Here is a 45,668-nt window from a genome sequence, read left to right as displayed (position 1 = left end):
CTGCCCTGGCTCCGCACCTGGAGCACGGACCTCGGCGAGGAGCCCGGGCCCAGCGAGACCGACAGGACGCTCGCCCTGGGTGGGGCGCTAATGGTCCGCTGAACCGGGCCCTGGAAGCGAGTTTTCTTTGAAGTTCAGCGCCTGGCCGGGCTCGGCTGCCCCGTGGGCCGACCTTCTGGACGAGGCCGAGCACGTCGCCGCTAGCGGCTGGGACGGCCTCTGGATTGCCGACCACTTCATGCCCAACAGGCCGGAGAACACGGGTCCCACCCAGGAGGTGTGGACGGTGCTCGCCGGCCTCGCGGCGCGTGTGCCGCGTATCCGGCTGGGGAGCCTTGTGACCGGTAACACCTACAGAAACCCCTGCGTGCTGGCCAAGCAGGCGGCGCAAGTCGACATAATCAGCGGCGGCCGTTGTGTCCTGGGCATCGGCGCCGGCTGGCAACAGAACGAGCACGAGGCCTACGGCATCCCCTACTACACGCCGGGCGGCCGCCTGCGGCGCCTGGAGGAGGCGGTGCAGATCATCCGCAGCCTCTTCGACAACGAGCACACGGACTTCGACGGCCGGTACTACAAGGTAAGGAACGCCCCCCTTTCGCCGAAGCCGGTGCAGGCGCACTTGCCGATCCTGGTCGGCGGAGGGGGCGAAAAGGTAACCATGCGCATCGCGGCTCAGTACGCCGACGAGTGGAACACCTGGGGCACACCGGAGACCCTGGCGCGCAAGATCAAGGTCCTGGAGGAGCACTGCGAGCGTTCGGGCCGCGACCCGAAGTCGATCCGGCGCTCAGCCCAGGCGGTCATCACGATCAGCAACGACCCTGCCGTCATCGAGCGGGCGCGCGCGGGCGGAGGCTTCGCGTCGATCGCCGGGAGCCTGGAGGAGGTGCGTGACCAGATCGGGCGCTACGCGGAGGCAGGGCTGGACGAGTTCATCGTCCCGGACTTCAACCTGGGCCGGGAGGTCGGGAGGCGGAAGGAAGGGCTGGACCGCTTCATCGAGGACGTGGCGCCGGCGTTCAGGTGAGAGATCAGGGCATCCCTGAGTCGCGATAGCGGCCGCATACGGCGCTGGTCTCGCGTTCCTCCCGCGGCTTCAGGACGTGGTGTGCAGGTGGTGTCTCCGGAGTCAGTCTCCGGCTCGAACCCGGGCCTGGTACTCGCGGTCGCCTCGCTTCCCCTGGTAGACCCGCATGTCGATGGCGCGCCAGACCTGCGGGGTGATACGGAAGAGCAGGCGGGGCTCCGTGCGCATGTTGTCGAAGAACGACTGGACGCGCGGCGAGTCCGGGTCGCCGCGGCCAACATACTTGACGGCTAGGCGTTTGGAGATGGGCCAGATGTCGAAATCCGGCAGCTCGCGAGGCTCGGCGACGCCATCAGCCTCGACGTGGCCGTGGACGCCATCGGGCACGGCGCCCTGGATGCAGAGGGAGATCCGCCCGTCGCGCTTGAGCTGTTTGCACCAGACGCGCGAGTAAGTGCCCGTGAGCCAGAAGACGCCCTCTTGCTCATCCCACAGCCACCAGACTGGCACCGTGTAGGGCCGGCCATCACGCCGCAGGGTGGCGATGACGCCCACGAGAGGTTGCTTCAGGAACTCCTTCACGTCCTCGGGCTTCATTCTCGGCATGGCAGCTCCTCCCGAGCGGGATTGTACGACGCTGCTCCGTGGCGTCAGCGCAGGGGCCGGGCCCCGAGGCGAAGGCGCGCGCTCTCGAAGGCGAAGCTCGCGCGAACAAGGAGGGCGACCGCCATCGTGAGGAGCTTTGCCGAAACCGGGGCCTGCGGATAGGAGAACAGCAGGCGAAGGTCCTCCCGCCGCACGGGCCAGCGCGATGGAGGGCGGGCCAGCCAGGGCGTCCCGGCCTCACGGAGGCGCCGCAGGCCCCTGCTACCGCCGGCGAAGCGTCGCGTGCGGCGGATGAGTGCGCGCAGACTGCCGCGAGCGGGCGTGCGCACGAGGGTGTCGTCTGCATAGCGCACGGGGTAGCCGCGCCAGTGGGCGCGACGGCTCCACTCCATGTCGCCGCCGGAAAGCAGAGTGGCGTCGAAGGGACCGACATCCTCGATCAGCGAACGAGGGCAGAGGACGTTGGCGGTGAAGCAGGAGTGGTTGTTTTCGACCGCGAAGCGCTGGCGGTAGCCATACAGGATGTCGTACAACTCCACGGGGGTCGGCTTGCCGGGAGTCTTCGGGAAGGCCTCGATGCGCCCGGCCACGATGCCAGGCGCTCCCGCCACCAGCGCCGCGATGCCACGCTCGAGCCAGTCCGGTGCGGGAAGGCAGTCGGCGTCGGTAAAGGCGAGCACCTCTCCCCTGGCAACCTCGATGCCCCGATTCCGCGCGGCGTAGGAACCGGGCGCGGGCTCAATTTCCAGCCGGGCGAAGTCATGCGCGGCGACGACATCCGAGGGCGGGGAGCCGGAGCCGTTGTCCACGATCACGACCTCGAAGCGACCGGCGGGGTATGTCTGGGCCGCGAGCGCCGTGAGGCATGCGCGCAGACCCTCGGGATCGTCGAGCACGGGGATGATCACGGAGACGAAAGGCACCTTCAGACAGTCCCTCACTGCGGCAGGCACTTCGACGCGGGGAAATACGCTGTCCGTCCTGCCAGTGTCCACGCTCACACTACACTGAGGCCTGATGCGGATCGATGGCGAAACGGCCGCAAAGCTCGCGCCCTGGTTTCCAGGACTGAACCTGGGACGGGTGCGCCTGGTGACCAGGGGCCCCGTTTGCTGGTTCGTGCGGAAGGTCTTGCGCCAAGGGGCGATGACATTCGCGCCGTTCGTGTTCTTCGGGAGCCATGCTTTCAACCCGCTGGATGAGGGCTCGCTGGCGCTGCTGGCGCACGAGCTCAAGCACGTCGAGCAGTACGGGCGCTACGGGTACGTTGGCTTCCTGGCCCGCTACTTCTGGGCGCTGGCACGAAACCAGTTCCGCTACAGCGCCGAGCTTCCTCTCGAGGCCGAGGCATACGCGTTGCAGGCGCGCGTGCGGTCAGGGCTGGGGGGCGCTCACCTGTGAGGGCAAATCGGGCAGCGGCCAGTCCAGCCACTCGCAGAGGGCGCGCCCCATGATCCACTCCTTTTCCTCGGCCGTGAGCCAGGGCAGCTCTTCCGTAAACAGTGTGACCGCCTCCCGCCAGCTACAGGGGAGCCGCGTCCAGTCCGTCCCCCAGAACATCCGCTGCGGGCCGAAGGCTTCGTAGACCTCACGGATGTAGCGGTGCAGGCCCGGGAAGGGGTAGGGCTCGCTACTGAAGACGGGGAGGGCGGAGGCCTTGACCGCTACGTTGGGCAGCCGCGCCAGGCGCAGGACCTCCGGCAGGCGGGCAAAGGCGGCATCGTCCTTGCCGGAGCCGATGGCAAGGTGGTCGATGACCAGGCGAAGGCCGGGGTGGCGCTCCGCGATGCCATCGATCGCCGGCACGGAGCCGGGGACGAAGACCATGACGGGCAAGGCGGCCTGCTCGGCTGCAGCCCAGAACCAGTCTGCGGTCCCGTCTGAGAGCCACTGCCGCTGCTCGGGCAAGTGGAATGTGAGGCGCACGCCGAGCATTCCGGGTTGAGAACGCCAGCCGGCGACGAGCCCGCGGCTCGTCGGGTCGTCGATGGCGAGCCGGCCCATGACGGCGAACCGGTCGGGATGGAGCCTTGCCGCCTCGAGCGCGAGGTCGTTGCGGTCGCCTTCCCACGACGGTGGCACGAGGACCGCCCGGTCCACGCCTGCCTGGTCCATGGCGGCAAGGATCATGTCCTTCGTCACCGGGTACGGCTTCTGGGCCAGGTGCTCGCGCCCCGGCGGCCAGGGACGCTCAGGCGTGTTAGCGCCCCATATGTGCACCTGCGCGTCGGCGATCAGCATCGAGGCCGCCTATACGAAAAGCGGGCTCATGCCGCGCTCAGCGACAAGGCGCTGCATCCGGGCATCGTCCGGACGTTCCCGGAAGCGCGAGGCGGCGTCCAGGACCCTGGGCAGAAGGGTGACGTCGCCGGCCGTGTTCAGGAACACGCCGCGGCGCCCGAGCACCCAGTGCACCGCGAGGTCGATGTCGCCTTGTTCGCGCAGAGGCTCGTACCAGGTGCTGGCCGTGCGCTCGCGTTCTCCCCAGGGACCGAGCGTGATTCCCTTGATGGTCTGGATGGCCACGCCGCGTTCTACGCCAAGCGCGAACAGGTCCTCGAAATCCCGGGCGTAGTCCGGGTTCTGCATCATCGTGAAGTTGTAGGGCAGGAGGACGGAGTCGAACGGGAAGTGCTCGAGGCTGCGGCGATGGATGGAGGGCGCGATGACGCCGTGGCCCGTGACGCCGATGAAGCGCGCCCAGCCGCGTTCGCGGGCCTCCCGCGCTGCATCGAGCGCGCCGCCCGGAGACATCGCGACCTCCCACTGCGCCGGGTCGGTGAGGTTATGGAGCTGGATGAGGTCGACATAATCGACCTCCAGGCGCTGAAGAGACCTCTGTATCTGATCGAGCGCGGCCTGGTAGGTGCGTTCGCCGGTCTTGGTGGCAAGGAAGAAGCGGTCGCGATGTCGTCGTAGCCAGGGCGCCAACCGCAATTCGGCGTCGCCGTAGCTGGCAGCGACGTCGATGTGGTTGACGCCGTAATCGAGAAGGACGGGGAGAGTTTCGTCTGCCGTGCGCTGGTCGACGCGAGAGAGAGCGGCGGCCCCGAAAATCGCGCGCGTGCTGAGATGCCCTGTTCGTCCGAACTCGACCGTCTCGATCATGTCCGCCTCCTGCGTTCGGGCGGCGCCAGCATAGCACCAATTGCCAGTGGGGGACCCGCGCGGAATGCTGGATAATCCAGCGAGGCGGCGCGATTGCGGCCGCCTCGCTATGGTTACGAGCGCCTCGACCTCGGCTGCACCTTTCGATTCGCTCCTGGAGGCCATCGCCCGGGCCAGGCGGAGTGACCCGCTTGCGCCAGTGACGGTTATCGTCCCGTCAAGGCTGGCGGCGCTTCAGCTACGCCGGCGGCTGGCGGCGCACGGCCCCTATGCAGGCGTGCGTTTCGAGGTGGTCTCCCGCGTTGCGGAGCTGATTGCCGCGGCCGACCTGGCGCGCGCCGGCATCAGGCCGCTGGCGCGGCCGATCGGCGATTACGCGGCTGCCCTGGTGGCCCGCGAGTCCAAGGGAGCGCTGTCCGCGGTGGCGGAGTTGCCGGGATACGCGCGGGCTTTGCGGCACACCTTCCTCCGCCTGAGGCGCGCCGGTTTCAAGACGGCTGCGGACATCCCCTATGTATCCGAAGGCGGCCGGCTGGACGAAGTGGCGCGCCTCTACGGTCGCTTCCGCGAGATGACGGCCGCTTTCTACGACGCCGAGGACTTGCTGGAGGCCGCTGCGGCCCGTCTGCGCGCCGCGCCCGAGCGGGTCCTGCCAGAGCTGGGCCGGGTGTACGTCCTGCCTCCGGCACGCAGGTCCGCCGCCGAGGCTGACTTCCTCGACGCAGTGCGCGGCGTCGCCCCGGCGTACGAGGAGGTCGCCGAACCTGCCGGCAGGGCAGAGCAGCGCTTCATACTGGCCCCCGACGCAACAACGGAGGCCTCGCTGGTCGCGCGCGAAGTGCTGAAAGCACTGGAAGGCGGCGCGCGCCTGGACCAGGTCGCCGTGTTTTACGGCGGAGACAGGGCCTATCGCGCGTTGCTGCAGCAGACTTTTGAGGCTGCCGGCATCCCGACGGCGAGCATGCCGGGGATGCCGCTGGACGAGACAGCTGCGGGCCGGGCCGTCCTCGCACTGGCGCGGCTGCCGATTGCGGACTATCGGCGCGAAGCAGTCTTCGAGTTCCTGAGCCTGGCGCCCCTCAGGGGCTCTCTCCCGTCCGCTGGCGGCCAGGCAGCGCCGCGCGTCAGCCAGTGGCGGCGAATCGCCAGGGAGGCGGGGGCCGGGCGCGGCCTCGAGCACTGGCAGGAGTCGCTGCTTCTCTTCCGGCGCGAGTGTGAGGACGCGCTGGCCCCGGAAGCCGACGTAAGCGAAGGACGACGGCGCCTGGCAGAGGCGGACATCGAGGGCGCGCTGAACCTGGGCGAGGTGGTGGCGGCGTTGGGCGCTCGACTGGAGCCGCTGCGCCGCCGCCAGCCGGCGCGCGACTTCATACCGGCATTCCTGGCGGTCCTCCAAGACTACCTGGCGCCCGATGCAGAAGGCTTCGCGGAGTTGCAGGAGGAGGTCCGCCAGCTCGGCACCATCGACGCCCTGGGCGGCGAGTTCGACCTGGCGTCGTTCTCCCAGGCACTGGAGGCGAACCTCGCGGCGGCGAGCATTCGTCGAGGCCGCTTCGGGCAGGGTGTCCTCATCACGGACTATCGGCTGGCCGCCGGGCTGAGCTTTTCCTTCGTGTTCATATGTGGCGCATTCGAAGGCGCCTTCCCCGCGGCCGCCGAAACGGAACCGCTGGTCCAGGACGAGACCTGGGCGCGCTTGAGGCAGACGCACCCCTTCGCCGATGACCTCTCGCGCCGGCTGGCACTGGCGCGCGAGGCAGCGGCGCGACTTCGGTCCGCCGCCTCCGGCGGTACGTTGACGTGGAGTTGTCCCCTGCAGGCCGCTGATGGCACCCGCGATTACTATCCCTCGTCGCCGATGGTCGAGGCGGCGCGAGAGCGGGATGCAGGGATCGTTTCCGCGGGGGGACTGCGGCGCGCCGGGCCAAGGGACTGGCTGGTGCGGCCAGCCTCACCTCTCGCCGCGGCGATGGTCGGCCCGCCGGTGAACCGCTGGGAGGTGCGCCTGCGCGAGGCGGTGATTGCCCGCCGCGCTGGCGCGTTGCCACCCGCGGGCGAGCTGGAGCGGCCAGTAATGCTGCTGCGGTCGCGGCGCGGCAGCAGCTTCACGGAGTTCGACGGCAACCTTGCTGGCCTCAGCGGCCTGGTCGGGCCCGCGCTGAGCGTGACGCTCTCTCCCACCATTCTCGAGTATTACGGAGCCTGCGGCTTCCGGTACTTCCTTGCCTCCGTGCTCCGCCTGAAGGGCGTGGAGGAGCCAGAAGAGGGCGAGACCATGGGCGCGGCCGAGCGCGGGCTCTTGGTGCACCGGGCGCTCGAGCGCTTCTTCCGGCGTGAGCAGGAGCGCGGCCGGCCGCGGCCTTACGAAAGGTGGACGCGGTCCGACCTGGATGCTCTGCTCGCGGTCTTCGACGAGGAGTACGAGCGCCTGCGGGGCCTGGGCCGCGCCGGCCTCGATGTCTATGCCGACTTCGAGCGCGGCTCGCTGCGCGCGGACCTCGCCGCCTTCCTGGAACACGACAACGAGTTCCGCGCCGAGACGGGAGCGGTCCCGGCCGCCTTCGAGCAGCGCCTGCAGCCGACCCGCGCCGGCGAGGCGTTACTTTCGGGCATCGTCGACCGCCTGGACATGACACCGGACGGCCGGCGCGCTTGGGTCATCGACTACAAGACGGGGTCGGCGTCCGAGTTCGAGAAGCTGTCGGACGCAGACCCGTTCGCCGGAGGCACCAAGCTGCAGTTGCCGGTCTACGCCTTGGCGGCGGGGTCGGCGGAGGAGGTGCGGGCCCTGTACTGGTTCGTGAGCAGACGCGGCGAATTCAAGCGGGTGCACTACCTGGACTCGGAGGCGAACCGGCAGCGGTTCGAGCGCACCCTGGGGGCAATCCTGGACGGGGTGCGCGCGGGCGCCTTCCCCGCGGTGCCCGGCGACGAGGAGGACTTCCGCGTCGGCGCGTCCCAGCGCGCGGGCTTCAGCAATTGCCGCTTCTGCGACTTCGACCGCATCTGCTCGCGCCGGCGAGTGTACGAGTTTCAGGCGAAGGCTGGGGATGCGGCGCTGGACCCCTGGCGGCGCGTAGCGCGAGTTGCTCGCGATGAGGCTGGGCCGTGAGCGGCGACCGGGACTTCCACCTCCGGCAGGACGAGGAGACGCGCCAGCGCATCGTGCAACAGCTGGACGAGACTCTCTTCGTCGAGGCCGGGGCCGGCACGGGCAAGACGCGAGTACTAGTCGAACGCTACGTGGCGCTGGTCCTGGCCGGGCGGCGGGTCGAAGAGCTTGTTGCCATCACCTTTACGGAGAAAGCAGCGGCCGAGATGCGGGACCGCGTGCGCGCCGAGCTCGAACGTCGTCTGCGTGCCGGTGAGGGCAACGCGGAACTGCTCGTAGCGGCCCTCGAAGGCCTGGACCGGGCCCAGATATCGACGATCCACGCCTTTGCGCTCCAGGTCCTGCGCACCTTCGCGGCGGAACAGGGCATCGACCCCAGCTTCGGCGTCCAGGACGAACTGGCCGCGGAGCGTCGCTTCCAGGAGCGGTGGCGTTCGTTTCTCGAGGAGGCTGGCTCCGAGCCCGACTGCCGCGCGGCCTTTGGCCGCGCCCTGGCGCTGGGCCTCACGACCCGGGACATCGAGCGGCTGGCGACGGAGCTGTGGCGTCAGGGGGCGATCGCCGAGATGCTCGAGGTCTCGCCGCCGGCCGCGCCTCCGGACCCCGGCATTGACCTGCGGGCGATGCGTGAGAGGCTGGCAGGCCTGGGTTTCGAACGCGTGCCGGCCGAAGACCGGCTGCGCAGCGCCATCGAGCGCGCGCTGGCGGCGCTTGACGACCTGATCGGCGCGCCCGCGGAGGAGTTCGACGCCTTGCTCGCTGACGTGGCGCCCATGCTCAGGGGCAACGGCAGCGCCGGCACGAGCCGGAACTGGGCGGCGGCCGTCCCTGTCGAGCTGGCGCGGCAGGCGCTGCGTTCGGTCTCGGAAGAGCTGGACGCGGCGCTCGCAGCCCGCCGGGGCGAGGCGCTCGCGCGGCTGCTGCCGGTCTTGCTGCGCTTTGTCGCCGGCGAATCGCGCGCGCGGCTGCAGGACGGCCAGCTGATGTTCGACGACCTCATCCTGCGCCTGCGCGATGTCCTGCGTGATAACGAGGACGCCCGCCTGCGCCTGCGCCGTCGCTACCGCGCCCTCCTCATCGATGAGTTCCAGGACACCGACCCGCTGCAAGTGGAGATCGCGCTGTTGTTCGCGCGTGACCCGGTGAGCGGGCGCGTCGAGCCGGGCCGCCTGTTCCTCGTGGGCGACCCCAAGCAGTCGATCTACCGTTTCCGGCGCGCCGACATGGCCGTTTACGCGGCCACACGCCGCGAGGTGGAAGAGGGAGGCGGCGGGCTGCCGCAGCTGGCGCTGAACAGGCGGTCGCGCAAGGCCGTGCTCGGGTTCGTGAACCAGGTCTTCGAGCGCCTGATCGGCAGCGGGGACAGCCCGGGCGTGCAGCCGCCATACCGCGGCGTCGAGTGGCTACGCGAAGACGATCTGGCGGGCCCTGGCGTGGGCTGGAGCGGCGGACCGGTGGAGATGAACGCCCGCGACGCGCGCCGGCACGAGGCGGGGCAGGTGGCCGCCTGGTGCCGGGCCGCCCTCGAGCAGGGCTGGCAGGTCTGGGACCGGGTCGATGGGCGGGCACGGCCCGCGGCATACCGCGACATCGCCATCCTCATCCCATCGCGGGCCATATTGCAGCCGCTGGAGCGAGCGCTGTCGTCCGCGGGGATCCCATACCGGGTGGAGGGCGGGAGCCTGGTCTACGCCACGCAGGAGGTGCGTGACCTCATCAACTGCCTGACGGCGATCGACGACCCGACGGACGAGGTGGCGGTGGTCGCGGCGCTGCGCAGCCCGGCCTACGCCTGCTCGGACGTCGAGTTGGCGCGACACCGCCTCGGAGGCGGCAGCTTCAATTACCTCTCGCCGGCGCTGGAAGCGTCGCAAGGGCGAGTCGTGGAGGCGCTCCTGGACCTGCGCCAGTTCCACCAATCGCGCGCCGCCGGCCGGCTCGCGGCCATGGTCGAGCGCTTCGTCGCCAGCCGCCGGCTGGTGGAGGCCGGCATGTTCGATGCCGGGAATCGGGACGCTTACCGGCGCGCGCGCTTCGTGATCGAGCAGGCCCGAGCCTTCGAGGCCGACGGCCCCCAGACTCTCGGCGCCCTGGTCGACTGGCTCGAGCGCCGCGCCGGGAGGGCGATCCTGGACCACGAGGGCGCAGGCCTGGACGACGATGAGGACGCGGTGCGCGTCCTGACCATCCATGCCGCGAAGGGCCTGGAGTTCCCGATCGTTTTCATCGCCGGCCTGGGCGTGGGCCCGGGGTACCGGTACGAGGCGCTCGGCCTGGACCGTAGCACCGGGCAGGTGTCTGTGACCATCGGGTCGCGGACGCGTGGCGCTCGCTTCGACCTCGGCCCGGTGGAGGCCATCGAGGCGCAGGAGAAGGCGCATGAGGAGGCGGAGCGCGCCCGGCTCCTCTACGTCGCGGCGACCCGGGCCCGAGACCACCTGGTCCTGTTTCTGTACCACCCCCAGCGCGCGACCGCACCGCTGGCGCAGCGCCTGATCGAGGCGGGCGCGCGGGAGGCGGCCGGCGAGATGCCAGCACTCCAGGAGGTAGCGGACGCCGGCGCGGAGCCCTTCGGCGGCCTCGTGGTCGACGAGCCGCCGGTCGCCGACGTGCAGTTCGAGACCGTACGGGCGGCGTTCGTCGCGTCTGTCCAGGAGAAGACGGCCGCGGTGACGAGCGCCACGGCCCTTGGCCGCATGGAGGCGATGGCCGGCGAAGAGGGCGCCGAGGGGGAGCGCGAGGACGAGGGCGAGCCCTGGGCCCGCGGCCGCGCCGGCACCCGCCTGGGCCGCGCCGTGCACGCCGCCCTCCAGGTCATACCATGGGATGCGGACGGCGAGACGATCCGCGCGCTGGCCCGCGCCCAGGCGGTGGCTGAGGCGGTACCGGAGGAGAGCGGTCGCATCGAGTCGCTCTTGCGGGCCGCCCTCGCGACCCACGCCGCGGCCCGCGCCCGCGCCGCCCGCCGCGCCTCGCGCGAGGTGCCTTTCGCGCTCCTGCGCGACGGCGTGACCATCGAGGGGTTCGTGGACCTCGTGCTGGAGACGGACGAGGGGCTGGAGCTGATCGACTGGAAGACGGATGACGTGCCGGAAGCGGCGGTGCCGGCGCGCCTGAAAGAGTACCAGCTCCAGGCTGGGCTCTACGTGCTCGGCCTCGAGGCGGCGACCGGCCGCCCGGTGCGCCGCGTGACCTACGCCTTCGTGGCGCCGGGGGTCGAAGCATCGCCGGGCGAGCCGGGGGAGTTGGCGCGCATGGCGCGGGAGCGTCTGTCCCCGCGGGTAAGGGCGGCCTCGGCGGAGGGCCAGCCCGCGGCCGCAGGCCAGCAGCTGCGGCTTGAGATATAGTGTTAGGTGACGCATCCCCCGGGCGGGGGTAGCTCAGTGGTAGAGCTCCTGCCTTCCAAGCAGGCTGTCGCGGGTTCGAGTCCCGTCCCCCGCTCCAGATTCAAACTGCAACGCCTAACGATTGTCGGCAAGCGCTTCCTGATAACATTTTGGAAGTCTGATTCAGCGACCCAGGCTAGGAGTTAGTTGGTCTAGCGCTTCCGGTGCAGGTAGCCGCGAACGCTGGCCGACTTCATCGGTTCATGCAAGGTGCCCTGTTGTTGTCTGCGGATTCCCGCATCGATTCGGCATGGTCGGGACCTGTTGCGCCCCTCACTTCGGGCGCTCGCTCCCCATTGGTTTAGTCCGCTCGATAGGCTGCCTCTTTCCTTCGACCGTCTTCTCGGTGCCGAGTAGCCGTCTGAGAGTCAGTGTTCGCGCGTTGCCCTGCGTCCAGGTCGATTACGTGTGCTGCGCCTCGCGCGTGCTCGGCTTCACTGCCGGACGCAACTCCTCCAGATGATTCCGCAAGTAATCCAGGAGGCGGCGACGCTTTTCGCTGCCGCGCGATGGGCTTTGTTTGCGCGCGGCATCTGAGCCGAGCAGTTGAGGCATTTCCCGGTCCACGCGTTGGTAGACCCGGCGCCACGTCATCTTAATGGTGTCCACCGATACACCAAGGCTCGCGCTAAGTTCTTCGTCCGATTGGCCTAGCAGCGCTCGTTCCAGAACCTTCCGCTCGGCAGTCGAGAAGTAGATTCGCGTCGGCCGCGGGTGAAACAGAAAGGATAGTGGCGTAACGGCGGCCGGGACAATGTCCTCCTTACCCAGCCGGAGGAGGTAGGGGTGATCCTTAGGATCGGGAGGTTCATCAGCCCGGAGGGCGAAGTAGTCGGCGAAATCATCCAGCGGGCGAAAGCCGGCGTTCTCTAGATAATCTGCCTTGTCGCGCCCGTAGACCTCCTGAAGAATGCTGTTCATTCTGTAGCCGTGGTGAAAAAAGAAGAAGGCAGCGTTCGCTGCCATAAGGACCTCCTGCGTCCTTGGGTCATCAAGGTCCGGATGCCGCAGCATGAAGTGAAGCGCGATGAATTCTAGACCGCGTCCGGAGTTGGCAGCTCGAACCTCTTGGGGAGTGAGTAACGGTGAGCGCCCACCAAGGATTTTCTCATAGACTTCCGCTGCAAGATACGGTCGCGGGTTCTTGAGGTAGCCGTGGACAAATGTCTCCTGGGCGAAGGACGTGATAGCCGCCGCCTCGATTGTTCGTGGCTCGTATTCGTCTTCAAACGTCACAAATAGAGCTCTGTCTTCCAACAATAGCGTCCGCCAGATGTCGATGAGCCGATGCCGAACATGCGGGCTTGCCCGAAAGCCCGGCTCGAGAATCTCTTCGTAGGCGTTGAGGTCTTCAGCTCTCGCGAGTCGGTAGCGCACGTCTTCTGACCTTAAGGTCTACTGTGAGGGCCAGGTCCATCGCCAGGAACGCCGCGAAATTAACCCAATTAGGGGACTGGCGGCAAGCATCAGCACTCTGCATTTTCAGACCGAAGCAATGTTGGGCTGATCCTGGCCCCGCCCCGATCTGGCAGAGCGAGCAGTGCCGCCACTCTGCCCTCGCCGGTCCCAGCCCAGCCGCCGAGACCATCGAGAATTTGGAGACAGGAGCATAGACGCGCTACTTATTTCAATCGGAGCCAACGACGTCGAGTTCTCGGGTATCGTTGCGGATTGCTTCTTCTGGGCGCCCGGCCCCTGGTATCTCCGCCAACCAGGCTCCGGCTCGTCCCGCTTGGCCAAACTGCTGCCTAGCTTGCCGGGCTACTACGACCAGCACGCGTCCGGACTGCAGAAGTCCCCTTGAAGGCGGAGCGGGTGTATCTAACCGAGTACAACGACCCCACACGGGACGCAGCCGGTCAAGCGTGTGACCAAACGATCCTTGCCGACCACCCTGCGGCAGCGTCACCGCACGCCGGAATCTCCGCCGATGAGGCGGCATGGGCCTCTACATTCATGCTGACATGCTGACCATGCTGACCAATCTGAATGCCGAAGTAGCGAGCGCCGCACAACGGCATGGCTGGGGCTTCACCGTTACGCTGAGTCCAAAGCCTGGCAGGGCGACAAGTATGGCACCTTGCACCCAAACGCGGGTCAGCTGGCCTACGCAAACCGGGTGTGTGATTCGCGCTGCGCATTAGTACGAGGAGTCCGACTGAGTGGAAATGCACGCTGCTAACTCGCTGCCGAACAGACTCCTCTTTGTTCTGGTCCTGGCGTCGGCAATTGCTGTCGTGGCGTTGGTGTCCATGCAGGCGCCCGAGACCAACGCCGTCATCATCGACGACTTCAACGACAACAGCATCGACTCCAGCCTCTGGACTGCGTCGACAAACGGCACAGGCGTCACCCTGGCGGAGACCAACCAGCGTCTGGAAGTATCGATTGAGGCGACAGCAGCCGGGTCCGTAACGTTCGGAATCCGTGGCCAAGTCGTTAGCAACTGTCTGCTCTCCGGGGACTTCGACATTCGAGTACAGTACAGTCTCTTGACCTGGCCGACGGCCACTCCAAGCGGGGTGCGCGTAAGTCTTGTCGTCGGCGGGCAGTTCGTACACCGGGGGAGCTTCTCTGGGTTCCCAATCTCAGGAGAGGCCTATGCGACCGAGCTGACTGGCGGCGTCCCCCTGTTCCCAACGGTAGCAACGTCGGACACTTCCGGTACCTTGCGCCTGGTGCGGTCCGGTTCCAATTTCACCGGATATTACTTCGACGGGTCCTCATTTCAGCAAATCGGCACGACAGTCTTCGGCCCCCCGATTGCCCTCCCCCCGGAGTTGTGGATCTGGAGCCAGGACGCGTTCTTCACCCACCAGGCGGTCCTGGCTGCTTTCGATAACTTCGAGGTCTTTAGTGGCACCTTCACCTGCCCTACAACCGCCACGCCGACCAGCACGGCAACCTCGACCCCTACAGACACCCCAACGCCTACGGCCACAGCGACCATCACCGAGACTCCCACGCCGACGAGTACGTCTACCAATACCCCTACACCAACAGTGACCAACACACCGACGAGTACGTCTACCATCGCCCCTACACCAACAGTGACCAACACACCGACGAACACGTCTACGCCGACAAACACGCCAACGTCCACGAACACGCCCACCGTCAGCAGTACTCCCACCAATACGAACACGCCAACCGTGACAATCACCCCAACGATGAGCCGCACGCCCACAGCCACTCAAACGCCACAGGCCACGAGCACGCCGTCGCCGACGGGCACCGCGGCGCCGCAAGAGCCTGTCCAGAACACTCCTACGCCCACTTCGACTCCGACCCGCACGCCGACCGCGTCGCCAGCGGCCACCAGCACACCATCGGCTCAGCCGGCAGCGGGAGTTGAAGCCGCGGGCGTCACTCCGCCCCAGACCGGTGACGCCGGTCTCAGCGACGGGAACACGGCGAGCTCGCGTCTGGCGGTCCTGATCGTCGTCGCTGCCGGGCTCGGCTCCTTGATCGCGCTTCGGCGCCGAAGCGCCTAGGGAGCCCTAACCACGGCCTGCGCTAAGCTGACTCTCCGAACCTGCTTGCGTCGCGTGTGGCGCAACTCGGCTTAGCTACGAATCGAATCTGGAAGGCCGCCCGGAACCCTTCCAAGCAGGCTGTCGCGGGTTCGAGTCCCGTCCCCCGCTCCAGATTCAAAATCCGGCCCTGAAACCCCGATCTTAGCCCCTGTCCGCGCAAGCGGGCTGTCTGCCTCTCTGGAAGCAGTTGAGGGAAGCTGTTGGGTACATACGCCTGGCCAATCGCTTCGGCATCAGCCGGATGTTCATCGGCACTCGTTGAGGCATACCGCCGCGATGCGGATGCTCGGCAACGGCACCGACCTCCACACCGGGCAACGGCTCCTACGGCACTCGGATGTGCGCATCACGCTGCGCCACCTGCACCTTGATCCCTCAGCAGCTCCAGGAGCGCATGCAGTTGTTCTCGCCGCCGAATGGGCTGGGCGACGAGAGGCGGCGCATGGCCGGAAAGAAATCGCGTGCGGCGGCCGGCAGGGCGCACAGTAATCAAGTCCCATCACCATGAAGGCACTATATTTAGTAGTGGCGCAGGCCGCCTACCCCAACATGTAGGGCTTTCAGTTGATCGCTCGCGCGTCAACTGATAAGCTGAGTTTAGCCTCTGGCTCTCCGCCAACTACGTTGCCGTAAGAAACGAAGCACGGGGCAACTTCGAACGGAGGCAGTGCGCCGCCATGCGGAGGTTCGCCCTATCTGCGACTTCCCAGCTTGTCCGTACTCCACCACGCTGAGCGGCCAAGCCCCTTCAACCTCTACAGGAGGCCCGTAATGGGATGGACAACCAAAATCCTCGACGAAGTACGTGCCCGAATTGCGCCGGCCGACGAGACACTGGAGGCTGCTCGTACGCGCCGCGGCGAGGTTCTAGGGGCACTGAAGGATTATCCAGGCCGGCTCCGGGACTACGCCTCGGGCTCTATCGGACATCGCACCGCGAATGATGATACGGACGCGGACTGTGGTGTCGTGCTAGACCGACGCACATACCCCGAATTGGGTCCGGACGGCAGCGAGGTAGGTCCCGAGGCCGTCATGAACGACGTCCGCAAGCTTGTTCGCGAGAAACTCAAGGACGCTCACCCCGGCATGGCGACCCGGCTCTCGAAGAGGGCGATCATCGTGAAGTTCAATGAGCCACTGTCAAATGATGACGACGCACCAGACCCGAGCGTCGACCTGATTGTCGCACTGACTCGCAGGGGCGCGGACGGCCTGTGGATTCCCAACCGCGACGCTGACAGCTGGGACGCCTCGCACCCGGAGAAACATACGGCCTTGCTCACGGACCCACCGGAAGACCTGCGCCGGTTACGAGCGCGCACGATCCGCATCGCTAAGGCACAGAACAAGCAGTACTCAACACCCGCCCTCTCCTCTTTCAACATCGAGGCGCTCGCCCTCGAGTGCATCACGAAAGCGGAGTCCCTCGGTGAGGCCGTCACGAGGTGGTTCGAATACGCCGCAACGGAACTCAAGAAGGCGAACACCAAGGACCCGGCGGGTGTCTCCCCACCCATCAGGCTATTGCTAGACCGCGACGTGGTCGTCCAGCGATTGGAGAGTGCAGCAAAGCACATGCGGGCGGCGCTCGATCGCGACGATGATGAAGACGCCGCCCGCGAGGAACTGGCCGTCGTCTTCTGGAAGTACATCCAGAAGCCTGCCGGAAAAGAGTCGAAGGCAGCGTTGGCTTCTGCTTTGCGCTCGGGAAACGGCGCCTTCAACAGGGCCGGGATTTTCGCGCCCGGAACCGCCTCAGTCCTCAAGACCCCGGCTTCTTTCGGTGATGACCAGGTTCGGTAAGACCCACACCGGCCCTTGGTACGCAGACGAGAAGAGCCGCATCGTCTTTGAGCGCCAGGTGCAGAAATACTTCCCAGAAGTCAGGCGGGGGACCGCGAAGGTGGATGGAGAAACTCTCCTTGCGTACCGGACTCGCGTCGAAGTGCCATTCTACGAGAGCCGCAAGGTAGAGATCTTGTTCTATCCACGGCATACACCCGGAACACCGATCGTCCTGACGGACGGGCCAATCGAGTCTCCACACCGGTATCCATCCTTCGAACGCCGAAGACTGTGTCTCTGGTATCCTCATGATCCTCCTGAGGCACGATGGATATGGGACGACGGCTTGCTTCATCTCCTCGGTCTCACTCGCCTTCACCTCTTCCGTGAAGCATGGTGGCGTGAGTCAGGTGAGTGGCTCGGACCCCAAGCGCCGCATAGCCTATCGGAGAAGCCGGAGCTACCGGCACATTGAACGAGACCGAGCTAGCACTCAGCCTCCTCGCAGGCGCCCTCGCCGGCGCTGGTACCTCCCTTCTCTCCCTGCTCTACAAGAGCGCGCAAGACCGACGCGACCGACAGCGAGAGCACTTCTCCAAGGCTCTCCAGGCAGTCTCCCAGTACGAGGAGTTCCCCTATGTCGTTCGACGCAGAAGAGCTCGCGATGCGGAAGGCGAGCGACTTCGCATCTCAACCGAACTCAGAGCTATCCAATCCGACCTTACCTACCACTGCGTGTGGCTCATGACCGAATCTCGCTACGTAGGGCAGGCCTACGAGGCCCTTGTCGATGCATCGAGGCGAATCGCCGGAAAGGAGATCAACCGCTCGTGGGGATTGCCGCCGATCGAGCAGGATTCGGACATGAACATCCCTGATATCGGCCCCCGTCTCGCGGATCTCCGCCAATTCAAGGAGGCGTACATGAGGGAAGTCGCGGACCATCTGTCCATTTGGCCGCGATGGCTTCGCCGTCTGGCACGCCGCTCGCGTTAACAGCCGCCCTGACTGTCCGTCAATTCTCCACTCCCATCCCAGGCGTAGCCTTCTAACCGCTGAGAGGAGACGGTCGAGACGGTCGGGTCGGGAGGCAAGAAGCCGCGAGGCTCTCCCCTTCCAGGAAGGTGGTGGGACGCATGGCGGACTCAATCGACCCGAGGGCGGACGATGGACCGGCAGAGGCCAAGAAGCGCTACTGGCGCGGGCAGCGGCGTCGAAGAGGCAGGCGGAGGGGTCTTCGGGCGGGGGACGCCGCGCTCCGTAGGCGGACCTGGCAGGTCGGACGGCGGGGGCGGACGAGCGTGGGCTAGCGTTCGAGGCTGAGGACGGCCATGAAGGCCTCCTGCGGGATCTCCACGTTGCCCACGCGCCGCATGCGCCGCTTGCCCTCTGCCTGCTTCTCCAGCAGCTTCCGCTTCCGGGTGACATCGCCGCCGTAGCATTTCGCGAGCACGTTCTTGCGCATGGCCCGGATGGTCTCGCGGGCGATGATGCGGCCGCCGATCGCGGCCTGGATGGGCACCTCGAAGAGCTGGCGCGGAATGAGCCGGCGCAGCTTCTCGACCAGCTCCCGGCCCTTAGCCTGGGCCTCCTCCGGATGGACGATGATGGAGAGGGCGTCGACGGGCTGGCCGTTAACCAGGATGTCCAGCTTCACGAGGCGAGCGGGCTCGTAGCCGGCGAAGGTGTAGTCGAGGCTGGCATAACCCTGGGTGGCAGACTTCAGGCGGTCGTAGTAGTCCGTCAGGATCTCGGACAGCGGCACGTGGTACTCCAGGAGCACGCGAGACTCACCGACGCCGCCCGCGCCAGCCGTCTCCATGTACTCCATGCGCCTGAAGGAGCCACGACGCGCCGAAGTGAGCTCCATGGCTGGCCCCACGAAGCGGTCCGGCAGAACGATCGAGATGTCGACCCAGGGCTCGCGGACCTCGGCGATCTCGTTCGGCGGCGGGAGGTCCGCGGGGTTGTCGATGGCGAGCTCGGTGCCGTCCGTCTTGGTGACCTGGTACTCGACGCTCGGGGCGGTGAAGATCAGCGTCAGCCCGTATTCTCTCTCGAGCCGCTCGCGGACGATCTCCATGTGGAACAGGCCGAGGAAGCCGCAGCGGAAGCCGAACCCGAGCGCGATGCTCGATTCGGGCTGGTAGGTGAGGGAAGCGTCGCTTAGCTGGAGCTTCTCGAGGGCGTCGCGGAGGACGGTGTAGTCGTTAGCGGCGGCGGGGTAGAGGCCGGCGAACACCATTGGCTTCGCCGGCCGGTAGCCGGGCAGCGGCGCGGCGGCCGGACGGTCGTCCGTCGTGAGGGTATCGCCGACGCGGCAGTCACGAATGCTCTTGAGGCCCGTCGCCACGTAGCCGACTTCGCCGCAGTCGAGGCCGTCGGCCTCACGCAGCTCCGGCGCGAAGATGCCGACCTCGATGGGCTCGAGTGGGCGGTCCGTCGCCATCAAGCGCAGCCTCTCGCCGCGGCGGATGGCGCCATCCACCACGCGGACGTAAGCGATCACGCCCTTGTAGGAGTCGTACTTGGAGTCGAAGATCAGGGCCCGGAGCGGCGCGTCAGGGTCTCCCCTTGGCGCCGGGATGCGCTCGACAATCGCCTTCAAGACGTCGTCCGTGCCAATGCCCTCTTTCGCGGACGTGTAGAGCATCTCATCCATGCTGAAGCCGACTATCCGGGCCAGCTCCTCGGCGACGCGGCGCGGCTCGGCGTTGGGCAGGTCGATCTTGTTGATGACGGGGATGATCGTGAGGTCGTTCTCGAGGGCGGTGTAGAGGTTCGCGAGCGTCTGCGCTTCGACCCCCTGTGCCGCATCGACGACGAGCAGGGCGCCCTCGCAGGCGACCAGCGCTCGTGAGACCTCGTAGGCGAAGTCGACGTGCCCGGGCGTGTCGATGAGGTTGAGTTCGTACTCCTCGCCGTCGGGCGCGCGATAGGTCATGCGGACGGCTTTGGCCTTGATCGTCACGCCTTTCTCGCGTTCGAGCTCCATCGAGTCGAGGAACTGGGCCGTCGCCTCGCGCGCGCCGATAGTCCCCGTGCGTTCCAGCAGCCGGTCTGCGAGTGTGGACTTGCCGTGGTCAATGTGGGCGATGATCGAGAAGTTGCGGATACGGTCGAGCTGCATTCGTTCCTATGTTACGGGCATTCGGGCCTTCAGACATGGGAGGCCAACAAATGAGGGCTACGGCGCGCCATGCTCACGTTCCAGCTGAAGGCGCACCAATGGCTGGCTTCGCGGATGGGTGAGATCAGGCCAGCGCGGCTTAGGCCCGGACGGCGATGATCTCCAGCCAGTTCCGCGGGAGGTAGTGCATCTTGAGGTCGCGGAAGGTCTGGCGCACCGTGACCTGCAGCGCCTGGGAGGCCTGCTCCGCGTCCTCGTCAGTCGCGTGGAGGGCGCCCATCGCGAAATTCTTGTAGCCGCAGATCGCACGCACGGCGGACTGGCTCAGGAGCACGCGCCGCTCGCGCATTTCAGCGATCTCAAAGCCCGCACATTCGACGAGCTGCCGGTAGCCTTCCGCGGGCAGGGACTCCATCGCCTGGGCGCGCTCGCCCTTGCTGCGGTTTGGCACGCGACGGTTCATCTCGGCCACTGCCCGGCGGATCCAGCGGCTGTAGAAGGGCTTGCTCTCCTCCGGGTAGGCGCCATCGTAGAACGTCGTGTTCACCGCCAGTACCGCCCCGGGTCTGAGGACCTGGTGCACGCCCTGGAGCGCCGCCCGCTTCGCGTCGTCGTCAAGCAGGTGGAGGGAATTGGCGAAGACCGCGACGTCGAATTGGTGGACAAACGGCAGGTGAGCAGCATCGGCGATGACGTAGTGGGCGCCGGTCTCGCCGACTTCCTGGCGCGCGATTTGCAGGGCTGGCCCATCGAGGTCAATCAGGGTCGACTGAAGCTGAATGCCTAGCTGGCGGGCGCGCTCGTGGGCGAGGCCAGTCATGAGGCCGGTGCCGGCCGCCACGTCCAGCATGGCGACCTGTTGGCAGCCCTTGAGGCGCCGCAGGGTCCGGTCAATGAGACGCTCGTTTACCCGGACGTAAGCCAGCTCTTTCGCGAAGGGGTCAAAGCTTTGAAGCTGGTCAGTCACGGGACGAGTTTCACCACCCAGGGCTCGGGGCCTTGGACGATATTATTGGGTACCCTTAGCAAGCGCTAGACCCGATGGCAGGCAACCCAGTGCCCAGGTTGGACCTCACGCCACTCGGGGATCTCCTGCCGGCACTCGTCGATGGCGATCGGGCAGCGCGTGTGGAACACGCAGCCGCGGGGCGGGCGCAGCGGGCTGGGCACGTCACCGGTCAGGATGATGCGCTCACGCTTGCGCTCCAGAAGCGGGTCCGGGATGGGAACGGCGGAGAGGAGCGCCTTCGTGTAAGGGTGCAGCGGGTTTTCGTATATCTCGTTCCGGTCCGCCAGCTCCATCATCTTGCCCAGGTACATCACCGCCACCCGGTCACTGATGTGCCGGACGACGGCGAGGTCGTGGGCGATGAACAGGTACGTGAGCTGGAACTGCTCCTGCAATTCCTCTAGCAGGTTGATGATCTGGGCCTGGATCGAAACGTCGAGCGCGGACACAGGCTCGTCACAGACGATGAAGTCCGGCTCAACCGCCAGGGCGCGGGCGATGCCGATGCGCTGGCGCTGGCCGCCCGAGAACTCGTGGGGGAAGCGGCTGGCGTAGTAGGGGTTGAGCCCGACTATCTTCATCAGCTCGGCCACCCGCTCGTTGCGCTCCTTGCCCTTGGCCAGGTTGTGGATGGCCAGAGGCTCGCCGATGATGTCGCGCACGGACATGCGCGGGTTCAGCGAAGCATAGGGGTCCTGGAAGATCATCTGCATCTTCCGGCGGAAGAGGCGCAACTCGTTGCCCCTGAGATCCGTGAGCTCGGTGCCATCGAAGGTGATGCTGCCCTCCGTCGGCTTGTAGAGCTGGAGGATGCAGCGCCCTGTGGTCGACTTGCCGCAGCCGGACTCGCCCACCAGCCCGACGGTCTCACCGCGGCGGACGTTGAACGAGATGCCGTCCACGGCCTTGTTGACCGCAATCACCTTCTGGAAGATGAACCCCGAAGTGACCGGGAAATGCATCTTCAGCCCCTTGACGTCGATCAAGGTGTCGCCGAGGTTGGCGCGAGTGCCGGTTTGAATCCGCTGCCGGGTTTCAGCTGCCATTGTTAGAGGGCCTCCCTTGCTTCACGTCCACCCAGCAGGCGGCGTAGTGGTTCTCGGCGACTAGCTGCAGAGGAGGATACTCCTCCTTGCACTTGTCGATGCGGTACACGCAGCGCGGGTAGAAGGCGCAGCCGGGCGGCAACTGGGCCAGGTCCGGCGGCAAGCCTTCGATTGGCACCAGCTTCTCGCCCGTCGCCTGGTCAAGGCGCGGCACGGAGTTCAGCAAGCCCAGGGTGTAGGGATGCCGCGGGTCGGAGTAGACGTTTTCCGCCGTCGAGGTCTCGATAATCTTGCCGGCGTACATGACGTTCACGCGGTTCGCATAGCGGGCGACGACGCCGAGGTTGTGGGTGATGATGATCACGGAGGTGCCGAATTCGCGGCTGAGCCGGGCCATCACCTCGAGGACCTGCGCCTGGATCGTCACGTCGAGCGCCGTGGTCGGCTCGTCGGCGATGAGGAGCTTGGGGTTGCAGGAAAGCGCCATCGCAATCATGACGCGCTGGCGCATCCCGCCGGAGAACTGGTGGGGATAGTCGTTGATACGACGCTCGGCCTCGGCCACGCCGACCATCTCGAGCAGCTGGATCGCGCGCTGGGTCGCGGCCTGCCTGTCGAGCTTGAGGTGGAGCTCGATGGCTTCAGTAAGCTGCTTGCCGATGGTCAACACGGGGTTAAGGGATGTCATCGGCTCCTGGAAGACCATCGAGATCTTGTTGCCACGAATGTGGCGTATCTCCTCTTCGCTGAGCTTCAGGAGGTCTTCGCCCTCGAAGATGACCTCCCCGGATACGATGCGGCCGGGCGGAATTGGGATCAGGCGGAGGATCGAGAGAGCGCTGATGCTCTTGCCGCAGCCGCTTTCCCCCACCAGGGCGAGTGTTTCGCCTTCTGCCACGTCATAGGTCACGCCGTCAACAGCTTTGACGACGCCCTCTTCCGTGTAGAAATAGGTCCTGAGGTCCTTCACCTGCAGCAGTGGCGGCATCAGTCCCCCTTTGCCAGTCCTAGCCCTTGACCGGCGTTTGATGCGGCACCGCGGGCCCTCCCGTTGGGCCCGCGTTCTGCTCCAACTCTCTCATGGTGGGGAAGAGGAGACTCGAACTCCTACGCCTTGCGGCACATGATCCTAAGTCATGCTCGTCTACCAGTTCCGACACTTCCCCGAGCGGTTTACCGCGCTACCGCCTCCTACTCGAAAGTGGTGAGCCGCCCAGGACTCGAACCTGGAACCGGGTGATTAAGAGTCACCTGCTCTACCATTGAGCTAGCGGCCCAGCCGAATTTCCGCCCACTATCAAAGCGCCGGCACTCCGCTTCTACACGAACTGCCGGCCCTGCTCTGTAGCGGCGGCAACGTAGCATAGGGGATCGGTGGTGTCAATAACTTTCCCGTCAACGCCGATCCAAGGATAACAGGTCAACTTTCGCCTCGCCAAAGAGGCGCGCCGGCAGAGGGGAGGAAGGGGCTGGCGGCACCCGTCCCGCTTCCTTGTTCCAGCTCCTGCTTCAGCCGGGCGGGCGCGCTGGGCCTCCCGAGTTAGGCTTTCGGCTTTGACACCCTTTCGTTAGCGCTGCCATAGTTCCTAGCATGACCGCCGGCGAGGTCTGGCGTTACATCAAGCACTCGATCCGCGAGTACGGCCGCGACAACTGCCCCCAACTCGCCGCCGCCATCTCCTACTACGTGCTCTTCAGCATTGTGCCGCTCACCTTCGTGCTTGTTTCGGTGTTCGGCCTCGTCATCCGTAGCGAGGAGGTGCGCTCCGACGTCGTCCGGGAGGTCGTCGACTCCCTGGGCCTCGAGAAGGGCCAGGTGAGGCTGGTGCCGGACGAGAAGCGCCTCAATCCCGGGGAGGTGCGCCAGGTCTCGGAGGTGATCGCCCGCCTTAGCGACGACGAGCGCCAGGCGATAGCGGAGCAACTGGAGCGCACGGGACAGGCTCAGCTCGCGGGTCGCATCCTTACCCGGGACGAGTTGCTTGTCAGCTACCAGAACACGGTTAGCGAGACCCTGGGGGAGGTGGCAAGCGCGAGCCCGCCCTTTACTGTCTTCTCCCTCCTGTTCTCCGCGTGGTCCGCCTCGGCGATGTTCGGCGCCGTGCGCAAAGCGATCAACGTAGTGTGGGGGGCTGAAGTCCAGCGCGCGTACCTGCAGCAGAAGCTCATTGACCTGCTCATGGTCATCGCCTTCGGGCTGCTGATGCTCACCTCGGTGGGCGGCACGGCGGCGCTTCGCCTCCTGAGGGAGCTCAGCGACGAGGCCCTGGGGCCGCTATCCAGCGGCACGGGCATCTTCTGGGGGATGCTGCCCTACGTCTTGCCCGCGCTGATATCGGTGTTGGTGTTCGGTGCCCTTTATCGCTTCGTGCCCGCGGCTCCGGTCCGCTTGCGAGACGTCTGGCTGGGTGCCGTGGTGGCGGCGCTCCTGTTCGAGCTCCTCAAAAATGGCTTCGCCTTCTACGTGGCCAACTTCCGCGCCTACGACCTGCTCTACGGGTCTCTGGGCGGGATCCTCCTGTTCCTGACCGCCGTCTACTTTGCCTCCGCGATACTGCTGTTCGGGGCGGAACTGGCGGTAGCGATGCCGGGCCTCGGCGCAGGGGCTTTTGCAAGCGTGCCCGACCCGACGAAGCCTAAGACGCCCCTGCTTCGGCAGGCGCAGATCGAGGCTGGACGGGCCCTACGGAGCCTGGTCTGGGCGCGCCGCCCCGGTAGCAAGGGCGAGTCCGGAAGCGACCCCGAGGCAAGACGCCACATCTCATAGCCGGGCCGGATGTGCCGATAAAGTTGCTAGAGACAGGGAGAGTTATCAAGGACTGATGTTCGCTTCTGGAGTCGGCGGCGGGCTCACCGTCGACCTTCTGCTGTCCGGTTACAGGCTGGCTGGCGTTTCCTACCAGGTCACGGCGAAGCTGCGCCTCAGCGACCTCCTGAACTCGCGGTCGGAGACGTTCCTGCTGCGCCACGCCTCCGTACTCAGCCTGAAGGGGCAGGTGATGGCGAGCCTGCCCGAGGTCTCCGTGCAGAAGACGCAGATCATCGCGGCCATTCCGAAGGAGAGCGAAGACTACAAGCATCAGCACCAGCTATACCGCGTCGGCATGGTCAAGCCGACCCTCGTCCGTGTGCCCGTGCTTGCCTTGCTGCCGCCTTACGCGGCTACCGGCAAGGTCCACGTGCCGCCAAATAGCGACCTATCCGATCCGGCGCACAGCGGTCTCCTGCGCTTCTTCCCCTTGACTGACACCTTCCTCTTTCTCGGCGAGGAGCGACTCTATCAGGGACCGGTGGTGCTGCTGAACCGGGACATGCTGGCAGTCCTCGGCCAGACGGGCGACGAGATCCAGGACCCGCCCGGTTCGCGGGCGGAGCCGGAGGACCGCGCCATCCTCGATGATGTCCTCTCTGCCCTGAATCAGCCCTTCAGGCGATAGCGCCGGCTGCTCGCAGTGAGGCGACTTCCGCCTCGCTGTAGCCCAGCTCTGCCATGATCTCGTCCGTGTGCTGGCCAAGAAGGGGGGCGGTGCGACCTTCCTGGGAGGTCGGGGTCAGCGAATAGCCGATGTAGTTACCGGACTGCTCCATGTGTCCGCGTTCAGGGTGCTCGCCGAAGACGGTGTAGCGGTTGACGATGGGCTGGACGTCCTCGAAGAACTGGCGCCCGTAGCCCTCGATCACCGGGGCGGCCGGGACTCCCGCGGCCTCCAGCTTCGCGAGCCAGGCCTCGGCGCTGTCGCTGCGGAAGGCCTTCTCCAACACCGCCGCCAGGTCATCGGCATGCTGCGCCCGGTCCGCGGGCGTCCGGAAGCGTCCGTCCGCGAGCGCCTCGCCCAGCCCGGGCACGCTGCACAGCTTCTCCCAGCGGCCCTGGTCGTCCTCCACCAGGATGAATATCCAGCCGTCCTTGGTCTCGTACATGCGGTCGAGCGGCCCGAGGCCATGCTGGCCGGCGTCTGGAAGAATCCGTGCCGGCCGCCCCGGGTAGCGAGTGAAGGCGTCGCCGTTGATGAAGATGCCGGAGCGCATTAACGATGCCTTTACGTGCTGCCCGCGCCCGGTGCGTTCGCGGTGATAAAGCGCCATGGCGATGGCCGCGGCGTGCATGAGGCCGGTTGTCAGGTCCGTGATCGCGATGCGCAAGAAGACGGGCGGGTTGTGCCGGCCGCCTTGCGCCCTCTCGACGCCCGTCATTGCCTGCAGGAGGGGGTCGTAGCCCGGCCGATGGCTGTATGGCCCGCTCGAGCCGAAGGCAGTCGCGCTCACGTAGATAATGCGCGGGTTGAGGCTGGCGATGGTCTTGTAATCGACGTTGAGGCGCTCGACCACGCCGGGCCGGAAGTTCTCGACGATTACGTCCGCCCAGTCGCGGGCGAGGCGATGGAAGACAGCCTGGCCCTCGGGTTTCTGCAGGTCGATGCAGATGGCCCTCTTGCCCCGGTTATAGCCGAAGAAGCCGCCGGCAAGGTTTCGGCCTGACTCGCCTCCCGGAGCCTCCACCTTGATCACGTCCACCCCGGCGTAACTGAGCAGGGCAGTGCCGTAGGGGCCCGCGATCACCTGGGAGAGGTCGACTGCCCGGATGCCGTCGAGCGGCCCGCTCACGCGACGGCTCCGGCGGCGCGCATGGCGGCGATCTCCGAATCGGCGAAACCCAGCTCGCGCAGGACCTCGTCCGTGTGTTGGCCCGGCAGCGGCGCCGGGCGCGGCGGCCCTTCGGGCGCGCCCTCGAAGACGATCGCGGGCCCCATCTGTTCCATCGGGCCGGCGTGAGGGTCGTCGAGCGTCAGCACAAGGCCTTCGTGGCGAACCTGGGGGTCATCGAGCAGGTCCTCGGTCCACTGCGAAGGCGCGTGCGGGATGTCCTGCTCCTCGAAGAGGGCGGCCCACTCGGCGAAGCTCTTCTCCTTCATGCGGGCGGCAATCAAGGCGATGATCTGCTCCCGCGTCTCGGGGGGCGCCTGGCGTCCCTGGCCGAATCCGAGGGCTTTCAGTTCCTCTTCGAGGCCGATGGCCTTCATTGCTCTCTGCTGGAACTCCTGCGTAAGGCAACCGAAGTGCAGCCAGTTGCCGTCGCCGCACTCGTAAATGCTGTAGAAGGGCGCGGCGCCCAGCGGACTTCGCGCCATCAGCCCCAGGTCCGGCACGGGCCGCTCGATGCTCGCGCGCACAAACCCGGGGTGAAAGGCCAGCGACCCGGCGAGTAGCGAAGTGGTCACCTCCTGCCCCCGTCCGGTCTTCTCCCGCACGTACAGGGCCGAGCCGATCGCCTGTAGGGAGAGGAGGGCGGCGCCCAGGCTGGGCACTGGCGCAGTGAGATAGGTAGGGCCTTCGCGCCAGCCAGGCTGGTCGTAAACGCCGTAGCGGGCGGCGATGAGATGATCGTGCACAGGCCGTCCAGCCTCCGGTCCTTCGTCGCCGTAGCCGGTGATGCGGCAGTACACCAGTCGCGGGTTCATGGCCTCGAGTTCGGGCCACTGCCACGGCACCGGATTCACGCCGTCGAGAGCCGGCTCCGAGACGAGCACGTCCGCGCGCCTGACGAGGCGCTCGAGCACGTGTTGTCCTGCCGCGCGCGCCAGGTCCGCCAGGACGCTACGGCGCCCGCGCAGCCGGACCTGGTAGCCCTGCTGCTTACGCGCGTTGTCGTCCACCGACTCGACGCGCACCATGTCCGGCCCCATGTCCGCGAGGAGCTGTGTTAGGAGCGGCCCGGCCGTGCCGCGCGTCACATCGACGACCCTGAGGCCGGAAAGGATCCCCACGGGACCTCCTGGAAGCTAACAGGTGGATGGGCGAAAGCTTAATGGGTCGTCGGCTAGTCGGCTAGTCGGCCTGCCGGGCTGAGGCGACTGAGCTGGGCCTGCGGCCCAGCGCTGCTGTCGGCACGCACTCGATCGCGCCACCACCCGCGCGCCCCGCTCGCTCTCAGCAGAGGCCACCCGACGACCCGCCTCAGGCATCTCGAACTGCATCCACGCCACCCTCCGCTGATATACTCCGGTCGATCCCTCGCCTCACAAGCACGCCGGAGGTCTGCATGGTTTCGGAGCAGCTCAACAGGGGCCTGCGCAACGTCTACCTCGACCGCACCGAGTCCAGCTTCATCGACGGCGAGCAGGGCATTCTCCTTTACCGCGGTTACAACATCCATGACCTCGCTACCAGGTCGACCTTCGAGGAAGTGTGCTACCTCCTGATCCACGGCTCGCTCCCGACGCGAGAGGAGTTGGAGGCCTTCGACCGCCGGCTGCGGCGCCAGCGCGACATCGCGCCCGAAGTGATAGAGACGATCCGCCTCAACCAGGAGGCCCACCCGATGGACGTGCTGCGCACGGCCGTGTCTTCCCTCGCCACGCATGACCCTGACACGAACGACATGTCCAAGGAGGCGAACGTCCGCAAATCGGAGCGCCTGACGGCCCAGGTCGCGACGATAGTGGCGGCGCACGAGCGGATCCGCCGCGGCCAGGAGCCTCTGGCGCCGCGAGAGGACCTCAATCACGCCGCAAACTTCCTCTACATGCTCCACGGCCAGGAGCCGAGCGCGGAAGCGGTCGCGTGCATGGACCTCGACTTCATCCTCCACGCCGAGCACGGGGCCAACGCCTCCGCTTTTGCCGCGAGGGTGACCGCGTCCACGGAAGCGGACCTTCACGGGGCGGTCGTGTCCGCGATCGCTACCCTGAAGGGGCCTCTGCACGGCGGCGCCGCGGAGGCGGTGATGAAGATGGTGCTGGAAATCGGGACGCCGGAGCGCGCGAAGGAGTACGTGGAGGCGCGCCAGCCGCGCATCATGGGCTTCGGCCACCGCGTCTACAAGGCTGAGGACCCGCGTGCGCGGCACATGCGCGAGAAGAGCCGCGAGCTAAGCCAGCGGGTCGGCAAGCCGGAGTGGTACCAGATCCTGCAGGCGGTCGAGGAGGCCATGTCGCGTTACAAGCGCCACGGCATCCACGTCAACGTCGACTTCTACGCCGGCAGTGTGTACTACCTGCTCGGTATCCCGGAGGACCTTTTCGTCCCCATCTTCGCCATCGGCCGCATGCCGGGCTGGTGCACTGAGATCCTTGAGCAGTATGAGAACAACATCCTGATCCGGCCGCTGCTGAAGTACACCGGGCCGATGAACCTGGAGTACGTCCCTCTGGAGCGCCGCTAGGGCGGGACATCGTCCGTATCCGCGCTTCGGAGCCGAACGTGAACGCGCACCTGCCGTCTGCTGGGCCGACGTGGCGCGTGTAGGCTTCACAACGCTGGTTGGGCGCCTGGTCGCCCTGGCGGCGTTTGCCGTGCTAACCATGGCAGCGTGGGGTCCTGTGAGCAGGAGCCAGTTTCATTGAGCTTCTGTGTCTGATTCCGGGGGCGAGACCGATTCGATCTCTCCTCGGTGGATCGGGCCGGTTGGTTCGCTGCTCTTGACTGGCGGAGGCTGCAGAGGCGCGAGAGCTATACAGAGCGAAGTCCGAGCTACTCGAGTGCCTGGTTGATAAGGAGCTACCATCTGCCCGTGCCTGATAGACTGGTCTCGGCCTGACCAGAGGCCGTGATTGCCCCAGTAGGCGTATGAGTAGACGCACCACCTGGACACGACCTCGCGCTGACCTGTAATGACGGCTTGTTGCGCGCCTCCGCGAGTAGTGCCGGGATAGAGGGCCTGTAACCCGTGCTACCACCCCTGCTCCTCGTACACGGCGCCGCCAACGGCGCCTGGGTCTGGGACTTCTGGCGGCGCGAACTGAAGGCCCTGGGATGGGACGCCAACGTGCTCGACCTTCGGGGTCACGGCCGCAGTCTTCCGGTCGACTTCACTACGGTCACCATGGAGGACTACGTGGCGGATGTCGAGTCCGTCACGGCGCAGATGCGGGCCCGGCTTGGCGCCGAGCCGGTCCTCTTCGGCTGGAGCATGGGTGGGCTAGTGGCGATGATGTATGCCGCCTGGCACCCCGAGGCACCGGCTCTGGTCACGCTCGCCCCAAGCCCGCCCCTGCAAGTGCAGGGCCGCGGCGACCCGGAGGAGGTGCGCAAGACGCCGAGCGCCCCGTTCGGCCCGGAGTTGTACGGCGTGTATCCGGACGAACCGGAACGCTCCGCCGAGGCTCTGTTCGACCTCACGCCCGCCGAACGCGATGCAGTCCTCGAGCGCAGCCGGGGCGCCCTCGAGAGCGGCTTCGCCCGCCGACAGCGCAAACGCGGCATCGATATCCGGGCCGGCGCCGTCCGTTGCCCTGCGCTCGTCCTCTACGGCGAGCAGGACCGCCACTTTCCTCCGGACCTCAACCGCCGCATCGCCCTCTACCTAGGGGCCGACACGATAGCGGTGCCGGATGCCGGCCACTGGGGGCTGGTGTACAGTGAGCGAGCGGTGACCGCGACGGCGCCGCGAGTCGACGCCTGGCTGCGCCGGCACGTGGGCTGAGTTCCCGCTCAGGGCTGTCGCGACCGCCAAGCGGTTCGCGCGAAGCGACCTTTCTCAGGAATAGAGGCCGGATATGGCGACGCAGGAACAGATCGACGACCTCTTCAGCAAGATGGCCGGGGAGCGCGCAAAGCTGCTCGACCTCGTCGAGGGCCTGACGGAAGAGCAGGCGTTGTTCGTGCCCGAGAACGCGGAGGGCGAGGCGCAGTGGACGGCCAAAGAGCAGCTCGCCCATCTCGCATCAATGGAGACGGCCTACCGGGCGTGGGTGGAGTTGTCACTACGGGAAGAGGACCCCGACGTCTCGCAGGCAAGGCCGGAGCGGCCCGCCATCTCTCTCGAGGACGCTAACAAGCACAGCATCGCCGACCTCGTCGCAGAGCTACGGGCGCAGCGTGAGAAGACTCTCGCCATGATGCGCGCCATCACGCCCGAGCAATACGAGCGGCGCGGACACAACCGCCTGTTCGGTAGCCTCACTGTGATGCAGTGGCTGCGTTCCTACTACCGGCACGATCGGATGCACATCGACCAGATATCCGGCCGCGAGCCGGAATACAGGCCGCGCTGGGCCGAGGGCATGGCGGAGCCAGACCAGCGCCGGCGCAGCTAGCAGAACCCGCGGGGCGGGCTAGTTTCAGGGAGGTCTCAGTGAAGGCAGCGCGCCAGGCTTACGTAGGGCTGACCTACATATTTCTGCTCGGCGTTGTGCTCCAGGTATTCCTGGCCGGCGTGGGCATCTTCGGGAACTTCGGCGACGACCTCGACCCACACAGGGACTTTGGCTTCTTCGCGATGCACCTGATCCCATTGCTCATTATCGTCGCTTCCATCGTCGGCAAGATGCGCTGGACCTTCATCGGTCTCTCGGTCCTTCTTTTCGCCATCATCGTCGTCCAACCGATCTTCCTTGACCCCGAGGACGATGACCTGAGCAAGTGGATCAACGCCGTCCATCCCACTCTGGCGATCGTCGCTTTTGCCCTGGCGCACCACCTGGCTCAGCGCTCGCTGCGGCTCGTCCGAGGCGAGGCTACATGGGGGGCAGAGCCGGTCGCCTGACCTGATGCCACCACGCGTCTTCGTCTCGCGCGAGATCCCCGGTGAGGGCATCGCCCGCCTTCGGGCGGCGGGCCTGCGAGTCGACCTCTGGAACCAGCGGGAGCCGCCGCCCGCCGGCGCGCTCTTCGGCGCCGCCGCCGCCTGCGACGGCCTCCTCACGATGCTAACCGAGCGGGTCGACGGCGCCCTGCTGGAGGCAGCGCCTCGCGTACGCATTGTCAGCAACATGGCGGTTGGCTTCGACAACATCGACGTGGAGGCGTGCACGCGTCGCGGCGTCCTCGTTACCAACACCCCGGGAGTGCTCACGGACACGACAGCCGACCTCGCCTTCGCGCTTATCCTCGCCGTCGCCAGGAGGGTGGTGGAAGGCGACCGCCTGGTGCGCGAGGGCGGCTGGGGGCCGTGGCACCCTTCGTTCCTCCTGGGGCGCGATGTACACGGCGCCACCCTTGGCATCGTAGGACTCGGGGCCATCGGCCTCGCCGTCGCGCGGCGGGCGGCCGGCTTCGGCATGCGCATGCTCTACACCGCCAGGGCGCCGAAGCCGGAAGCCGAGCGGGAGCTTGGGGTCAAATGGTGCAGCCTCGATGAACTGCTGCGACAATCGGACTTCGTCAGCCTCCATGTTTCGCTGAACGCGGGTACCCGCGAGCTCATTGGTGAGCGCGAGTTAGCGCTGATGAAGCCGACCGCGTACCTCGTGAACACTTCGCGGGGTGGGGTCGTCGACCAACAGGCCCTTGTCCGGGCGTTGCGCGCGGGCGGCATAGCGGGTGCCGGGCTGGACGTCACCGCTGTGGAGCCCCTGCCCGCGGGTGACCCCCTCTTGGACCTCCCGAACGTGATTATCACGCCGCACGTGGGGAGCGCGACCGTCGATACGCGCACGAAGATGGCTGACCTCGCGGTCGAGAACCTGATCGCCTTCTTTAGCGGCGGGCGGCCGTCGCACTGCGTGAATCCGGAAGTGCTCGGCAGCGCGCGGAGCTGAAGCAGAAGCGCCGGGCCCGATCGAACGCGGGCCCCGGCGCTTCATTAAAGGAATCGAGGCCCCGGATGTCCGGAGCCTCGATTCTCGGTTGGTTCGCCGGTCGACTTAGGCTGCCTGTCCGGTCAGGCCGGGGACGGGCGCGAAGGCCTTTGTCTTCGGGGTGACGAAGGCGTGCACGTAGCCGGCGACAGACAGGACCGCGAGGATGCCAGCAGCGACCAACGCCACGTTGGAGGCCAGCAGGGCGCGCTCGCCCAGCGTGCTGAACCCGTAGGTCGTCAGTAGCGCGCCGCGAAGCATCTCACCCTTGAAGACCGTCTCGCGGGCGGTGGTCAGGCTGTCGAGCTCCTTCTGAAGCGCCGCGGCCCGTTCAGTGTCACCCGCATTCCGCGCCTCCGTGATCTTCGCCCTCAGCTCGGTCTGAGCCGTCCCGAGCTCGGCGTAGGTCAGCGGGTAGATGGTGTTGTCGGGGTTTGGGGTCTTCCCAAGAGCGGGCCCGGCCACCGCGAGCGTCAAGGGGTAGGCGCCGGCGGGCATCCGGGACAGGTGCGAGCCAAGGTACTCATTCGCGAAGCATTCCGCTTTCTTGCCGCTGTCAAGGGGCTGGCCGGCGTACTTGATTACGCAGCCGCTGCGCGCTTCGGTGAAGGCCTTGTCTTCGGCGGTCAGCTTTTCGGCGGCGGTGAAAGTGATTTTCTGCTCGGCGAGCTGGTCCTTGACGTAATTGCGGGCGAAGTTGCCCTCGTTCCTCAGGATCGCCGCTCCGATCAGGAGCAAGACGACGAGGCCCAGGCCTCCCGTGCTGATGATGATGTCTAGTGTCCTGCGTTGCATCTCCCTCTCCTTCTTCTAGCAGGCAGTCTTGCCTTTGTGTCCGATGTCAGCGTAGAGTGCCGGCCGCTTGCTGCCACGTCACGTTTGGCCTCATTCTTACCGTCCGAATGCACCGCGGTGGGAGACTGTACATCATTTCACAAACGGGCCATTTGGCCTATTCACCGTTAGGGCAAGAGCCGATCACAACGTCGAGTCCATCCTACAAGTTACCCTGCTTCCTGAGTGGCTGCATGCCGCAGCTAGCTCCGGTCCCGGCCCGGGAGAGTCTGGGGTGTCCCGGCAGCAACGCAGAAACAGTCCCTATCCGGCGCGCGCCTTGTAACGGCTCCGTAACGCCTCTTCCTTGACGCGCCGCGCAGGTGGTCGTTAGGATGCCACTTGGTCGTGCTAGACGGGGAGCTAGCGGTGCCCTGTACCCGCAACCCGCTATAGCGGGGTCGAATTCCCGCTCGAGGTCTAGGCATCTGGGGACTGCTGAGGTTGCGCGGCGTTGAGGGCTTGGCCCTGCGCGGCGAGGGGCTACGAACCCCGTCAGGTCCGGAAGGAAGCAGCGGTAAGTAGATTCCTTCGGGTGCCGCAGGAGAACCTGGCCTGAGTTAGCGGACGGAGGCAAGCCCGGGTCCGGATCGACAGCGGGTGCACGGCCTATTTGTCCGTCCCTTCCCCTCGGGGGAAGGCCTACCTCAAGGAGGAGGGCGCTTGCCCCACTCGCTGGAGGGTCCTTCACCGGGAGGGCGCCCCGACCAGGCTCCGCTAAGGAGGGGACGCCACCTTCCCAGACCTTCCCCGGGCGCCTTTCGCAGTCCCCGCGCACGGCTGCGCTTCGCCTTCTTCGTTTGTCTCGCCGTGGCCGCCGTCCTCGCGTTCCTGGTGTTCCCCCCCAGGAAGGTCGCGGTCGAAGCGGACGGCTCGCAGAAGGTCGTAGTCAGCCGCACTACCGACCTCGACTCGCTCCTGAAGCTCGCCGGCGTTTCGCGCGCAGCAAATGACGTCGTCGTGCGCGACGCCGGTGTGTTGCGCGTGGAGCGCGCGATCCCCGTGACAGTGGAGGTTGACGGCCGCGTACTGACCTGGCGGACGCGGGCGCAGACCGTCAAGGACCTGCTGACCGAATTGGGCGTGGATGTAAGCCCGTACGACGGCATCACCTTCAACGGCGTCGAGGTCAGCGACCACCAGTCCCTCTTCCCGGGACCCCTCGCGGCCCTCCCGAATGCCACTCTCGCCGGCCTAAAGCCTGCATCAGCGCCCGAGAGCATCGACCTCGTGATCAGCCGGGCCGTGCCCTTCACCATCGTCGAGGACGGTCAGGTGATCAACTTCAAATCAGCCCGGCCGACGGTGGCGATGGCCCTCCGCGACGCCGGCATACGCCTTGGTCCGGCTGACGAGGTATTCCCAGCCCTGACTTCGCCGCTCGTGGCCGGCCAGGAGGTGCGCGTCAAGCACGCCTACGCCGTCACGATCCGCACAGGAGAGAGCAGCCGCGTTGTCTACACGCACCAGAAGCTGCTCAAGGACGCGCTCGCCGAAGCTGGCCTCAGTCTCGGCCCGGAGGACCGCGTCGAGCCGGGTGTCGATACCGAGGTGAGGAACGGGATGGTCGCCCGGCTCGTGCGAGTTGTGGGGCGGACGCTGATTGAGCGCGAGGACGTGCCCCGCCGGACGGTGTTCCGGCCGGACGAGAACCTTCAGGGCATGCAGACCCGCATCGTCCAGGGGCGGGACGGAGTCCGCGTGCGGGAGTACCGGATCGTCATCGAGGACGGCGTGGAGACCGAGAAGAAGCTGATCGCCGAGAGGCTCGACCCCGAGCCCATCAACACCGTCATCTACTACGCCGAGTCCAGCGTACGCGCGACGGGCGTCCGGCCCGACAACCTCCAGGTCATCAGGGTGGAGCGCATGTACGCCACCTGGTATAACGCCGCAAGTTCGGGTCGCGCGCCCACGGACCCCTACTACGGGATCACCGCCTCGGGCGTCCCCGTCACCCGCGGCATCGTGGCCGTGGACCCCAACTTCATACCGCTGGGCACGCGCCTGTATGTCCCCGGCTACGGGTTCGCGATAGCCGGCGACACCGGCGGTGGCGTGATCGGAAATATGATCGACCTGGGATACCCGGATGGAGTCACGCCCGATGGCCCGACCGGCTGGATCGACGTCTTCATCCTCGCACCCTGAGCCAGGCGAGGGAGCGCGGCGGCTGCCTCCGCCCCGAAAATCCCTCGGGCAGCACTTCCTGACAGACCGCAACATCATTCGCAAGATCGCCGACGCGGCAGAGCTAACTCCGGCGGACACTGTCGTCGAAATTGGCGCGGGGCCGGGCGACCTGACGTCGGAGCTGGCGGCGCGGGCGCGCCGCGTCTTCGCGGTGGAAGTCGACGCCCAGCTCTGCGCCCGCCTGCGGGAGCGCTTCGCCTCCGTGCCGAACGTCGTCGTGGTGCATGCGGACGCCCTGAAACTCGACATGAATAGCCTGACGGGCGGAAAGCCTTACGTCGTTGTCGGAAACCTGCCGTACAACGTGGGGACGGCGATCGTGCGCCACCTGCTCGAGTCGACGGCGCCCCCTGGACGGATGGTGGTGATGCTCCAGAGAGAGGTGGCGCTGTCCATGCTGGCGCCAAAGGCCCAGACCGGCCTCCTCGCCATCTCGGTGCAGGTCTACGCCACGGGCCGGCGCCTGTTTGACATCCCCCCGGGCGCCTTCTACCCCCCGCCGAAGGTGGTGTCCTCGCTCTTGCGGCTCGACCGCCGCCCGCAGCCGCTGGTGCCTCCGGGTGAGCGGGAGGCGTTCTTCCGTGTGGTCAGGGCCGGCTTCAGCTCGCCGCGGAAGCAGGTCCGGAACGCATTGGCGAACGGACTGCAGGTGCCCGCCGCGAGGGTGGAAGCGGCGTTGCGGGCTGCGGGGATCGACCCAGCTGCCCGGCCGAGCACAATCACGATCGAGCAGTGGCTACGACTGATGAGAGAACTCGATGCCCGCTCGGCTTGAGCTCCGCGCGCCCGCGAAGATCAACCTGACGCTGGAGGTCATCGGCCGGCGTCCCGACGGCTACCACGAGCTCGCGACCATCATGCAGACGATCGACCTGTGCGACACCGTGTGCATCGAGGCGGCGGACTCAATCAGCATAGAGTTCCGCGGTGAGCGGGCCGCCGATGTCCCCTTTGACCCTCGTCAGGAGTTGGCGCACCGGGCGGCGGACCTCATGTCGGGCTGGCTCAAGGCGCCCCGTGGGGCACGCATCGTCGTCGACAAGCAGATCCCAGCCGGCGCGGGCCTCGGCGGCGGCAGCTCCGACGCCGCGGCCGTGTTGCGCGGCCTCAATGCCCTCTGGGGCCTTGGCCGCGACGCCAAGTCGCTTGCGCGCTCGGCGGCGCGCCTTGGTTCGGACGTACCCTTCTTCATCTACTGCGGCTCCGCGCTCTGCCGCGGGCGCGGCGAGATCGTGGACCCGCTGACGGACGGGCGAGCGGCAGCCGTCACCCTGTTCCTGCCGAAGGAGCGCATCGAGAACAAGACGGCGACCATGTACTCGTTGATCCAGAAGAGCGACTACACCGCCGGGACGGCCACTCGCGGCATGGCCGACGACATTGCGGTCCGAGGCGAGGCGCTGCTTGATGGCCGAAACGTCTTCGACCGCTACGCCTGGCGCTTCGGCGAAAGCGTCGCCGTGGCAATGGACGCCTGCAACCGCGCCGGCTTCGAGGTGCATTTCGCCGGCAGCGGGCCGGCCTTCTTTGCCCTGCGTCCACGCGAGGAGCTACCTCCTCGTGAGGCCGCACTCATGGAGTACCTGGGCATAGAGGTGCGCCAGCACTCCTTTCTGCCGAAGGAAGCCGCTCTCGCGGTCAAGGAGACGTGAGTGGCGGAGGTCTTCGCGGGCTTTGTATGCGGTTACCTCGTGGCGCTCGTTGGCGCCCCCCTGCTCGGGATCACGCTTGCCCGTAGGCGTGCAGACAGCCCCCTGCTCGCGCGCCTCATGCCTGAGGGCTCCCCGCTGGCGGCCTTCGTGGTGGTGCTGCACGGCGGCCTGGTTGTGGCCTGCACTGGCGTCGGCCTGGTCATGGGGATGGCTCTCTGGGTGATGCGCGGGGCAGGGCCGGGCGCCGGCAGTCCGAACGCGGCCTTCACGCTGCTGGTGGCGGCCCTGGTGCTCGCGGGGGCGGCGCCGGCATTCGCCCTCCTCTCCCGTTACCGCGCGCAGGTGCTCGCCGCGGCGCTCGCGGTATTGCTGCTCTTCGGCTGGTTGATGCCGCATATGGCTGGCTGGAGTAAGTTCGGTTCTTCCTAGGCCCGCAAAGCGCTATCATGGGCCCCAGCCCTACTCTCGAACTCTGGCCAACTTCCGGAGGGCAGGCGGGCATTCCCCGCCGTTGCCGTGGGCGAGAAATAGCTAGAAAACGGGACTGACTATGCCTGGCACGATCATCGACATGCACATGCATACCGTCCTGGGCGCTTACGACAGCAGCCTGAAGCCCGAAGACCTCGCCGAGGAAGCCAGGCGTGTCGGCCTGACCGGCATCAACATCACCGAGCACGACCGTCTCTGGGACCAGTTCACGCTGGAGCGGTTCAAGGAGGCGCAGGCGCCCCTGTTCGTGAACAACGGCATGGAAGTCTCCACGGACATGGGACACATCCTCGCCATCGGCTTGAAGGGCTACGCGCCGGGCATCCGCAAGCTAACCGAGCTACGTAAGGTCGCCGATGACGTCGGGGGCTTCCTGATCGTCGCCCATCCCTTCCGTCACTGGTTCGACCCCGTCCACTTCATGCGACAGGGAAAGAAGCCCGTCCCTATGATCGCCGAAGAGCTGGCGAACCTGCCGGTCTTCGAACTGGTACACGGCATCGAGGTACTCAACGGCTGCAATACGCCGCGGGAGAACGTCATAGCCCTGAAGGTGTCGAAGGTCCTCGGGAAGCCGGGCACCGGCGGCAGCGACTGCCATTCCACCTCGGGCATCGGCTACTTCTGCACCGTGTTCGAGAAGGAGCTCACCAGCACTGAAGAGATGCTGGAGGAACTACACGCCGGCCGTATCTACGCCGCACATGACCTCGCCAAGGGCAACCTGACGCAGTTCACCGAAGATTCGCTCGAGGCGTAAGCGCCGCTGGCTCTGGTCGCATGAAGGACGTCTCGGGCGATTGGCCCGCCCAGCACGGCTTCGACGTCCGCTTCGATTGGGGGCCCCAGGGCGTGGAACGCCTCGCGCCCCATGTCCGGGCGGTCGTCATCGTGGACGTCTTGCGCTTCACGACGGCCGTGGAGACAGCCTGCGCCGGCGGCGTTGCCGTCTTCCCTTACCGCTGGAAGGACGCCTCCGCGGCGGAATTCGCGGCGTCGATATACGCCATCCTTGGGGGTGCGTCGGGCGGCCCATCGCTCTCTCCGCAGTCCCTGCGGGGCCTCGCCGCCGGCGCCAGCGTCGTCCTGCCTTCGCCGAACGGCGCCGCCTGCTCGCTGCTGGCCGCGGAGGCCGGCGCGACCGTCGCAGCCGGCTGCCTGCGAAACGCTTCTGCCGTCGCGACCTGGCTTACGGAGTCGACCGGCCGGCCGCTGGGGATATTGGCCTGCGGTGAGCTGTGGCGCGATGGCTCGATACGCCCCGCGCTCGAAGACCTGCTGGGCGCTGGCGCCATCATTTCCCGCCTTGGAGGCCTCGCACTTTCTCCCGAGGCCGAAGCCGCCGCCGCCGCCTTCGAGGGAGCCCGTGACCGCCTCGTCCAGGCCCTGCGTGACTGCGCTTCCGGCCGCGAGCTCGTCGAGCTCCAGCACGCGGATGACATCCCGTGGTGTGCTGCGCTCGACGTCAGCAATGTCGTGCCGGTCTTGCGAGATGGCGCCTACCGCTGCGCCTGACAATCCGCCCGCCTGCCCTTCAACCTCCAACCCCCTGCAACCTCTACAATCTCGCCATGACCACCATCGCGATCCTTAGCCCCGGTGACATGGGTGCCGCCATCGGCGCCGTCCTCCGACGCTCTGGCTTCGACGTCATCACTTGCCTCGACGGTCGCAGCAACCTCACTCGCCTTCGCGCCCTGGAGTCCGGCATCCGCGAGGTTGGCTTCATGGACGACCTGGTGATGGAAGCAGACCTCGTGCTGTCCGTCCTCCCGCCCGGGGAGGCGCTGTCGCTGGCGGAGCGCGTGGCGCGCAGCCTCAAGCGCACGCGGGCACGCGTGACTTACGCCGACCTCAACGCCGTCTCCCCCGGCACCGCGAAGCGCATCGAGGCCGTAATCCGGGAGGCTGGCTCGGCCTTCATCGATGGCGGCATCATCGGCGGGCCGCCGTCCGGGCCGGGAAGCGGGACCCGCTTCTTCTGCTCCGGGCCGGACGCATCCGCCCTCGAGGGGCTACGTGACCACGGCCTCGACGTGCGCGTCGTGGGCCCGGAGGTGGGGCAGGCGTCCGGCCTCAAGATGGTCTATGCAGCCTCCACCAAGGGCACGACAGCCCTCTGGACGGGCCTCCTCGCCGCCGCGCGCGCCCTGGGCCTGCAAGACGCCCTCATGCGCGAGCTCGAAGGCAGCCGCATCAGCGCCGAGGTAATGCGCGGCATCCCATCGATGCCGCGTCGCTCGCGCCGCTGGATTGCCGAAATGGAGGAGATCGCCGCCACTTTCGCCGAAGCAGGCCTCACCCCACGCCTCTTCGAAGGCGCCGCCGACATCTACCGCCTGGTCGGCTCGACGCAACTCGGCGCCCTCACTTCCCGCGACGACAATCCTGACCTCGACACCATCCTCGAAGCCATGCTCCAGACGCTGCGCGTTTGAGCCGCCAGTCTTTTTGTGAATCCTGACGCTGACCGGCGGCGTCCCGCGGGCGATAATGTCGAGTCGCCTTGCAGTTCGCCTAGACCATCGGGGGTTGGATGCCAGACCCGGGAAAGATCGCCATGCTCGCCGGCCTGGAGGAAGGGCGTGTCCGCCGCTGGCTGGATGCGGGCCTCTTCGAACGCGTAACGCCGCGCACGGAGGACTGGGTCGCGCGGGCGCACGTGCTTTCGCAGCTGGAGCGCGCCGGCGTGCCGCTCGCTATCCTCCAGGCCGCGGACCACGAGGACGTGCTGGCGCGGGCCTACATCTTCGAGTTCCTCCAGGTCGCCCGGGAAGGCCAGCACTCCTTTCGGGAGTTGAGCGAAGCTTCGGCGCTCGACGAGCAGCTCCTGCTGCGAATCTGCGATGCCCTGGGCATCGACGACCCCAGCGTCTTCTCGGACGCCGAGGCGGCGCTGCTCCAGGCCCTCGGCGAGGCCATTGGCGAGGGCCTGCCGGTGGGCATGGCGCTGGAGCTGTGCGAGGTCTGGGGCAACCAGATGCGCTTCATCGCCCACGCCGAGGTGATGAGCTACGACGTCAACCTCGCGCGGCCGCGGATCGGCGGCACCGGCTCTCCTCTGAAGGCGGCGGCCCAGCTCGCGCCCCTCACCCGCGCCATGCTGCGGGCATCGGACCTGTTCCCGCAGCCCCTGCACCGCCGTCACCTTCTGCAGGCCATCGAGCTTGTCACCGACACCGACCTTGCTGCCACGGCATCCCTGGCCGAGGGTCTCGCGCCAGGAGAGGTCATGACCGCGATCGGCTTCGTCGACCTCACCGGCTACACGGCGATCACGCAGGACGAGGGCGACCGACAGGCGCTGGCTTATGCGAGGCGCCTGGAGGCGTTGGTGCGAGAGGCGTCGCATGCTCACGATATGCGCATCGTCAAGCGCCTCGGCGACGGCTTCATGCTCGCTTCGCCGTCCTGCACCGAGCTGCTTAGCGGGCTGCTTTACGTGGTGCGGGCAGCGGAGGAGCGTGACGATATGCCTGCCGCGCGGGCGGGGGTAGCCTACGGGCGCGCCGTCTCGCGGGGAGGGGACTACTTTGGCCACACGGTGAACCTAGCCGCCCGGGTGCTGGACCAGGCTGAGCCCTCTGAGGTGCTGGTCTCGGAGGACTGCGTGCAGGAGGCGGGCGCCGGCCCGTTCGGCTTCCATGAGCCCCGGGATGCGAAGCTCAAGGGCATCCGCGAGCCGGTCCGGATCTGGCGCGCGGAGTCCCTCAGCAGCGGGCCGCCCACTGCCGCGCGGCAGGACTGACGGCGCCTGGCGCCGCGCGCTCAGCGCGCGGCGGCCGCGGCTTTCGGGGCGATGCCCAGGCGGCGCGCGAAGAAGTCGTCCAGGACGGCGTTGTACTGGCGCGCGGCCTCGTAGTAGACGTTGTGGGGCGCGCCCTCGATCTCGACGTACTCGGCGCCCGGCACCAGGGTGCTGAGGTATTTCGACGAGGGCACCGCGCGGTCGAGACCGCCGACGACGCAAAGCATCGGCGACTTCACCTGACGCATCGCGGCGATGAGCTCCTCGCGCGGCATCGGTGTCGCGCGGCGTCGCGGGTGGCGCATCGCCTCGAGGCGGGTGGCCGTCGAACGGATGCGGAGGTAGCGCTCGTACATGCGGGGTTGGGCCTGTTTGAAGCCGTCCGTAAGCGAGTCGCCGATGGGCAGGAACAAGGTCTCAGGGTCCAGGGGGCGCGCCTCTCGCAGGCCGGCGCCGTCGGCCGGCGGTTCCGGCGCGATGCCGCTGCCGGAGGGCACGAGCGCCGCAGCCTCGTCCGGGTGCTTCGCTGCCCAGCGGACGATGGTGTTGCCGCCCATCGAGTTGCCGGCGAGCACGGGCCGCCGGATGCCCATTGCCTCGAGGAAGGCCTGCAGTTCGTCCGCCCTGTCCGGCTCGACCTCATCGCGGGGCGAATTCGAGGAATGGCCGTGGTTCACGCTGTCGTAGGCGATGACGTGGAAGCGGTCGCGGAAGTGGGCGAACTGCTGCCACCAGGCCTCGCCGCAAGAGGAGTTGCCGTGGAGGAACACGAGGGGCTGGGCGCTCGGGTCGCCGTCCTCGACGTAGTAGATGTCGGTGCTTCCGACTTCGATCCAGGGCATGGCGTGCTCCTTTCGCTGTGCGCAGGGGTGCGGCTTGCCTATGGCCGCCCGGGGGTGCGGCGGGATCGTGGATCGGGCGGGAGCGTAGTGTCAAACCTGACGGGCGGGCCTCACGGAGGCCCGCTGCGCTCGCCGCCGCACGCACGGCGGGCCGCCGGCTAGCCGGTGACCGCGCCCTCGCTCGCGCTGGAGACCAGGCGGGCGTACTTGGCGAAGACGCCCGTCCTGTAGCGAGGCGGCGGCGGCTGCCAGGAGGCGAGCCGCGACCGCAGCTCGCCGTCGTCGAGTTCGACGTCGAGGCGGCGGCGCTCGATGTCGAACACTATGGTGTCGCCGTCGCGCAGCGCGGCGATGGGGCCGCCGACCGCGGCCTCGGGCGCGACGTGGCCGGCCATGAGGCCGTGCGTGGCGCCCGAGAAGCGGCCGTCCGTGAGCAGCGCCACCTGGTCGCCGAGGCCCTGGCCGACGAGCGCGCCGGTGACGCCGAGCATCTCCTGCATGCCGGGGCCGCCTTTGGGACCCTCGTAGCGGATGACGACTACGTCGCCGGCCTTGATGGCGAGCGCCTGGACGGCCTCCATGGCCTCGTGTTCGCTGTCGAAGACGCGGGCCGGGCCGCGGTGGTAGGTGCGCTCCTCGCCCGCGACCTTCACGACGCAGCCTTCGGGCGCGAGGTTGCCTTTGAGGATGACCAGGCCGCCGGTGGGCTTGAGGGGGTCCGACAGGGGGCGCACGACCACCTGGCCCGGCGTCTCGCGCGCCTCGCTGGCTTCTTCGCCGATGGTGCGGCCGCTGACGGTAATGCAGTCCGGGTGGAGGATGCCGGCCTCGAGCAGGCGCCTGGCCACGAGGCGGATGCCCCCGGCCTCGTAAAGGTCCCGGGCGACGAAGCGGCCCCCGGGCTTGAGGTCGGCCAGGAGGGGCGTCTTCGAGCTGATGCGGTCGAAGTCGTCGATGTCGAGGTCGATGCCGGCCTCGCGGGCGATGGCCAGGAGGTGCAGGACGCCGTTCGTCGAACCGCCGGTCACGGCGATCGAGGCGATGGCGTTCTCGATCGAGGCCCTGGTGATGACGTCACGCGGGCGGATGTCCCGGCGCAGCAGCTCCATGACCTGCCGGCCCGTCTCGAAGGCGACCTCGTCCTTGCGGGGGTCCATGGCGGGGACGGAGCCGGAGTCCATGAGGGAGATGCCGAGGAGCTCCATGATGGTGGCCATGGTGTTGGCCGTGAATTGGCCGCCGCAGGCGCCGGCGCCGGGGCAGGCGTTCATCTCCAGAGTGCGCAGCTGCTCGGCGGTCATGCGGCCGGCGGCGTAGGCGCCGACGGCCTCGAAGACGTCCTGGATGGTGACGTCGTGGCCCTCGAAGGTACCGGGCAGGATGCTGCCGCCGTAGAGCGCGAGGCTGGGGAGGTTGAGGCGGGCGAGGGCCATGACGGTGCCCGGGTTGGTCTTGTCGCAAGCGGAGAGGGCGACGACGCCGTCGAGGAGATGCCCGCGCACCACCAGCTCGATGCTGTCGGCGATGACCTCGCGGCTGATCAGGGACGCCTTCATGCCCTCCGTGCCCATGCTGATGCCGTCCGAGATGGCGATGGTGTTGAACTCCAGGGGCGTGCCGCCGGCGGCGCGGATGCCCTCTTTGACCTTCGCGGATAGCCGGCGGAGGTGGTAGTTGCAGGGCCCGATCTCGATCCAGGTGTTGGCGACGCCGATGAGCGGCCGCGAGAGGTCCTCCTCCGACAGGCCGGTGGCGTAGAGCATGGCGCGGGCGGCGGCGCGGTCCGGCCCGGAGAGGAGGGTGTGGGAAGGGAGGGGCTCCGCGAGGCGGGCCGGCGTCGGTGGGGCGCTGAGTTCAGTCATGGCGTGGGGACTCCTGGGTGTCTTGGGGAATCGTAGCAGGAGACGAAGTGGGTGCAAGCAGGGGCTTGCCGGCTTGCCGGTTGGCGGACCCGCGAGTTGGCCGAGCGGTTGGCGGGCGGCCGCGGGGGCGCCGGGCAGTGGCCCAGGGGTCCCGGGGTCTGGCTGGCCGGGGGTTGTCCGGGAAGGGCTCGGACGTGCCGCGGCTGACGCGCCAGAAGGGGTGAGGCTCGAGCCAGGGGCGAGTGAATTCGCAGGGCTTGTCGAGCAGCAGGCAGCATTCGATGAGGGGGCAATGGCCGCCGTCCCAGTTCTCGAAGAGGGGGACGAGGGCGGGGTCTACGGGACGCGGCGGCGGGAAGCTGCGGGGGAAGATCTCCTGGACCAGGCTTTCGTTCGATTGAAGGATTGTTTTTTCGCGATCCAGGTAGCGCTGCAACAAAGTTTGAAGGGCGGGCGAGGCGTTGAGGACTCTCTTGCGGATGACTTGTCTGATTGATTCTTCGATTTTCGGGTCCTGGGAGGCGGCGTAGCGGGCGACGGCGACGAACTCGCGGAAGAGGGCGGCGGAGTCCGCGGCGCGGGCGCGGAGGATGGCTCGCAGGAGGTCCTGCACTTCGGGGAGGATGAGGAGCAGGAGGGTTGCCCTGCGTATTCGCCGGGAGTAGGCGCCCTGTTTGAGGGCGTTGGTGTTGCCGGCGGGCGCGCCGGCGCCGGGCCGCTTGCCTCCCCTGGGCATGGCGGGCCTCCTTTCGGCGAGCTTGTGCTCTGAAGGTAGAGGGCGGAAGGCAGAGAGCGAAGGGGCTGGTGGCAGGGAGGTGGGCCCTGGCCGTGGGACGAGGGCCAGGGCCAGGCCGCGAATCTCCAATCCCCGGCGGGGCGGAGTGGAGGAGGCGCTGGGCCTCGGTGGGCGAGGGGAGGCGGGCGGCGGGTGCCAGGAAGGCGTGGCAGGTGCGGCGACGCGGGAGTAGGGTGCGGGCATGGGAGTGGACGTGTACCTGCGAGGCAAGAGGGAGGCGTGCGAGTTTTTCCGGGCCGTGAGCGTCGAGTGGGCGGTGAGGGAGGTGGAGGCGCTGCGGTACGGAAAGGTGAGGCGGGCGAAGGAGAGGTGGCTGGTGGTGCTGGGGGAGGACGGGCGCGTGCTGGCGCAATTCAAGGACGCGGACGTGAGCGGCGTCCGTTTCTACGGTGAGTCCGAGGTGCGCGAGCCGCAGTTGGGGATAGAGCAGGCGATGGAGTTGGTGAATGCGAAGGTGAGGGCGATGACGGAGGCGAGGCGGAGGAGGTAGGGGAGCCGTCTGCCGGGACGCGGCCGCGAGGGCGCGATGGTGACCGGCGAGTATTCATCCGGACCAGCAGAAGAGACGTTGGCAGACTGCGCCGGTCGAGTGCTCGAGAGGGTAGACAGCGCCTGACGGCCTGGATGGATGCGCGGAGGGCGCGCTGCCGCCGCACTCCGGGCCGGAGACGACGGGGCTCAGGCGAGGCGGTCTTCGATCTCCCAGGCGTGGTCCAGGAGGTGCCAGGCGGCGCGGCGGACGAAGTAGCGCGGCGACCAGCGCCGTCCGCCGCGGGGGCCGACGGGCGGGATTTCGCCGCGGGCGGCGGCGGCGAGGCCTTCGCGGACGGCATCGCGCAGTCGGAGGGCTTCGGCGGCCGGGCCGGCGGGGTCGCCGGGCCTGAAGCTCCGGCCGAGGGCGGAGAGGTAGCCGGCCTCGCTTTCGAGGACGTGACGGACGATGGCGGGGGCTTCGCGGCCGCCGCCCCGTGGCCCCTTTCG

40 protein-coding genes, 3 tRNA genes and 1 other RNA gene are annotated in these 45,668 nt (G+C 67.3%); 24 read left to right on the top strand and 20 right to left on the bottom strand.

The genetic code is table 11. The features are described from left to right. The first annotated feature begins 127 nt into the window (after positions 1–127). Entirely contained in the window at positions 128–1,030 is a 903-nt protein-coding gene (locus tag VNN10_13590) for a TIGR03560 family F420-dependent LLM class oxidoreductase (protein HXH23051.1), read from the top strand. A 102-nt stretch (positions 1,031–1,132) separates the two neighbouring features. Here the strand turns inward: VNN10_13590 and VNN10_13585 are convergent, their stop codons facing one another. Both VNN10_13585 and VNN10_13580 read right to left on the bottom strand, forming a co-directional pair. Further along, a complete protein-coding gene (locus VNN10_13585; protein ID HXH23050.1) occupies positions 1,133–1,636 on the bottom strand; it encodes a pyridoxamine 5'-phosphate oxidase family protein in 504 nt (167 codons plus the stop codon). Between the two features lie 44 nt (positions 1,637–1,680). Next, on the bottom strand, positions 1,681–2,631 hold the full coding sequence (locus VNN10_13580; protein HXH23049.1) for a glycosyltransferase: 951 nt from the start codon (positions 2,629–2,631) through the stop codon (positions 1,681–1,683). A 22-nt stretch (positions 2,632–2,653) separates the two neighbouring features. On the opposite strand from VNN10_13580, the gene VNN10_13575 reads away from it, so the two are divergent. Then, a complete protein-coding gene (locus VNN10_13575; protein HXH23048.1) occupies positions 2,654–3,037 on the top strand; it encodes a DUF4157 domain-containing protein in 384 nt (127 codons plus the stop codon). Here the strand turns inward: VNN10_13575 and VNN10_13570 are convergent. Both VNN10_13570 and VNN10_13565 read right to left on the bottom strand, forming a co-directional pair. Further along, positions 3,011–3,877: an amidohydrolase family protein gene (locus tag VNN10_13570; GenBank protein HXH23047.1), complete on the bottom strand. Its 867-nt coding sequence runs from the start codon at positions 3,875–3,877 to the stop codon at positions 3,011–3,013. The genes VNN10_13575 and VNN10_13570 overlap by 27 nt on opposite strands. Positions 3,878–3,886: 9 nt before the next feature. Next, a complete protein-coding gene (locus tag VNN10_13565; GenBank protein HXH23046.1) occupies positions 3,887–4,744 on the bottom strand; it encodes an aldo/keto reductase in 858 nt (285 codons plus the stop codon). A 199-nt stretch (positions 4,745–4,943) separates the two neighbouring features. Here VNN10_13565 and VNN10_13560 point away from each other — a divergent pair, with 199 nt between their 5' ends. The 3 genes from VNN10_13560 (at position 4,944) to VNN10_13550 (ending at position 11,300) form a co-directional block, all read left to right on the top strand. Next, complete coding sequence (locus VNN10_13560; GenBank protein HXH23045.1) at positions 4,944–7,856, top strand: PD-(D/E)XK nuclease family protein; 2,913 nt, start codon at positions 4,944–4,946, stop codon at positions 7,854–7,856. Then, positions 7,853–11,203 carry a UvrD-helicase domain-containing protein gene (locus VNN10_13555; GenBank protein HXH23044.1) on the top strand — a complete coding sequence of 1,117 codons (3,351 nt, stop codon included), beginning with the start codon at positions 7,853–7,855 and terminating at the stop codon, positions 11,201–11,203. The genes VNN10_13560 and VNN10_13555 overlap by 4 nt, the downstream gene beginning before the upstream one ends. Positions 11,204–11,225: 22 nt before the next feature. Continuing rightward, positions 11,226–11,300: transfer RNA gene (locus tag VNN10_13550), tRNA-Gly, on the top strand. 344 nt (positions 11,301–11,644) lie between these two features. On the opposite strand, the gene VNN10_13545 is transcribed toward VNN10_13550, so the two are convergent. The 3 genes from VNN10_13545 to VNN10_13535 form a co-directional block, all read right to left on the bottom strand. Further along, positions 11,645–12,619, bottom strand: coding sequence for a hypothetical protein (locus VNN10_13545; GenBank protein ID HXH23043.1), 975 nt, complete (start codon positions 12,617–12,619; stop codon positions 11,645–11,647). 1,351 nt (positions 12,620–13,970) lie between these two features. Continuing rightward, a complete protein-coding gene (locus VNN10_13540) occupies positions 13,971–14,423 on the bottom strand; it encodes a hypothetical protein (GenBank protein HXH23042.1) in 453 nt (150 codons plus the stop codon). Positions 14,424–14,435: 12 nt separating this feature from the next. Next, positions 14,436–14,561: a hypothetical protein gene (locus VNN10_13535; GenBank protein ID HXH23041.1), complete on the bottom strand. Its 126-nt coding sequence runs from the start codon at positions 14,559–14,561 to the stop codon at positions 14,436–14,438. Positions 14,562–15,549: 988 nt separating this feature from the next. On the opposite strand from VNN10_13535, the gene VNN10_13530 reads away from it, so the two are divergent. Further along, the gene (locus tag VNN10_13530) at positions 15,550–16,584 is read left to right on the top strand and encodes a hypothetical protein (GenBank protein ID HXH23040.1); all 1,035 of its coding nucleotides are present in this window, start codon (positions 15,550–15,552) and stop codon (positions 16,582–16,584) included. A 453-nt stretch (positions 16,585–17,037) separates the two neighbouring features. Beyond that, positions 17,038–17,562 carry a hypothetical protein gene (locus VNN10_13525; GenBank protein ID HXH23039.1) on the top strand — a complete coding sequence of 175 codons (525 nt, stop codon included), beginning with the start codon at positions 17,038–17,040 and terminating at the stop codon, positions 17,560–17,562. Between the two features lie 310 nt (positions 17,563–17,872). On the opposite strand, the gene lepA is transcribed toward VNN10_13525, so the two are convergent. From lepA to VNN10_13495, 6 genes are all read right to left on the bottom strand, one after another. Continuing rightward, positions 17,873–19,696: a translation elongation factor 4 gene (gene lepA / locus VNN10_13520; protein HXH23038.1), complete on the bottom strand. Its 1,824-nt coding sequence runs from the start codon at positions 19,694–19,696 to the stop codon at positions 17,873–17,875. A gap of 139 nt (positions 19,697–19,835) precedes the next feature. Further along, a complete protein-coding gene (locus VNN10_13515) occupies positions 19,836–20,663 on the bottom strand; it encodes a methyltransferase domain-containing protein (protein ID HXH23037.1) in 828 nt (275 codons plus the stop codon). A gap of 65 nt (positions 20,664–20,728) precedes the next feature. Continuing rightward, the gene (locus VNN10_13510) at positions 20,729–21,751 is read right to left on the bottom strand and encodes a dipeptide ABC transporter ATP-binding protein (protein HXH23036.1); all 1,023 of its coding nucleotides are present in this window, start codon (positions 21,749–21,751) and stop codon (positions 20,729–20,731) included. Next, positions 21,741–22,739 carry an ABC transporter ATP-binding protein gene (locus VNN10_13505; GenBank protein HXH23035.1) on the bottom strand — a complete coding sequence of 333 codons (999 nt, stop codon included), beginning with the start codon at positions 22,737–22,739 and terminating at the stop codon, positions 21,741–21,743. Before VNN10_13505 ends, VNN10_13510 begins: the two co-directional genes overlap by 11 nt. A 93-nt stretch (positions 22,740–22,832) precedes the next feature. Then, positions 22,833–22,917 (bottom strand) — tRNA-Leu (locus VNN10_13500). A 36-nt stretch (positions 22,918–22,953) separates the two neighbouring features. Further along, positions 22,954–23,028: transfer RNA gene (locus tag VNN10_13495), tRNA-Lys, on the bottom strand. 314 nt (positions 23,029–23,342) lie between these two features. Here VNN10_13495 and VNN10_13490 point away from each other — a divergent pair. Further along, a complete protein-coding gene (locus tag VNN10_13490) occupies positions 23,343–24,518 on the top strand; it encodes a YihY/virulence factor BrkB family protein (GenBank protein HXH23034.1) in 1,176 nt (391 codons plus the stop codon). A gap of 55 nt (positions 24,519–24,573) precedes the next feature. Continuing rightward, the gene (locus VNN10_13485) at positions 24,574–25,188 is read left to right on the top strand and encodes a hypothetical protein (GenBank protein HXH23033.1); all 615 of its coding nucleotides are present in this window, start codon (positions 24,574–24,576) and stop codon (positions 25,186–25,188) included. Here the strand turns inward: VNN10_13485 and VNN10_13480 are convergent. Next, positions 25,178–26,356 carry a CoA transferase gene (locus VNN10_13480; GenBank protein HXH23032.1) on the bottom strand — a complete coding sequence of 393 codons (1,179 nt, stop codon included), beginning with the start codon at positions 26,354–26,356 and terminating at the stop codon, positions 25,178–25,180. The two genes, VNN10_13485 and VNN10_13480, sit on opposite strands and share 11 nt — an antisense overlap. Further along, the gene (locus VNN10_13475) at positions 26,353–27,516 is read right to left on the bottom strand and encodes a CoA transferase (protein ID HXH23031.1); all 1,164 of its coding nucleotides are present in this window, start codon (positions 27,514–27,516) and stop codon (positions 26,353–26,355) included. The genes VNN10_13480 and VNN10_13475 overlap by 4 nt, the downstream gene beginning before the upstream one ends. A 275-nt stretch (positions 27,517–27,791) precedes the next feature. Between VNN10_13475 and VNN10_13470 the strand changes: the two genes are divergently transcribed. From VNN10_13470 to VNN10_13450, 5 genes are all read left to right on the top strand, one after another. Continuing rightward, positions 27,792–28,913 (top strand): citrate/2-methylcitrate synthase, encoded by a 1,122-nt coding sequence (locus VNN10_13470; GenBank protein ID HXH23030.1) that lies wholly within the window; start codon positions 27,792–27,794, stop codon positions 28,911–28,913. 504 nt (positions 28,914–29,417) lie between these two features. Next, entirely contained in the window at positions 29,418–30,173 is a 756-nt protein-coding gene (locus VNN10_13465; GenBank protein ID HXH23029.1) for an alpha/beta fold hydrolase, read from the top strand. A 73-nt stretch (positions 30,174–30,246) separates the two neighbouring features. Further along, positions 30,247–30,786 (top strand): DinB family protein, encoded by a 540-nt coding sequence (locus VNN10_13460; protein ID HXH23028.1) that lies wholly within the window; start codon positions 30,247–30,249, stop codon positions 30,784–30,786. A gap of 38 nt (positions 30,787–30,824) precedes the next feature. Continuing rightward, the gene (locus tag VNN10_13455) at positions 30,825–31,235 is read left to right on the top strand and encodes a DUF6220 domain-containing protein (GenBank protein ID HXH23027.1); all 411 of its coding nucleotides are present in this window, start codon (positions 30,825–30,827) and stop codon (positions 31,233–31,235) included. A 4-nt stretch (positions 31,236–31,239) separates the two neighbouring features. Next, complete coding sequence (locus VNN10_13450) at positions 31,240–32,229, top strand: D-glycerate dehydrogenase (protein ID HXH23026.1); 990 nt, start codon at positions 31,240–31,242, stop codon at positions 32,227–32,229. 105 nt (positions 32,230–32,334) lie between these two features. Here VNN10_13450 and VNN10_13445 read toward each other — a convergent pair whose 3' ends face one another. Then, entirely contained in the window at positions 32,335–33,063 is a 729-nt protein-coding gene (locus VNN10_13445; GenBank protein HXH23025.1) for a hypothetical protein, read from the bottom strand. Positions 33,064–33,448: 385 nt separating this feature from the next. On the opposite strand from VNN10_13445, the gene ffs reads away from it, so the two are divergent. The 9 genes from ffs to VNN10_13400 all read left to right on the top strand — a co-directional run bounded on the left by ffs (position 33,449) and on the right by VNN10_13400 (position 41,187). Continuing rightward, positions 33,449–33,710, top strand: an RNA gene (gene ffs / locus VNN10_13440) — signal recognition particle sRNA large type. Positions 33,711–33,912: 202 nt separating this feature from the next. Beyond that, a complete protein-coding gene (locus VNN10_13435) occupies positions 33,913–35,253 on the top strand; it encodes a ubiquitin-like domain-containing protein (GenBank protein HXH23024.1) in 1,341 nt (446 codons plus the stop codon). Beyond that, entirely contained in the window at positions 35,210–36,070 is an 861-nt protein-coding gene (gene rsmA / locus VNN10_13430) for a 16S rRNA (adenine(1518)-N(6)/adenine(1519)-N(6))-dimethyltransferase RsmA (GenBank protein HXH23023.1), read from the top strand. Before VNN10_13435 ends, rsmA begins: the two co-directional genes overlap by 44 nt. Next, positions 36,054–36,947, top strand: a complete 894-nt coding sequence (gene ispE, locus VNN10_13425) for a 4-(cytidine 5'-diphospho)-2-C-methyl-D-erythritol kinase (protein HXH23022.1) — start codon at positions 36,054–36,056, stop codon at positions 36,945–36,947. The genes rsmA and ispE overlap by 17 nt, the downstream gene beginning before the upstream one ends. Beyond that, complete coding sequence (locus VNN10_13420) at positions 36,948–37,376, top strand: hypothetical protein (GenBank protein HXH23021.1); 429 nt, start codon at positions 36,948–36,950, stop codon at positions 37,374–37,376. It begins immediately after the preceding gene. 121 nt (positions 37,377–37,497) lie between these two features. Continuing rightward, on the top strand, positions 37,498–38,199 hold the full coding sequence (locus VNN10_13415) for a PHP domain-containing protein (protein HXH23020.1): 702 nt from the start codon (positions 37,498–37,500) through the stop codon (positions 38,197–38,199). Positions 38,200–38,219: 20 nt separating this feature from the next. After that, on the top strand, positions 38,220–38,954 hold the full coding sequence (locus VNN10_13410) for a 2-phosphosulfolactate phosphatase (protein HXH23019.1): 735 nt from the start codon (positions 38,220–38,222) through the stop codon (positions 38,952–38,954). Positions 38,955–39,010: 56 nt separating this feature from the next. Next, positions 39,011–39,877, top strand: coding sequence for a DUF1932 domain-containing protein (locus VNN10_13405; GenBank protein ID HXH23018.1), 867 nt, complete (start codon positions 39,011–39,013; stop codon positions 39,875–39,877). A 98-nt stretch (positions 39,878–39,975) separates the two neighbouring features. After that, positions 39,976–41,187, top strand: a complete 1,212-nt coding sequence (locus tag VNN10_13400; GenBank protein HXH23017.1) for an adenylate/guanylate cyclase domain-containing protein — start codon at positions 39,976–39,978, stop codon at positions 41,185–41,187. Positions 41,188–41,207: 20 nt separating this feature from the next. Here VNN10_13400 and VNN10_13395 read toward each other — a convergent pair whose 3' ends face one another. The 3 genes from VNN10_13395 to VNN10_13385 all read right to left on the bottom strand — a co-directional run bounded on the left by VNN10_13395 (position 41,208) and on the right by VNN10_13385 (position 44,627). Beyond that, positions 41,208–42,029: an alpha/beta hydrolase gene (locus VNN10_13395; GenBank protein ID HXH23016.1), complete on the bottom strand. Its 822-nt coding sequence runs from the start codon at positions 42,027–42,029 to the stop codon at positions 41,208–41,210. A 158-nt stretch (positions 42,030–42,187) separates the two neighbouring features. After that, positions 42,188–43,891 (bottom strand): dihydroxy-acid dehydratase, encoded by a 1,704-nt coding sequence (ilvD, locus tag VNN10_13390; protein ID HXH23015.1) that lies wholly within the window; start codon positions 43,889–43,891, stop codon positions 42,188–42,190. Beyond that, the gene (locus tag VNN10_13385; protein ID HXH23014.1) at positions 43,884–44,627 is read right to left on the bottom strand and encodes a hypothetical protein; all 744 of its coding nucleotides are present in this window, start codon (positions 44,625–44,627) and stop codon (positions 43,884–43,886) included. The genes ilvD and VNN10_13385 overlap by 8 nt, the downstream gene beginning before the upstream one ends. Positions 44,628–44,868: 241 nt before the next feature. On the opposite strand from VNN10_13385, the gene VNN10_13380 reads away from it, so the two are divergent. Further along, complete coding sequence (locus VNN10_13380; GenBank protein ID HXH23013.1) at positions 44,869–45,177, top strand: hypothetical protein; 309 nt, start codon at positions 44,869–44,871, stop codon at positions 45,175–45,177. A gap of 188 nt (positions 45,178–45,365) precedes the next feature. Here the strand turns inward: VNN10_13380 and VNN10_13375 are convergent. Continuing rightward, the coding region (locus VNN10_13375) for a hypothetical protein (GenBank protein HXH23012.1) at positions 45,366–45,668 on the bottom strand (303 nt) is incomplete at its 5' end.

This window comes from Dehalococcoidia bacterium, from assembly GCA_035574915.1.
Classification (GTDB): Bacteria; Chloroflexota; Dehalococcoidia; order DSTF01; family WHTK01; genus DATLYJ01.
Note: the sequence above shows the minus strand (reverse complement) of the source record. Positions and strands in the feature narration are given on the sequence as shown.

Excerpts from the sequence above, each read along its gene's own strand:
- VNN10_13585 (HXH23050.1), bottom strand. The coding sequence starts at position 1,636 with ATGCCGAGAATGAAGCCCGAGGACGTGAAGGAGTTCCTGAAGCAACCT.
- VNN10_13575 (HXH23048.1), top strand. The coding sequence starts at position 2,654 with ATGCGGATCGATGGCGAAACGGCCGCAAAGCTCGCGCCCTGGTTTCCA.
- VNN10_13570 (HXH23047.1), bottom strand. The coding sequence starts at position 3,877 with ATGCTGATCGCCGACGCGCAGGTGCACATATGGGGCGCTAACACGCCT.
- VNN10_13565 (HXH23046.1), bottom strand. The coding sequence starts at position 4,744 with ATGATCGAGACGGTCGAGTTCGGACGAACAGGGCATCTCAGCACGCGC.
- VNN10_13530 (HXH23040.1), top strand. The coding sequence starts at position 15,550 with ATGGGATGGACAACCAAAATCCTCGACGAAGTACGTGCCCGAATTGCG.
- lepA (HXH23038.1), bottom strand. The coding sequence starts at position 19,696 with ATGCAGCTCGACCGTATCCGCAACTTCTCGATCATCGCCCACATTGAC.
- VNN10_13510 (HXH23036.1), bottom strand. The coding sequence starts at position 21,751 with ATGGCAGCTGAAACCCGGCAGCGGATTCAAACCGGCACTCGCGCCAAC.
- VNN10_13505 (HXH23035.1), bottom strand. The coding sequence starts at position 22,739 with ATGCCGCCACTGCTGCAGGTGAAGGACCTCAGGACCTATTTCTACACG.
- VNN10_13490 (HXH23034.1), top strand. The coding sequence starts at position 23,343 with ATGACCGCCGGCGAGGTCTGGCGTTACATCAAGCACTCGATCCGCGAG.
- VNN10_13485 (HXH23033.1), top strand. The coding sequence starts at position 24,574 with ATGTTCGCTTCTGGAGTCGGCGGCGGGCTCACCGTCGACCTTCTGCTG.
- VNN10_13470 (HXH23030.1), top strand. The coding sequence starts at position 27,792 with ATGGTTTCGGAGCAGCTCAACAGGGGCCTGCGCAACGTCTACCTCGAC.
- VNN10_13460 (HXH23028.1), top strand. The coding sequence starts at position 30,247 with ATGGCGACGCAGGAACAGATCGACGACCTCTTCAGCAAGATGGCCGGG.
- VNN10_13450 (HXH23026.1), top strand. The coding sequence starts at position 31,240 with ATGCCACCACGCGTCTTCGTCTCGCGCGAGATCCCCGGTGAGGGCATC.
- VNN10_13445 (HXH23025.1), bottom strand. The coding sequence starts at position 33,063 with ATGCAACGCAGGACACTAGACATCATCATCAGCACGGGAGGCCTGGGC.
- rsmA (HXH23023.1), top strand. The coding sequence starts at position 35,210 with ATGGCCCGACCGGCTGGATCGACGTCTTCATCCTCGCACCCTGAGCCA.
- ispE (HXH23022.1), top strand. The coding sequence starts at position 36,054 with ATGCCCGCTCGGCTTGAGCTCCGCGCGCCCGCGAAGATCAACCTGACG.
- VNN10_13415 (HXH23020.1), top strand. The coding sequence starts at position 37,498 with ATGCCTGGCACGATCATCGACATGCACATGCATACCGTCCTGGGCGCT.
- VNN10_13410 (HXH23019.1), top strand. The coding sequence starts at position 38,220 with ATGAAGGACGTCTCGGGCGATTGGCCCGCCCAGCACGGCTTCGACGTC.
- VNN10_13405 (HXH23018.1), top strand. The coding sequence starts at position 39,011 with ATGACCACCATCGCGATCCTTAGCCCCGGTGACATGGGTGCCGCCATC.
- VNN10_13400 (HXH23017.1), top strand. The coding sequence starts at position 39,976 with ATGCCAGACCCGGGAAAGATCGCCATGCTCGCCGGCCTGGAGGAAGGG.
- VNN10_13395 (HXH23016.1), bottom strand. The coding sequence starts at position 42,029 with ATGCCCTGGATCGAAGTCGGAAGCACCGACATCTACTACGTCGAGGAC.
- ilvD (HXH23015.1), bottom strand. The coding sequence starts at position 43,891 with ATGACTGAACTCAGCGCCCCACCGACGCCGGCCCGCCTCGCGGAGCCC.
- VNN10_13385 (HXH23014.1), bottom strand. The coding sequence starts at position 44,627 with ATGCCCAGGGGAGGCAAGCGGCCCGGCGCCGGCGCGCCCGCCGGCAAC.
- VNN10_13380 (HXH23013.1), top strand. The coding sequence starts at position 44,869 with ATGGGAGTGGACGTGTACCTGCGAGGCAAGAGGGAGGCGTGCGAGTTT.